This is a genomic window from Caulobacter sp. BK020, assembly GCF_004342605.1.
In the GTDB taxonomy this organism is placed as follows: Bacteria; Pseudomonadota; Alphaproteobacteria; order Caulobacterales; family Caulobacteraceae; genus Caulobacter.
The window spans coordinates 1-54,204 of sequence record NZ_SLZL01000012.1 but is presented as its reverse complement, the minus strand read 5'-3'; the positions used below and the strand labels follow the sequence as shown (position 1 = coordinate 54,204).

The 54,204-nt window shown below is 69.3% G+C and carries 59 protein-coding genes, 1 tRNA gene, 1 pseudogene and 1 riboswitch (1 of these 62 only partly in view); of the genes and pseudogenes, 33 read left to right on the top strand and 28 right to left on the bottom strand.

The window, feature by feature from the left end; genetic code table 11:
• The 3 genes from EV278_RS15735 to metZ form a co-directional block, all read right to left on the bottom strand.
• Nucleotides 1-453: the 5' portion of a hypothetical protein gene (locus EV278_RS15735; RefSeq protein ID WP_132093374.1), read on the bottom strand. 180 nt of this gene lie to the left of the window's left edge; 453 of the gene's 633 nt are visible here — the first part of the coding sequence; its start codon is at nt 451-453; its stop codon lies off the left edge, out of view.
• Between the two features lie 83 nt (nt 454-536).
• Entirely contained in the window at nt 537-1,001 is a 465-nt protein-coding gene (gene apaG, locus EV278_RS15730; protein WP_132093371.1) for a Co2+/Mg2+ efflux protein ApaG, read from the bottom strand.
• Nucleotides 982-2,166, bottom strand: coding sequence for an O-succinylhomoserine sulfhydrylase (metZ, locus tag EV278_RS15725; protein ID WP_132093368.1), 1,185 nt, complete (start codon nt 2,164-2,166; stop codon nt 982-984). Before metZ ends, apaG begins: the two co-directional genes overlap by 20 nt.
• Before the next feature lie 172 nt (nt 2,167-2,338).
• Here metZ and EV278_RS15720 point away from each other — a divergent pair, with 172 nt between their 5' ends.
• The 8 genes from EV278_RS15720 (at nt 2,339) to EV278_RS15685 (ending at nt 8,638) form a co-directional block, all read left to right on the top strand.
• Nucleotides 2,339-3,367: a 2'-deoxycytidine 5'-triphosphate deaminase gene (locus tag EV278_RS15720; protein WP_132093365.1), complete on the top strand. Its 1,029-nt coding sequence runs from the start codon at nt 2,339-2,341 to the stop codon at nt 3,365-3,367.
• An 81-nt stretch (nt 3,368-3,448) separates the two neighbouring features.
• The gene (locus EV278_RS15715; RefSeq protein ID WP_243692210.1) at nt 3,449-4,330 is read left to right on the top strand and encodes a TraB/GumN family protein; all 882 of its coding nucleotides are present in this window, start codon (nt 3,449-3,451) and stop codon (nt 4,328-4,330) included.
• Between the two features lie 168 nt (nt 4,331-4,498).
• Nucleotides 4,499-5,371, top strand: coding sequence for a kinase (locus EV278_RS15710; RefSeq protein ID WP_132093359.1), 873 nt, complete (start codon nt 4,499-4,501; stop codon nt 5,369-5,371).
• A 131-nt stretch (nt 5,372-5,502) separates the two neighbouring features.
• Nucleotides 5,503-5,793, top strand: coding sequence for a hypothetical protein (locus EV278_RS15705; protein ID WP_132093357.1), 291 nt, complete (start codon nt 5,503-5,505; stop codon nt 5,791-5,793).
• A 103-nt stretch (nt 5,794-5,896) separates the two neighbouring features.
• Nucleotides 5,897-6,478: a hypothetical protein gene (locus EV278_RS15700; RefSeq protein ID WP_132093354.1), complete on the top strand. Its 582-nt coding sequence runs from the start codon at nt 5,897-5,899 to the stop codon at nt 6,476-6,478.
• Nucleotides 6,478-6,672: a helix-turn-helix transcriptional regulator gene (locus tag EV278_RS15695; protein ID WP_132093351.1), complete on the top strand. Its 195-nt coding sequence runs from the start codon at nt 6,478-6,480 to the stop codon at nt 6,670-6,672. The genes EV278_RS15700 and EV278_RS15695 overlap by 1 nt, the downstream gene beginning before the upstream one ends.
• Nucleotides 6,673-6,787: 115 nt before the next feature.
• Nucleotides 6,788-7,696 carry an alpha/beta hydrolase gene (locus EV278_RS15690; RefSeq protein ID WP_132093348.1) on the top strand — a complete coding sequence of 303 codons (909 nt, stop codon included), beginning with the start codon at nt 6,788-6,790 and terminating at the stop codon, nt 7,694-7,696.
• A gap of 42 nt (nt 7,697-7,738) precedes the next feature.
• Nucleotides 7,739-8,638, top strand: coding sequence for a TraB/GumN family protein (locus EV278_RS15685; RefSeq protein WP_132093345.1), 900 nt, complete (start codon nt 7,739-7,741; stop codon nt 8,636-8,638).
• 139 nt (nt 8,639-8,777) lie between these two features.
• On the opposite strand, the gene EV278_RS15680 is transcribed toward EV278_RS15685, so the two are convergent.
• Nucleotides 8,778-9,395 (bottom strand): HD domain-containing protein, encoded by a 618-nt coding sequence (locus EV278_RS15680; protein WP_132093342.1) that lies wholly within the window; start codon nt 9,393-9,395, stop codon nt 8,778-8,780.
• Nucleotides 9,396-9,544: 149 nt separating this feature from the next.
• On the opposite strand from EV278_RS15680, the gene EV278_RS15675 reads away from it, so the two are divergent.
• The 4 genes from EV278_RS15675 (at nt 9,545) to EV278_RS15660 (ending at nt 13,789) form a co-directional block, all read left to right on the top strand.
• Nucleotides 9,545-9,619, top strand: a tRNA-Gly gene (locus EV278_RS15675).
• A 177-nt stretch (nt 9,620-9,796) separates the two neighbouring features.
• The gene (locus EV278_RS15670) at nt 9,797-10,549 is read left to right on the top strand and encodes a sugar phosphate nucleotidyltransferase (protein WP_132093339.1); all 753 of its coding nucleotides are present in this window, start codon (nt 9,797-9,799) and stop codon (nt 10,547-10,549) included.
• A 242-nt stretch (nt 10,550-10,791) separates the two neighbouring features.
• Nucleotides 10,792-13,089: a TonB-dependent receptor gene (locus tag EV278_RS15665; protein ID WP_132093336.1), complete on the top strand. Its 2,298-nt coding sequence runs from the start codon at nt 10,792-10,794 to the stop codon at nt 13,087-13,089.
• 259 nt (nt 13,090-13,348) lie between these two features.
• Nucleotides 13,349-13,789: a hypothetical protein gene (locus tag EV278_RS15660; RefSeq protein ID WP_132093333.1), complete on the top strand. Its 441-nt coding sequence runs from the start codon at nt 13,349-13,351 to the stop codon at nt 13,787-13,789.
• Between the two features lie 24 nt (nt 13,790-13,813).
• Here EV278_RS15660 and EV278_RS15655 read toward each other — a convergent pair whose 3' ends face one another.
• The 6 genes from EV278_RS15655 to EV278_RS15630 all read right to left on the bottom strand — a co-directional run bounded on the left by EV278_RS15655 (nt 13,814) and on the right by EV278_RS15630 (nt 19,478).
• Nucleotides 13,814-14,578, bottom strand: coding sequence for an NTP transferase domain-containing protein (locus tag EV278_RS15655; protein ID WP_132093330.1), 765 nt, complete (start codon nt 14,576-14,578; stop codon nt 13,814-13,816).
• A 4-nt stretch (nt 14,579-14,582) separates the two neighbouring features.
• On the bottom strand, nt 14,583-15,734 hold the full coding sequence (locus EV278_RS15650) for a dATP pyrophosphohydrolase (protein ID WP_132093327.1): 1,152 nt from the start codon (nt 15,732-15,734) through the stop codon (nt 14,583-14,585).
• A complete protein-coding gene (locus tag EV278_RS15645) occupies nt 15,735-16,799 on the bottom strand; it encodes an LptF/LptG family permease (RefSeq protein WP_132093324.1) in 1,065 nt (354 codons plus the stop codon).
• Nucleotides 16,796-17,956, bottom strand: coding sequence for an LptF/LptG family permease (locus tag EV278_RS15640; protein ID WP_243692217.1), 1,161 nt, complete (start codon nt 17,954-17,956; stop codon nt 16,796-16,798). The genes EV278_RS15645 and EV278_RS15640 overlap by 4 nt, the downstream gene beginning before the upstream one ends.
• Nucleotides 17,957-18,021: 65 nt before the next feature.
• Nucleotides 18,022-18,459, bottom strand: coding sequence for an HIT family protein (locus EV278_RS15635; protein ID WP_132093318.1), 438 nt, complete (start codon nt 18,457-18,459; stop codon nt 18,022-18,024).
• Between the two features lie 110 nt (nt 18,460-18,569).
• Entirely contained in the window at nt 18,570-19,478 is a 909-nt protein-coding gene (locus EV278_RS15630; RefSeq protein WP_132093316.1) for a metallophosphoesterase, read from the bottom strand.
• 156 nt (nt 19,479-19,634) lie between these two features.
• Between EV278_RS15630 and EV278_RS15625 the strand changes: the two genes are divergently transcribed.
• Genes EV278_RS15625 through EV278_RS15615 form a run of 3 tightly spaced genes read left to right on the top strand, consistent with a single transcriptional unit; the run spans nt 19,635 to nt 22,551 of the window.
• Nucleotides 19,635-20,693: a CDP-alcohol phosphatidyltransferase family protein gene (locus EV278_RS15625; RefSeq protein ID WP_243692216.1), complete on the top strand. Its 1,059-nt coding sequence runs from the start codon at nt 19,635-19,637 to the stop codon at nt 20,691-20,693.
• Nucleotides 20,693-21,619, top strand: coding sequence for a diacylglycerol kinase family protein (locus EV278_RS15620; RefSeq protein ID WP_243692209.1), 927 nt, complete (start codon nt 20,693-20,695; stop codon nt 21,617-21,619). The genes EV278_RS15625 and EV278_RS15620 overlap by 1 nt, the downstream gene beginning before the upstream one ends.
• Nucleotides 21,620-21,627: 8 nt before the next feature.
• A complete protein-coding gene (locus EV278_RS15615; RefSeq protein ID WP_132093597.1) occupies nt 21,628-22,551 on the top strand; it encodes a hypothetical protein in 924 nt (307 codons plus the stop codon).
• A gap of 133 nt (nt 22,552-22,684) precedes the next feature.
• On the opposite strand, the gene spt is transcribed toward EV278_RS15615, so the two are convergent.
• The 8 genes from spt to EV278_RS15575 form a co-directional block, all read right to left on the bottom strand.
• Nucleotides 22,685-23,902, bottom strand: a complete 1,218-nt coding sequence (gene spt / locus EV278_RS15610; RefSeq protein ID WP_132093310.1) for a serine palmitoyltransferase — start codon at nt 23,900-23,902, stop codon at nt 22,685-22,687.
• Nucleotides 23,903-23,905: 3 nt separating this feature from the next.
• Nucleotides 23,906-24,157, bottom strand: coding sequence for an acyl carrier protein (locus EV278_RS15605; RefSeq protein WP_132093594.1), 252 nt, complete (start codon nt 24,155-24,157; stop codon nt 23,906-23,908).
• A 79-nt stretch (nt 24,158-24,236) separates the two neighbouring features.
• Nucleotides 24,237-25,220 (bottom strand): NAD-dependent epimerase/dehydratase family protein, encoded by a 984-nt coding sequence (locus EV278_RS15600; RefSeq protein WP_132093307.1) that lies wholly within the window; start codon nt 25,218-25,220, stop codon nt 24,237-24,239.
• Nucleotides 25,204-26,907 (bottom strand): fatty acyl-AMP ligase, encoded by a 1,704-nt coding sequence (locus tag EV278_RS15595; protein ID WP_132093304.1) that lies wholly within the window; start codon nt 26,905-26,907, stop codon nt 25,204-25,206. Before EV278_RS15595 ends, EV278_RS15600 begins: the two co-directional genes overlap by 17 nt.
• The gene (locus EV278_RS15590; RefSeq protein WP_132093301.1) at nt 26,904-28,265 is read right to left on the bottom strand and encodes a lipopolysaccharide biosynthesis protein; all 1,362 of its coding nucleotides are present in this window, start codon (nt 28,263-28,265) and stop codon (nt 26,904-26,906) included. Before EV278_RS15590 ends, EV278_RS15595 begins: the two co-directional genes overlap by 4 nt.
• Complete coding sequence (locus tag EV278_RS15585; protein ID WP_132093298.1) at nt 28,262-29,431, bottom strand: glycerophosphotransferase; 1,170 nt, start codon at nt 29,429-29,431, stop codon at nt 28,262-28,264. The genes EV278_RS15590 and EV278_RS15585 overlap by 4 nt, the downstream gene beginning before the upstream one ends.
• Nucleotides 29,428-30,045, bottom strand: a complete 618-nt coding sequence (lptC, locus tag EV278_RS15580) for an LPS export ABC transporter periplasmic protein LptC (protein WP_132093295.1) — start codon at nt 30,043-30,045, stop codon at nt 29,428-29,430. The genes EV278_RS15585 and lptC overlap by 4 nt, the downstream gene beginning before the upstream one ends.
• A gap of 116 nt (nt 30,046-30,161) precedes the next feature.
• Nucleotides 30,162-30,932, bottom strand: coding sequence for a pseudouridine synthase (locus tag EV278_RS15575; protein WP_132093292.1), 771 nt, complete (start codon nt 30,930-30,932; stop codon nt 30,162-30,164).
• Between the two features lie 115 nt (nt 30,933-31,047).
• On the opposite strand from EV278_RS15575, the gene EV278_RS15570 reads away from it, so the two are divergent.
• Nucleotides 31,048-31,350, top strand: coding sequence for a hypothetical protein (locus EV278_RS15570; RefSeq protein ID WP_132093289.1), 303 nt, complete (start codon nt 31,048-31,050; stop codon nt 31,348-31,350).
• A 48-nt stretch (nt 31,351-31,398) separates the two neighbouring features.
• On the opposite strand, the gene EV278_RS15565 is transcribed toward EV278_RS15570, so the two are convergent.
• Nucleotides 31,399-31,578 (bottom strand): hypothetical protein, encoded by a 180-nt coding sequence (locus tag EV278_RS15565; protein ID WP_132093286.1) that lies wholly within the window; start codon nt 31,576-31,578, stop codon nt 31,399-31,401.
• An 8-nt stretch (nt 31,579-31,586) separates the two neighbouring features.
• Nucleotides 31,587-31,919: a plasmid stabilization protein gene (locus tag EV278_RS15560; RefSeq protein ID WP_132093284.1), complete on the bottom strand. Its 333-nt coding sequence runs from the start codon at nt 31,917-31,919 to the stop codon at nt 31,587-31,589.
• A gap of 101 nt (nt 31,920-32,020) precedes the next feature.
• Here EV278_RS15560 and EV278_RS15555 point away from each other — a divergent pair, with 101 nt between their 5' ends.
• Nucleotides 32,021-32,476 (top strand): hypothetical protein, encoded by a 456-nt coding sequence (locus tag EV278_RS15555; protein ID WP_132093281.1) that lies wholly within the window; start codon nt 32,021-32,023, stop codon nt 32,474-32,476.
• Between the two features lie 88 nt (nt 32,477-32,564).
• A complete protein-coding gene (locus EV278_RS15550) occupies nt 32,565-33,371 on the top strand; it encodes a MerR family transcriptional regulator (RefSeq protein ID WP_132093278.1) in 807 nt (268 codons plus the stop codon).
• Between the two features lie 40 nt (nt 33,372-33,411).
• Here the strand turns inward: EV278_RS15550 and EV278_RS15545 are convergent, their stop codons facing one another.
• On the bottom strand, nt 33,412-35,058 hold the full coding sequence (locus tag EV278_RS15545) for a pectate lyase (RefSeq protein ID WP_132093275.1): 1,647 nt from the start codon (nt 35,056-35,058) through the stop codon (nt 33,412-33,414).
• A gap of 515 nt (nt 35,059-35,573) precedes the next feature.
• On the opposite strand from EV278_RS15545, the gene EV278_RS24055 reads away from it, so the two are divergent.
• The 4 genes from EV278_RS24055 to EV278_RS15530 all read left to right on the top strand — a co-directional run bounded on the left by EV278_RS24055 (nt 35,574) and on the right by EV278_RS15530 (nt 40,104).
• On the top strand, nt 35,574-35,744 hold the full coding sequence (locus tag EV278_RS24055) for a hypothetical protein (RefSeq protein ID WP_165916666.1): 171 nt from the start codon (nt 35,574-35,576) through the stop codon (nt 35,742-35,744).
• A gap of 107 nt (nt 35,745-35,851) precedes the next feature.
• Nucleotides 35,852-36,868, top strand: a complete 1,017-nt coding sequence (locus tag EV278_RS15540; RefSeq protein WP_132093591.1) for an HWE histidine kinase domain-containing protein — start codon at nt 35,852-35,854, stop codon at nt 36,866-36,868.
• Between the two features lie 93 nt (nt 36,869-36,961).
• Nucleotides 36,962-38,854 (top strand): transglycosylase domain-containing protein, encoded by a 1,893-nt coding sequence (locus EV278_RS15535; protein WP_132093272.1) that lies wholly within the window; start codon nt 36,962-36,964, stop codon nt 38,852-38,854.
• A 158-nt stretch (nt 38,855-39,012) separates the two neighbouring features.
• Nucleotides 39,013-40,104, top strand: coding sequence for an IMCp domain-containing protein (locus EV278_RS15530; protein ID WP_165916665.1), 1,092 nt, complete (start codon nt 39,013-39,015; stop codon nt 40,102-40,104).
• 19 nt (nt 40,105-40,123) lie between these two features.
• Here the strand turns inward: EV278_RS15530 and EV278_RS15525 are convergent, their stop codons facing one another.
• The gene (locus tag EV278_RS15525) at nt 40,124-40,795 is read right to left on the bottom strand and encodes an amino acid racemase (protein WP_132093269.1); all 672 of its coding nucleotides are present in this window, start codon (nt 40,793-40,795) and stop codon (nt 40,124-40,126) included.
• Nucleotides 40,796-40,981: 186 nt separating this feature from the next.
• Between EV278_RS15525 and EV278_RS15520 the strand changes: the two genes are divergently transcribed.
• Nucleotides 40,982-41,380, top strand: a complete 399-nt coding sequence (locus tag EV278_RS15520) for a hypothetical protein (RefSeq protein WP_132093266.1) — start codon at nt 40,982-40,984, stop codon at nt 41,378-41,380.
• Between the two features lie 30 nt (nt 41,381-41,410).
• Nucleotides 41,411-42,259, top strand: coding sequence for a neutral zinc metallopeptidase (locus EV278_RS15515; protein WP_132093262.1), 849 nt, complete (start codon nt 41,411-41,413; stop codon nt 42,257-42,259).
• Between the two features lie 48 nt (nt 42,260-42,307).
• Here EV278_RS15515 and EV278_RS15510 read toward each other — a convergent pair whose 3' ends face one another.
• Nucleotides 42,308-44,077: an EAL domain-containing protein gene (locus EV278_RS15510; protein WP_165916664.1), complete on the bottom strand. Its 1,770-nt coding sequence runs from the start codon at nt 44,075-44,077 to the stop codon at nt 42,308-42,310.
• Between the two features lie 236 nt (nt 44,078-44,313).
• Nucleotides 44,314-44,420, top strand: a riboswitch (TPP riboswitch).
• 72 nt (nt 44,421-44,492) lie between these two features.
• On the opposite strand from EV278_RS15510, the gene thiC reads away from it, so the two are divergent.
• The 4 genes from thiC (at nt 44,493) to EV278_RS15490 (ending at nt 47,563) form a co-directional block, all read left to right on the top strand.
• Nucleotides 44,493-46,328 (top strand): phosphomethylpyrimidine synthase ThiC, encoded by a 1,836-nt coding sequence (thiC, locus tag EV278_RS15505; RefSeq protein WP_132093256.1) that lies wholly within the window; start codon nt 44,493-44,495, stop codon nt 46,326-46,328.
• A gap of 123 nt (nt 46,329-46,451) precedes the next feature.
• Nucleotides 46,452-46,655, top strand: coding sequence for a hypothetical protein (locus EV278_RS15500; protein WP_132093254.1), 204 nt, complete (start codon nt 46,452-46,454; stop codon nt 46,653-46,655).
• Between the two features lie 80 nt (nt 46,656-46,735).
• Nucleotides 46,736-47,089 carry a DUF1428 family protein gene (locus tag EV278_RS15495; RefSeq protein WP_132093251.1) on the top strand — a complete coding sequence of 118 codons (354 nt, stop codon included), beginning with the start codon at nt 46,736-46,738 and terminating at the stop codon, nt 47,087-47,089.
• A gap of 78 nt (nt 47,090-47,167) precedes the next feature.
• Complete coding sequence (locus EV278_RS15490; protein WP_132093248.1) at nt 47,168-47,563, top strand: hypothetical protein; 396 nt, start codon at nt 47,168-47,170, stop codon at nt 47,561-47,563.
• Between the two features lie 17 nt (nt 47,564-47,580).
• On the opposite strand, the gene EV278_RS15485 is transcribed toward EV278_RS15490, so the two are convergent.
• Nucleotides 47,581-47,934: a nuclear transport factor 2 family protein gene (locus EV278_RS15485; protein ID WP_019847323.1), complete on the bottom strand. Its 354-nt coding sequence runs from the start codon at nt 47,932-47,934 to the stop codon at nt 47,581-47,583.
• A 156-nt stretch (nt 47,935-48,090) separates the two neighbouring features.
• Between EV278_RS15485 and EV278_RS15480 the strand changes: the two genes are divergently transcribed.
• Complete coding sequence (locus EV278_RS15480) at nt 48,091-48,870, top strand: DUF2461 domain-containing protein (RefSeq protein ID WP_132093245.1); 780 nt, start codon at nt 48,091-48,093, stop codon at nt 48,868-48,870.
• Nucleotides 48,871-48,878: 8 nt separating this feature from the next.
• On the opposite strand, the pseudogene EV278_RS24445 reads toward EV278_RS15480, so the two are convergent.
• A pseudogene (locus tag EV278_RS24445) lies at nt 48,879-48,989 on the bottom strand (hypothetical protein); the annotation flags it as partial.
• A gap of 90 nt (nt 48,990-49,079) precedes the next feature.
• Entirely contained in the window at nt 49,080-49,391 is a 312-nt protein-coding gene (locus tag EV278_RS15475; protein WP_132093242.1) for a hypothetical protein, read from the bottom strand.
• 821 nt (nt 49,392-50,212) lie between these two features.
• Here EV278_RS15475 and EV278_RS15470 point away from each other — a divergent pair.
• From EV278_RS15470 to EV278_RS15460, 3 genes are all read left to right on the top strand, one after another.
• Nucleotides 50,213-50,599: a hypothetical protein gene (locus tag EV278_RS15470; protein ID WP_132093239.1), complete on the top strand. Its 387-nt coding sequence runs from the start codon at nt 50,213-50,215 to the stop codon at nt 50,597-50,599.
• Nucleotides 50,600-50,703: 104 nt separating this feature from the next.
• On the top strand, nt 50,704-51,120 hold the full coding sequence (locus EV278_RS15465) for a hypothetical protein (protein WP_132093236.1): 417 nt from the start codon (nt 50,704-50,706) through the stop codon (nt 51,118-51,120).
• Between the two features lie 77 nt (nt 51,121-51,197).
• A complete protein-coding gene (locus EV278_RS15460) occupies nt 51,198-52,127 on the top strand; it encodes a glycosyl hydrolase family 18 protein (protein ID WP_132093233.1) in 930 nt (309 codons plus the stop codon).
• 44 nt (nt 52,128-52,171) lie between these two features.
• Here the strand turns inward: EV278_RS15460 and msrB are convergent, their stop codons facing one another.
• Nucleotides 52,172-52,666 carry a peptide-methionine (R)-S-oxide reductase MsrB gene (gene msrB / locus EV278_RS15455; protein WP_132093230.1) on the bottom strand — a complete coding sequence of 165 codons (495 nt, stop codon included), beginning with the start codon at nt 52,664-52,666 and terminating at the stop codon, nt 52,172-52,174.
• A gap of 124 nt (nt 52,667-52,790) precedes the next feature.
• Here msrB and EV278_RS15450 point away from each other — a divergent pair, with 124 nt between their 5' ends.
• Complete coding sequence (locus EV278_RS15450; protein WP_132093227.1) at nt 52,791-53,360, top strand: DJ-1/PfpI family protein; 570 nt, start codon at nt 52,791-52,793, stop codon at nt 53,358-53,360.
• Between the two features lie 53 nt (nt 53,361-53,413).
• On the opposite strand, the gene EV278_RS15445 is transcribed toward EV278_RS15450, so the two are convergent.
• Nucleotides 53,414-53,929 (bottom strand): heme-binding protein, encoded by a 516-nt coding sequence (locus EV278_RS15445; RefSeq protein ID WP_132093224.1) that lies wholly within the window; start codon nt 53,927-53,929, stop codon nt 53,414-53,416.
• Nucleotides 53,930-54,204 lie beyond the last annotated feature (275 nt).

Here is a 54,204-nt window from a genome sequence, read left to right as displayed (position 1 = left end):
GGTGTTCGGCTGGGCCGAGATCGTCGCCACGGGGACCGGGATGGGCGAGGCCGCCGCCTTGGCCCAGCCGAACACGAAGCCGCTGGCGGGCGTGAAGTCCGCTCCCGCGACGATCGAAAAGCTGCCAGGGGGGACCTGGCCCTGAGTGACGGGGCCAAAACCCGTCGGCGCCGATCCCGCGAAAGGAACCTGATCCGACTTGGACAGGTCGACCAGGGCCACGCCGCCGCTGCTCACCACCGTGCCCGGCGCGAGCGTGTCGCTGGTTCCCCAATAGGCGTAGACGCTGTCGTCATAGATGACGCTGTCGAAACCGCCCGTGGTGATGCTGTTGAACGTGACCCAGGCGTTCGCGAAAACAGGCGTCCCGCCGCTCTGCGGCGGCTGCATGAACAGCACATAGCTCTTGGCGACGCCGCTCTGGTTGAAGACCTGGATCGTGTAGGTTGTCACGGCGGCGCTCCCTGGCGTTGGTTGTAACGACAGGGTTCAACAATTTCCGGATGAGCGCAATGCCATGCTGACGCTTGCCGGCGTCAATTCACCCGTCGCGCCGCCCCGGGCAGGTGCAGCGAGAATTCCGGGATCGCCGCGTCGAACACCTCGCCGGCCTCGGTCATCATCTGGAAATGGCCGACCATGGCGCCGGACGGGGTGGGCAGGGGGCAGCTGCTGACATAGCGGAACGCCTCGCGGGGCCGCAGCTCCGGCTGCTCGCCGACCACGCCCGAACCCTCGACCTCGGCGGACCGGTTTAGGCCGTCGGTGATCGTCCACGACCGCGCGACCAGCTGTACGGTCTCGACGCCGTGGTTCTCGATCTCGACCGTATAGGCCCACATCCACAGGCCTTCGTCGGGCGCGGAGTCCTCGGCCTGGTAGACCGGCGAGACGCGCACGACGATGTCGCGGGTGCGCGCCTCGTAGATGCCCGCGTCGGCGCCGCGACGACGACGGATCCGCTTCAACGGCGGAGAGGTTTCACGCCTGATCGAGCGCACGGATCACGTCTCGGGTCAGGTCCGACAGGCTTTCCAGGCCGACCGACAGCCGCACGCCGCCCTCGACCACGCCCAGCGACGGGCGCATCTCCTCGGGCACCGAGCGGTGGGTGGTGGTCGGCGGGTGGGTGGCCATCGACTTGGCGTCGCCCAGATTGTTGGAGATGTCGACGATCTCCAGGGCGTTGAGGAACTTGAACGCCGCCTCGCGCGAGCCCAGGTCCAGGGCCAGCACCGTGCCGCCGCCGGTCATCTGGGACTTGGCGACGTTGTGGCCCGGATGGTCGTGGCGGAAGGGGTAGAGCACCGACTTGACCGCCTTGTGCCCGGCCACCACGTCGGCCAGGGCCGCGGCGGTGTCGTTCTGACGGCGCACGCGCAGGTCCAAAGTCTCCAGGCCCTTGACCAGTACCCAGGCGTTGAACGGCGACAGCGACGGGCCGGTGTGGCGCAGCGGGTCGCGGTAGAACTCCTCGTTGATCGCCTCGCTGGTCAGGATGGCCCCGCCCAGCACCCGGCCCTGGCCGTCGATGTGCTTGGTGGCGGAATAGACCACGATGTCGGCGCCCAGCTTCAGCGGCTGCTGGAAGATCGGGGTGGCGAAGACGTTGTCGACGATGACCTTGGCCCCGACCGCGTGGGCCATCTCGGAGACCGCACGGATGTCGGTGATTTCCAGCACCGGGTTGGACGGGGTTTCGATCAGCACGGCCTTGGTGTTCGGGCGGATCGCCGCCTCCCAGGCCTTGGGATCGGTGGCGTCGACGAAGGTGGTCTCGACGCCGAAGCGCGGCAGCCACTCGGCGATCAGCCAGCGGCACGAGCCGAACAGGGCGCGGCCCGCCACCACGTGGTCGCCGGCCCGGACCAGGCCCATCAGCGCGGCGTGGATCGAGGCCATGCCGGTCGCCTGGGCGCGGCACACCTCGGCGCCTTCCAGCAGGGCCAGGCGGTCCTCGAACATCTTCACGGTCGGATTGTTGAACCGCGAATAGACGAAGCCGGGGTCTTCGCCGGAAAACCGGCGGTCGGCGCCCTCGGCGCTGTCATAGGTGAAGCCCTGGGTCAGGTAGAGGGCCTCGGCCGTCTCCATGTACTGCGAGCGCGCCAGACCGCCACGGATCAGCTTGGTGGCGATATCCCAGTCCTTCGGATCCTCGGCCATGGCGGTCTCTTCCTCGTCTACGCAGAAACGGCCGGCATAAGGGGTTTCGCGAGGCCAAGGGTCAAGGCGGACAAGTCCGATTTCAACATTAGAATTGTCACATGCGAACAAGCGGCGGCCGGATGGACCGCGAGCCTTGCCTTCATGGCGCGGTTTAGCGAGTGTCGCCCCGATGACCGACGCCCATGCCGCGGGGATTCTGCCCTGCCAATCCATCGAGGACCTGATCGCGCAAGAGGCGATCACCTCTCAGACCCCGTTCGACACCGACCAGGTGCAGCCGGCCAGCCTGGACCTGCGCCTGGGCGCGCGGTGCTGGCGGGTGCGCGCCTCGTTCCTGCCCGGCGTCGCCCGCCGCGTGCCCGAGCGCCTGAAGGACGTGGCCATGCACGAGTTGGACCTGACCAAGGGCGCGGTGCTGGAGAAGGGCTGCGTCTACATCGCCGAGATCCAGGAGCGCCTGAGCCTCCCCGGCAACGTGGCGGCCCGCGGCAATCCCAAGAGCTCGACGGGACGGGTCGACGTCTTCGTCCGTCTGCTCAGCGATCACAGCAAGGCGTTCGACGACATCGAGTCCGGCTATGAGGGACCGCTCTATATCGAGATCGCGCCGCAGACCTTCTCGGTGCTGGTGCGGACCGGCACACGGCTGAACCAGCTGCGCCTGAAGCGTGGCGAGCCGGTCAAGCTGGCGATCAAGAGCGTCGGGGTCGACCTGACGCCGGGCGAGGGCGGCATCGTCGGCTTCCGCGGCCGGCGTCACGCCGGGGTCGTCGACCTGGACCGCGAGGACGGCCACGATCCGCGCGACTTCTGGGAGCCCCTGGAGACCCGCCACGGCGAGCTGCTGCTGGATCCGGGCGAGTTCTACATCCTGGCCTCGAAGGACGATGTCGAGATCCCGGTGCTGGAGGCGGCCGAGATGACCCCGATCGATCCGTCGGTCGGCGAGTTCCGGGTGCACTACGCCGGCTTCTTCGATCCCGGCTTCGGCACCGAGGAGGCCGGAGCCGTCGGGTCCAAGGGCGTGCTGGAGGTGCGCAGCCACGAGACGCCGTTCCTGCTGGAGGACGGCCAGATCGTCGCCCGCCTGGTCTACGAGCCGCTGACCGCGCGGCCCGTGCGCCTGTACGGCGAGGGCGGGTCCCACTACCAGCGCCAGGGGCTGAAGCTGTCCAAGCACTTCAAGGCGTGGCGTTAGGCCGCAACGCGCGGCGCTTCCACGGTTAACTGGCGGCTCTGTACCCTGGGCGCCTGTTGAGTCCAGGCGTCGGGGGACGTGGTGTCGGTGTTTCGTTTCCGCAAAAGGCTGGTCGCCGCCTGCGTCCTGGCTAGCGCCCTGGCCGGGGGCGCGGCCCACGCCGCGCCGGCCATGTGGGAAGTGCGCGACCACGACACGACGATCTATCTGTTCGGCGCGATGCACGTCCTGCAGCCGAACGTGAAGTGGCGCACCCGCGCCTTCGACCGCGCCTACGCCCGGGCCGACAAGGTCTGGTTCGAGACCCGCGCCGACGCCGACCCGGCCGAGGTCCGGGCCCTGGTCGACCGCTACGGCATCGACGCCGACCGTTCCCTGACCGAGAAGCTGCCGCCGCGCACGGTGGCGAGCCTGAGAGCGGCGCTGGAACGGGACGGCGGATCGCTGGACCAGGTCGACCGTCTGCGGCCCTGGGCGGCGGCGATGATGCTGTCGGTCCTGCCCATGACCCAGCAGGGCGCCTCGGTCGCGGCCGGCGCCGACGCCGCGGTCACCCGCCAGGCGCGCGCCGCCGAAAAGCCGATCGCCACCTTCGAGACGGTGGAGCAGCAGATCCGGCTGTTCGCCAGCCTGCCCGAGGCGGTCGAGGTGCAGTACCTGGACGACGTGGCGTCCGAGACCCTGTCGCCGCCGCGCCACGGCGTGGCCTTGCAGTCGGCCTGGCTGCACGGCGACATGGACAGGCTGGGACCGCTGGTGGTCGACGTGATGAAGCGCGACCGCCCGGCGCTGTACGACGCCCTGCTCAAGCGCCGTAACGAAGCCTGGGCCTGGGCCCTGACGGCGGAAATGGCCAGGCCCGGCGTCGAGCTGGTTGCGGTCGGCGCCCTGCACATGGCGGGCGAGGACGGCCTGCCGGCCCTGATGACCGCGCGCGGGTTCCAGGTGCGGCGGGTGCAGTAGGTTCCTTCTCCCCTTGCGGACGAAGCGGCCTCGCGGAGCCAGGTCGGATGTTGGAGCGATGAACCTGTCCGCAAATGTCTTGTCCGCTGCGTAACCGCCGTGCGACCCCTCATCCGTCAGCTTCGCTGACACCTTCTCCCGCAAGGGGAGAAGGAAAGGGGGGCGCCGATGATGACTGTCGATCCAGGCTGGCTGGCCGGCTTCCTGCGGGAGGAGGGGCTTCCCGAGGGTTTCGCCGCCGAAGTCGAGCGGCTGCACGCGCCGCTGGCCGACCGGATCGCGGCGGTGGCGATGGGGCCGGCCTTCGTGGTCGGGATCTGCGGGCCGCAGGGCTCGGGCAAGACGACGACCGTGCGGGTGGTGGCCGCCCTGCTGGCGGCGCGGGGGCTGAAGGTGGCGACCCTGTCGCTGGACGACCTCTACCTGCCGCGCGCCGACCGTGAGGCCCTGGCTCGCGAGGTCCATCCGCTGCTGCGCACGCGCGGCGTCCCGGGGACGCACGACGTCGCCCTGGGCGTGGCCGTGCTGGACAGCCTGGCCGGGGAAGGCGAAACCGCCCTGCCGCGCTTCGACAAGGCCGCCGACGACCGCGCGCCGGTCGAGGCGTGGCCGGTGGTCGCCGGGTCCGTCGACATCGTGCTGTTCGAAGGCTGGTGCGTCGGGGCGCGTCCGGAGCCGCTCCAGGCCCTGGCCGCGCCGGTCAACGCCCTGGAGCGTGAGCGGGATCCGGATGACGTCTGGCGGGCCCATGTCAACGCCGCCCTGGCCGGACCCTATCGCGCCCTGTTCGCCCGCCTGGACCTGCTGGTGCTGTTCACGGCGCCCGACTTCGAGACCGTGCTGGCCTGGCGGCGGGAGCAGGAGGCCAAGCTCCGGGACCGGCTGGCGGCGACGGGGCGGAGCGGGGCCATGACCGACGACGAGATCGCCCTCTTCGTCCAGCACTACGAACGCCTGACCCGTCACATCGCCCGTGAGATGCCCGCTCGAGCCGACATCGTGGTGGCGCTGGACAAGGACCGCCGTTCATCCATTCTCTGATCGGCCATTCGGTCGCGCGGCACGGCGTCGCACCAGATGTGGTGTGCCCCCATTTCCGCTTCCACCAGTGCTAGTTTGCCTTTGTCGGCGAAACGACTCACCGAGTCGCTGGCGGTGGAGCTTCCTTGGCCATGAACGCACTCTTCGGCGGGACCTATTCGACCCATGCCCGGCGGGTGGCGATCTGGAACCGCGCCGCCCCGATCCCGGGCTGCGACAAGGCGGTCTGGCGCTGCGACGACCAAGGCCGGATCATCCGCTGGGCCGACTATGAGGACCCTTTCTCGCGCTACGGCTGGACGATCCTGCGCGCGCGCGGCGAGAACCGCCTGGCCCAGACCCTGGGCCTGTCCGCCGCTCGGCCCGTTCATGTCAGCCACGCCGAGCGCTTCGACACGGCGCCCCAGCGCAAGGCGGCCTGAAGCCGCGACCTGTCGGCCGACCTTGATCTTTTGACAAGCTCACTTGACATGGTCGCGGCGATAGAAGACAAGTGTCCTTGTCAAAAAGACAGGGAGCCAAGACATGGCGTCGGAGCGCGGCGATCACCTCGCCCTCAAGAAATTCATGCTGATCGCCGGCTTCATCGGCGGGATGCTGTTGTCGGTGCGCGTCGGCGCCTTGGGCGGGATCTGGTCGTTCGTCGGCGGCCTGGGCACGGTCGCCGCCTCGCTGGCCTTCGCCTACGGCGCCAACCGCCTGTTCCGGCGCGAGCCCCTGCGCCCGCCCATGCGCCGCTACCTGCTACGGTTCGGCATCTCGATGTCGGCCTATGTGGTGCTGTTGATCGGCGCGATGATGCTGCATCGCCACGGCCTGACCCAGGGGCCGCTGGGCTATCTGATCGCCCTGGCGCCGGCCGCGGCCATCCTGGGGACGATCGCCAGCATGGGGTTCTACCTGGCCGAGGAGACCGACGAGTTCCATCGCGAGGTGCTGATCCAGAGCCTGCTGTGGGGCATGGCCGTGACCCTGGGCGCGGCCAGCGTCTGGGGCTTCCTGGAGACCTTCGGCAAGGCGCCGCACGCGCCCGCCTGGGCGGTGGTTCCGGTCTTCGCCGTGGCCATGGGCCTGTCCCAGCCGTTCATCGCCCGGCGGTACCGCTGATGAAGAACCGCCTCAAGGTCCTGCGGGCCGAGCGCGACTGGAGCCAGGCCGACCTGGCCGAGCGCCTGGAGGTCTCGCGCCAGACGATCAACGCCCTGGAGACCGGCAAGTACGATCCCAGCCTGCCGCTGGCCTTCAAGATCGCCCGGCTGTTCGGCCTGCCGATCGAGGCCATCTTCCAGGACGAAGCCTGACCTGGGGCGGCCGGCGTGACGCCGGCCGCCAGACGCCCCACCCAATCCATCCATCCCATTCATCGGCGCGACGCCGAAGCCTTCCGTGCGTCCGCAATCCAAGGAGTCCAACCTCATGACCTGCCGCCGGCCTTCGTTTCATCCGATGATCATCCTGCTGGCGATCCTGGCCGCCGTGGGGGTGTTCGGCGGGGCGCACGCCGCGCCCACGGCCGTCCCTTCGGCCGCCGCGCCGCGCTTCACCGTCGAGGTGACCGGGCAGGGGCCCGACGTGATCCTGATCCCCGGCCTGGCCTCCTCGGCCGCGGTCTGGGACGACACCGTCAAGCAGCTGCAGGGCCGTTACCGCCTGCACGTGGTCCAGGTGGCCGGTTTCGCCGGCGCGCCGGCCGGCGCCAACGCCGAAGGACCGGTGATCCAGCCGACGGTCGACGCCCTGGACGGCTACATCCGGTCGGCCAGGCTGAAGTCGCCGGCCGTGATCGGCCACTCCATGGGCGGGCTGATGGGCCTGATGCTGGCCCGCCAGCATCCCGAGGACGTCGGCCGGCTGATGGTCGTCGACAGCCTGCCGTTCTACGCCATGGTCTTCTCGCCCGCCGCCACCGTCGAGGCCATCAGGCCCCAGGCCGCCGCCATGCGCGATCGCACGGTCAACGCCACGCCAGAGGCCTGGACCGCCATGGAGACCGCGATGATGGCCCGCCTGGTCAAGTCGCCCGGGGGGCTGAAGGCCGCCACGGCCGCGACCATCGCTTCGGACCGCTCGGTGGTGGGCCGCGCCCTCTATGACGACCTGACCACCGACCTGCGCGGCGAGCTGGCCGCGATCAAGACCCCCATGACCATGCTCTATCCGTGGGACCCGGCCATCGCGCCGCAGGCGGCGTTCGAACAGCTCTATACCGGCGCCTACGCCCCGATGACCCAGGCCAAGGTCAAGCGCATCGACGGCTCGTACCACTTCATCATGCTGGACCAGCCGGCGGCCTTCGCCTTCGAGGTCGAAAGCTTCCTGAAATAGAGACGGCTTGCCGGTGGCGGTCCGGAGCGGAACAGTGGCGGCATGATGATTCTGCTCGGATCCGTCCGCCGCTTCGCCCTTTCCTTCGTTGCGCCCGCCCTCGTCGCCGTGCTGGCGATGGGGGCGAGCTCCGTCCGGGCCGAGCCGGCCCTGTGGGCGATCAAGGACAAGGACTCCACGATCTACCTGTTCGGCACGGTCCATGTGCTCAAGCCGAGCACCCAGTGGCGCTCGCCCAAGATCGCCAAGGCCTTCCAGGACGCCGACGACGTGGTCATGGAGATCGAGCAGCCGGAGGACCCGGCGGCGACGCAAGCCCTGATGCTGAAATATGGCGTCGACCGGGCCGCGCCCCTGTCGGGCAAGCTCAAGCCGGAGCGCTACGCCAAGCTGCAGGCCGCCGCCCAGGGCATGGGCTTCCCGCCCCAGGCCCTGGAGCCCATGCGCCCCTGGCTGGCGGCCCTGACCGTGTCGCTGACCCCGCTGCTGAAGGCCGGCTACGATCCCGAGAGCGGCGTCGAGAAGCTGCTGACCGCCCAGGCCAAGGCGGCGGGCAAGCCGATCTCGGCCTTCGAGACCATGGAGCAGCAGGTCCGCTTTTTCGCCGACATGACGCCGGCCCAGGAGACCGAGCTGCTGGACTCCACCCTGGACGAGATCGACGACGGCCCGGCCAAGATCGACGCCCTGGTCGCCGCCTGGGCGGCCGGCGACCAGGGCGAGCTGAAGCGCCAGATGGTCGACGAGATGCAGGACGACTATCCCGACCTCTACAGGCTGCTGCTGGTCAACCGGAACCAGGACTGGGCCAGGCAGCTGAAGACCAAGCTGGCCGGCTCGGGCGTCAGCTTCGTCGCCGTCGGGGCGGGGCACCTGACCGGACCCGACAGCCTGCAGGCCCAGCTGGCCAAGCTGGGGATCAAGACGGAGCGGGTGGAGTAGGGCGAGCGGCGGCCGTCGCCTCAGGCGCCGTGCACGAAGCCCTCCAGCACCGTCGCCAGGGCCTTGGGTTTTCCGAAAAAGCGATGCGAAAACAAAAACCTAGAGCAAATCGTGCGATTCCTATATCGCGCGATTTGCTCTAGGACTTCGCCTCGCGCAGATAGATCGACCGTTTCGGCGTCGACATCACCCGGTGCAGCATCGGCTCGAAGGCCTCCAGCGGCATCGAGGCGTAGGCCGGGTCGAAGGCTTCCTGGTCGTAGATGTGGCAGAACTGGGCGGTGTATTCGAAGCTGGGGTGGCCGCGGAACTGGTCGCGCATGTCGCGATCCAGGCCCAGGTGGTGGAAGAAATAGTAGCCCTGGAAGATGGCGTGGTGGGCCACCATCCAGTGGTTCTCCTCGGAAACGAAGGGCTGCAGGATCGCCGCGGCGATATCGGCGTGATTGCGCGGACCCAGGATGTCGCCGATGTCGTGCAGCAGGGCGCAGACCACGTATTCCTCGTCGCGGCCGTCCTGGAAGGCGCGGGTGGCGGTCTGCAGGCTGTGGTCCAGCCGGTCGATGGCGAAGCCGCCGCAGTCGCCCTGCAGCAGCTTCAAGTGCGAGACCAGGCGCTTGGGCAGGTCGCGGCCGAACGCGACCGAGGCGTCGGCGATGATCGCCCAGTCCTGCGGCGTGCCGTCGACCATGGCGTGGAACTTGGCCCGGTCGTGGGCGCGTTCGTGCTCTCCCGGATGCTGGTGGCCATCGGCCATGGGTGTCCTCCCGAACATCTGTTTGACCGGATCGTGCGCCGCTCGCCGGACGTCGTCAACGCGCCGCCCAAAGAAGCCATTGAGAAGACGGCGCGAACCGGCTAGACGGGCTCAGCGCTTGGACGGCGCGGCTTGCCCATTCGTCCAATGCGGGCGTAGTTCAGAGGTAGAACGTCAGCTTCCCAAGCTGAATGTCGTGGGTTCGATTCCCATCGCCCGCTCCAGATCCTTCGATGAAGCCAACGACGTTCGCCGCACCGTGCGGGCGGGCGGGGCCATGCTTGCGCCGACCCGGCGAAACTTGATATCTGGCGCCCTGAAGCGACGGGGCGGGCTTGTTGGTCCGCCCCGTCGTCGCTATTTCGCGCTCTTGCTTTTCCCAGACAGACGAGACCACGCCCGTGGCGAAACCGGCCAAAGCCATCATCCTCAGCGCCGGCCAGGGCAAGCGCCTGTCGCCGCTGACAGACACCCGCCCCAAGTGCTTGGTCGAGCTTTCGGGCCGCACGGTGCTGCATTGGCAGCTCAAGCACCTGGCCGAGGCGGGGATCACCGAGGCGGTGGTGGTGACCGGCTTCGCCGCCGACACGGTCGAGAAGGAAGTCGCGGGGCTCGACATTCCGGGCCTGACGGTCCGCACCCTGTTCAACCCGTTCTACGCCCTGACCGACAACCTCGCCACCTGCTGGCTGGCGCGGGGCGAGATGCGCGGCGACTTCCTGCTGCTGAACGGCGACACCCTGTTCGAGGCGCCGATCGCCGAGCGCCTGATCGGCGCGCCGCCGGCCCCGATCACCGTCACCATCGACCGCAAGGCCGCCGGCTACGACGCCGACGACATGAAGGTGCTGACCGAGGGGCTTTCGCTGCGCGCCATCGGCAAGACCATCGACCAGTACGACGCCGAGTCGATCGGCTTCCTGCGCTTCGACCCCGAGGGCGCGGCCCTGTTCACCCGCATCGTCGAGCAGGCCCTGCGCACGCCCGAAGGCCTCAAGCGCTGGTACCTCAGCGTCATCAACCAGATCGCCCAGGAGCACGATGTGGTCCAGGTCCAGTCGATCGAGGGCCTGCAGTGGGCCGAGATGGACTTCCCCGAGGACCTGCCGAAGAACCGCGAACTGGCGGCCGCCTGGGTGGCGGCGGGCGAGTAGGGCTTCAATCCTCTTCCCTGCGAGGAAGGCTCCGGCGCTGCTGACGCCTCGCGGTCGACTGCCGACAATCTGACCATTCGACCCGCAAGCGGCGCTGTCACGGCGCTGTCATGCAACATGCCTATAGGCCGCAGGCCCGCGAAGAAGTAAGCGGGGTCTTACAAGTGCTGGCGGACTCAACGACCGGCGCTTTGATTCTCTCGTGTCGGTCCGATTTTCCAACCACGGATGGGGTGGGTTCAATGTCTCGTTTCAATGCTCGTAAAGGCGCGCTCCTGCTGGGCGCCGGTCTCACCGCCCTGTCGTTCGCGACCGCGGCCCTCGCCCAGGAGGCGTCCTCGACCGCCCTCGACGAGATCGTCGTGACGGCCGAGCGCCGTTCGGAAAATCTGCAGAAGGTGCCGGTCTCGGTGGCCGTGGTCGGCGGCGACCAGCTGCGCGCCGTCACCGCCGACGGCAGCGACATCCTCTCGCTGTCGGGCAAGGTGCCCAGCTTCTACGCCGAGAGCACCACGGGCCGGATCTTCCCGCGCTTCTACATCCGCGGCCTGGGCAACATCGACTTCTACCTTGGCGCCTCGCAGCCGGTGTCGATCATCCAGGACGATGTCGTGCTGGAGCACGTGGTGCTGAAGTCCAACCCGGTGTTCGACGTCAAGCAGGTGGAAGTGCTGCGCGGCCCGCAGGGCTCGCTGTTCGGCCGCAACACCACCGCCGGCATCGTCAAGTTCGACACCAACAAGCCGACCCAGACCCTGGAAGGCCGCGCCAGCGCCTCCTACGGCACCTACGGCACGACCACCTTCGACGGCGGCATCGGCGGCCCGATCGTCGCCGACAAGCTGGCCTTCCGCGTCTCGGCGCTCTACCAGCACCGCGACGACTATGTCGACAACACCTTCGCCGGGACCAGCGCCGACGGCACCGTCACCCCGAAGAAGAACGCCATGGGCGGCTTCGACGAGAAGGACGTGCGGGTCCAGCTGCTGGCCACCCCGACCGAACAGCTGACCGTCCTGGCCTCGGCCCACGCCCGCAACTACGAAGGCACCTCGACCCTGTTCCTGCGCGGCGCGCTGAAGAAGGGCTCCAACAGCTCGACCGCCCCGCGCGACAGCGTCGCCTTCGACGAGGCCAACAACAATCCGCAGGCCTACGACACACAAGGCGCGTCGCTGAACATCGCCTACGACTTCGGTCCGGTGACCCTGACCTCGATCAGCGCCTATGAGACCACCAGCGGCTACAGCCGCGGCGACACCGACGGCGGCGCGGCGGCCAACTTCCCGGTCGCCGGCGTTCCCAACGGCTTTGGCCAGTCGATGGGCCAGGTCCGCGACCTCGACCAGCTGACCCAGGAAATCCGCCTGGCCAGCAACGGCGACGACCGCCTGAAGTGGCAGATCGGCGCGCTGTACTTCGACTCGCGCGACACCACCGACTTCTTCCAGCGCGCCTATTTCCTCACCACCGCCGCCCGCAACCCCAACAACTGGGTCGAGTTGCACAACCTCAACACCTCGTGGGCGGTGTTCGGCCAGGTCAGCTACAAGCTGACCGACGCCCTGACGGTGACCGGCGGCCTGCGCGACACCTACGACGCCAAGAAGACGGTGCTGGCCAAGACGGCCAACACCGTCGCCAACGTCTCCACCTATACCGGCCGCCGCTACGTGCGCCTGTCGGACGAGCAGGTCAGCTGGGACCTGTCGGCCAACTACGAGGTCAATCCCGATCTGAACCTCTACGCCCGCGTGGCCAAGGGCTTCCGCGGCCCGACCATCCAGGGCCGTTCGGCGGTGTTCAACAGCGACTTCACGACCGCCAATTCCGAAACGATCCTGTCGTGGGAAGCCGGCTTCAAGAGCACGCTGCTGGACAACACCCTGCGCCTGAACGCCTCGGCCTTTACCTACGAGGTCAAGGACATCCAGCTGAACGGCAACGACTCCAACGGCAACGGCGTGCTGTTCAACGCCGACAAGGCCAAGGCCTACGGCCTGGAAGCCGACGCCGAATGGCGTCCGATCCAGAACCTGACCCTGACGGCCGGCGTCAGCCTGCTGCACAGCGAGATCCAGGACAAGCGCGTCTACGCCCAGGTCTGCTCGCTCAACAGCGTGATGGTCTGCACCGTGAAGAGCCCGACCAAGGCGATCGTCGGTCCGTTCGCCACCAACTACTTCACCCAGATCGACGGCAACCCGCTGCCCAACGCGCCGAAGTACAACCTCAGCTTCACGGGTCGCTACGACGTGCCGGTGGGCGCCGACGGCAAGCTGTTCGTCGCCACCGACTGGAACGTGCAGGGCTATACGAACTTCGTGCTCTACAAGACCGACGAGTTCTACTCGAAGGGCAACTTCGAGGGCGGGCTGAAGCTCGGCTACGAGGGCGGAAACGGCGCCTACGAGGTGGCCCTGTTCGGCCGCAACATCACCAACGAGAAGAACCTCAAGGGCGTCATCGAGAACTACATGGCCGCCGTCTACAATGAGCCGCGCATCGTGGGCGTCTCGGTCAGCGCCAAGCTGAAGTAGTCTTCGGCGACTTCGTCGAACCTCCTGAAACCCCGTCGCCGGCTTCGGCGGCGGGGTTTTTCGCGTCCGCGAGCCAGAAGTCTCTCTGAGTTGTGAGAAACGAAAGTTTCTATCGATGATTGCGTTGAAGGCCGAGTTCATTCAGGTTCTTGCCTGGACGCTCCTCGTGGATGGCTCAGTATCGCGTCGGAAAGTCGCGACGTCGGCGTCCTGCTCGAAAAACAGATGTCTTCATCGACACAACGAGAGGGAGCGACCTATGTCACTGAGAGTCCACGGCCTGCCCTTGGGCCAAACCCGCGACCAGGCCCCCAACGGGGCCACCGCCGACGGCTGGGCCACCCGGCTGGCCAAGCTCATCCCCGCCGAGGCCCTGGGCGTCTACGGCGCGGCCGTCGGCCTCCTGCCGGGCTTGGAGGGAAAGGACACGATACGGCTGATCATTCTGATCGTGATCACCGTGGCCTGTCTGGCCATCCTGATCGCCGTGCGCGTCAAGAGCACCGCCCAGAACGCCGACGGCCCCCAGATCGTGGGCATCATCATCTCGTGTGTGGCGTTCCTGATCTGGACCGCGACACTGGGCCCGACGAGCTCTCCGTTCCCGATCCCGAAGGACTTCGGGTTCATCGTCTCGCTCGCAGGAATGCTCTACGTCGCCTTGGTGGGGGTGTTCTATCGCGGCGACACCACCCAGTAGGCCGGCGCCGCGTCGCGAGGGGCCTCAACCCTCGACGATCGACCGCACCAGGTCCAGGTCGGCCGGCTTGTCGACGTCCACCGCCGCCAGGCCGTGCCGGGCCCGGACCGCCGCAGCCTTGACCCCGGCCAGGCGGCCGATCCGCGCCACCATCTCGTCCAGGGTCATCCGGCCCAGCAGATAGCGGACCAGCATGACCGGGCCGAACAGGGCCGCGATCTTCCACGGTCGCTTGCGGTGCTTTTCGACCGTGCGCCACAGGTCGATGGCCCGCAGGCTGGCCGGGGTCCTCAGGTAGAACAGGTTGCAGCCCGAATAGCGGCCGTCGCGGAACGCCAGGTAGGTGCGCTTGGTGGTCGGGGCGGCGGCCTGGACCAGGGCCTCCTCGCCCAGCAGGATGGCGATGTCGGCGTCGGCCGGGGTGTCGGCCATGAAATCGGTCACCCAGTCGGCCTGGAGCAGGGCGTGGTCGACAGTGGTGACCAGCAGCGGCGTGCCCATGGCCTGGGCGCCGTCGTGGACGCTCTGGCTGGGGCCGGCGGCCGAGGGCAGGCGCGACACCGCCGCGCGGGTGGTCTGGTCGGCCAGGGCCGCCTCCAGGGCCGCGTCGTTGGTCGAGACGCCGATGCGCTCGGCCCCGGCCTGGTCGAGCGCGCCCAGCACCCGGGCCAGCAGCGTCCGGCCGCCCAGGACGATCAGGCCCTTCTGGCTGACGCCGGCATAGTCGGCGACAGGATCGACCCCGCCGCGCGAGCCGGCCAGCACCAGGGCCTGGAACGGGGCCGCCACGGCGCTAGATCGCCTTCTCGTAGATCCGGTAGGTCTTGTAGATCTCCGCGCCCATGGCCTCGGAGATCCGGCGCATCGGCGTATTGTCCTCAAGAATCCACGAGAACTCGAACTTGTCGTAACCCAGGGCGATGCCGGCGTCGCGGCCGGCGTTCATCAGGTGGAACGGCACGACCTGGCCGCGCAGGCTGTCGGCGAACTTGCGCTTGAGGCCCATCAGCGGGATGCGGATCGACTTGACCCGCTTGACCTTCAGCCGCCACAGCAGCTTGGCCCAGCCGAACGGCAGCAGCTTGCCGTTCAGGCCCTCGATCGCCTCGTTGACGTTGGGCAGCAGCACGATGAAGCCGGCCGGCTCGCCGTCGATCTCGGCGAACAGGGTCAGGCGCTTGTCGATTACGTCCTTCAGCGCCTTGCCCAGCTGGGCGGTCTCGGCCTCGGTGGTGGGCACGAAGCCCCAGTTGCCGGACCAGGCGTCGTTGAGGATCTCGGTCAGGGCTTTGACCTCGTCGTCGTAGCGGCTCATGTCCAGCTGGCGCAGGGTCACGCCCTCGGGCAGGCCGCGCTTGACGCGGCGCACCACCACGGCCGGCAGAGCGGCGCGGGGATCGCAGACATAGGCGTAGACGTCCTTGGCCTTGACGTAGCCCTGCTCCTCGACCCGCGCGGCCGTGTAGCGGGGGTCGTGGCCCATCATCACCATCGGCTTGGTGTCGAAGCCGTCGACCAGCAGGCCGACCTCCTCGTTGATCGACAGGTTGAACGGACCCAGGGCCCGGTCGCAGCCGCGGGCCTTCAGCCAGTCCTCGGCGGTGCGGAACAGCAGGCTGAAGATCGCCGGGTCGTCCTCGGCGGCGATCATGCCGAAATTGCCGGTCTTGCCGGTCCCGACCTCGGTGGCCAGGTGGTCGATCTGGGCGCTGATCCGGCCCACGTCGCGACCGCCGCGGACAGCCAACCACATCTGCACGTCGGCATGCTGGAAGAACGGGTTGGTCTTGGGCGTCAGGGCCGCCATCCGCTCGTACATCAGCGGTGTGACCCAGTTGGGGTCCTTGGCGTTGAGGCGGTTGGCCAGGTCGATGAACCGCCTCAGCTCGGCCTTGGAGCTGACCGGGACGATGGTGAGGTCGGAATCGGTGGTGTCGAACGGCATTCAGCCCTCCAGGACGACGAGTGCGTAGATCGCGAGGGCCGCGAAGATGGTCGGGCCGCCCCAGACGGCCAGGGCGGGCGACAGCGAGCCGCCTTCGCCCAGCGCCGACAGCAGGCCGTTGACGACCAGGAAGACCAGGCCGGCCGCCAGGCCGCCGGTCAGCAGCACCGCGCCCTGTCCGCTGCGGAAATTGGCGAGGGCGACGGGGGCGCTGAGCAGCAGCATCACCAGCGAGGCGAACGGTCCGGCGAAGGCGGCCAGCAAGCGGGTCTCGTAGAAGCTGCTGGGACGGTCGCCGCCGCCGCTCAGCAGGGCCCGGCGGGCCGTGGCGGCGGTCGGCACCGGACTGTCGGCGAACAGGGCCTGGACGTCCTGCCGATGCAGGGGCGAGGGCCAGCTCATCCGGGCGGCGGGCGTGACGTTCACCTGCTCGCCGTTGAACCGGACGATCACGGGATTGACCAGGGTCCAGCCGCTGGCCCGAGCATAGGTGGCCGACGGCGCCTCGATGCGTTCGATCAGCCGGCCGACCTTGTCGCGCCGATAGACCTTGACCGCCTTCAGCGTCGCCCCGTCAGCCGAAGCCCCGGCGGCGATCACCAGGTCGTCGCCGGCCCGGAAGCTGCGGGGGCCGGGAACCTTGCGGTCGGCGACCGGGGTGGTGGCCTGCCACCAGTCGGCCAGCACCGGATCGGTGCGCGGGGCGATCAGCTGGGCGCAGCCGAAGTCGACCGCCATGACCAGCAGGGCCACGGGCAGGGCCATGCCGACGATCCGATAGGCCGAGATGCCGGTGGCGCGCATGGCGATGATCGCGCTCTCGCGCGCCAGCTGCGAAAAGGCGAACAGCCCGCCGGCCAGGGTGGCGATCGGGGCGACCTGCTCGATCAGCCGCGGCGAGCGCAGGGCGGCGTAGTACAGCACCCCGGCCGTTCCCAGGCCGCGGTCCAGGATGTCGGTGGTCACTTCCAGCAGGTCGAGGATCTGCAGGATCGAGAACAGGATCAGGGCCGCGCCGAGCACGCGCGTGCCGACCGTGCGCAGGACATAGAGCTGGATCTTCATGCGTCGGCCTGCTCGAACTTGTCCCGGAACATCCGCCGGAAGCGCTTGATGCCGCCGCCGAAGCTCTGGATCAGGTCGGTGACGGGCGTCTGCCCGGGCCGCTTGCGGCTGCCGACGAACATCCAGACGCTGAGGCTGGTGAAGATCAGCCACGGAAGGCCGATCGCCGCCAGCGGCATGGCCTTGCCCGACTCGGCCAGGCTCTGGCCCAGCTGCAGGCTGTGCTGGAAGGCCAGCAGCAGCACGCCGGCGATGATCAGGCCAGGGGTGCGGTTGCCGCGCTTGGCGGCCAGACCCAGCGGGAAGGCCAGCAGTGGCAGGAACGGCAGAAACGCCGCCCGGGCCAGGCGTCCGTAGAGCTCGGCCAGCAGGGTGGGGCGCGGCACGACGGGATTAGGGCTCTCGGCCTGTCGGGCCAGCTCGCCCAGGGTCAGCTCGCGCTCGTCGCCGCCGCGGTCGCGCAGCAGGGCGGCCGCGCCGGCCAGAGGGACGTTGGTGGTGAACTGGTCGAACACCAGGATGCGGTATTCGCCGCGGACGTCCAGGCCGATCCGCTGGCCGCGGCGCAGCAGCATGGTGACGTTCTTGCCGTCAGGGGCCGAGCGCAGGTCGGCGGTGGCGGCGGTGATCACCTCCTCGCGCCCGGCGGCGTCCATCCGGCGGATGAACACCCGCGTCAGCTGCTGGCCCGCGGGGTCGGCGCCGTCGGCGGTCATCAGCAGCTTGGGCTGGTCGATGAAGGAGCCGCCGTTCAGCTTGCCGTTCCAGCCGGCGTTGATCGCCTCGTGCATCACCGCCCGATAGGCGTAGCGGCTGTAGGGCTGCATGTAGCCGAAGACGATCAGGCTGAAGACCATCAGGAACAGGCCGACATAGACGAACGGCGCGGCGATGCGGGTGAGCGACTGGCCGCTGGCCAGCAGGGCGTCGATCTCCGAGCCGTCGCTGAGCTTGGTGATGACGATGAACAGCGCCACGAAGAACGCCACCGGCAGGGCCAGGCCCAGATAATGCGGCACCAGGTTGGCGGCCAGTTCGGTGACGTAGCCGAAGCGGGCGCTGCTTTGCGACAGCACGTCCAGCAGGCGCAGGACCCGCTCCAGCAGGAGGGCGATCACCGTCACCCCCAGGCAGCCGACGATCGGCCACACCAGCATGCGCAGCAGATAGGCGTCGATCAGCCGGAAGCGCGAGGTGCCGTGCGGCGTGGGGATGGGCTTCTTCACGCGGCGGACCAGGCCTCGGCCAGGATCCGGGCCAGCCGCTCGGCGGCGTCCAGGTCCAGGTCGACCGTGGACCCCAGGGCCGGCACGGCGGGCCATCCGGCGTCGCTGTACACGCGCCCCTCATGCTCGCGCGTCCCGGCGTAGCGGGGGATCACGTGGAAATGCACGTCCTTGTCGACCATCATCAGCATCAGATAGTTGATCTTCTCGTAGGCCACGACCTTGGCCAGCATCCGCTCGACGCCCTGCGTCGCCGTCCTGAGGTCGGCGAAGGCGGCGGGACTCAGCTGGGAGAAGGCCTCGACCGATTCCTTGCATACCAGGACCAGCGAGCCAAAGGTCGGCTGCTTGGGCCGCACCAGGATCAGCCAGCTTTCGGTTTCGGCCACCTTGGTGCGCGGATAGCCGAAGGTCTCTGCGGTGGGATTGGTCATGTCGGCCTCGCCTCCGGGCGTTCGCCGCCGTTGCGCCTACAATAGGGACGCGGTCTTTTCCATGGAAGCACGATCCGCGCCCTGGGCTTCCGTTCAGGTCCTTTTCGTCGTCACGGGCGACAGGCCTGGACCAGGACGTAGCGGCCCAATTCGCCGGCTTGGCCGGTGGCGGGATCCAGCCCGCGGGCGACCAGCTTGACCTCGATCCCGCCATCGGCCTGGCGGTCGATCTCGACCCCGTGCCAGCGCGCCGCCGGGTGGCCGCGCTCGCCCAGGGCCGAGGCGGAGGGCACGCCCAGCACGGGAATCGCCGCGCCGTCCGGTCCGGGCGCGGTCGACACCATCGCCTCATGGGCGTGGCCGTGCAGGACCAGGTCGGCGCCGTGACGGACCAGCAGGGCGCGCAGGGCGTCCTGGTCTTCCAGCGACTTGCGCCGGGCCACCGCGCCGGGGATCGGCGGATGATGGATCAGCAGCACGCGAAAGGCGTCGCGATAGGCCGGGTCGCCCAGCAGGGCGTCCAGGCGCTCCAGCTGCGCCGGGCCGAGGCGGCCGGTGGCCAGGTGCGGGGCGGTCGGCACGGCCGAACACAGGTTGAACAGCGCCACGCCGTCCCGCAGCCGCACCTGGGGGAAGATCGCCTCGCCGTCGTCGCCCAGCCAGGGCGTCCAGGCCGCGAACGAGTCGCCGTCGCGCGCGCCGACCAGGGCGTCGTGGTTGCCGGGGCTGACGGTGATGTCACGGGCCGGGCCCAGGGCCTCCAGCCAGACGCGGGCCGCCTCGTACTCGGCCCGGGACGCGTAGTTGGTCAGGTCGCCGGTGATGGCGATGTGGTCGGGGGCGTGGGCCTTGAGATCGGCGATCACCACCTCCAGCACCTCGGGCCGGTGCTCGCGGTGCTTGCGCCGCCAGGCGATCCGGCTCAGCAGCCGCTTGGACAGCAGGTCCCGCCAGCCGAACGCGCCCTTGGGCGGCGGCAGGTGGAGGTCCGAGAGGTGGGCGAGGCGGAATATCGACAAGTTTGGTTCACGGATTCTGGCGGAAGGGGCCGAAGCTGCTTATCAATCGCGCCAGGTTTCAAGGGGTTGTCTATCGTGAGCGCGGAAAATCAGCCAAATGCGGCCGCCGGTCCGTCCGCCGTCACGGTCGGCCAGGCGAAAACCCGCCTCTGGGGGATGACCTCCGCCGAGCGGCTGTCGCGAATCTACCGTCGCCTGGGCCTGGTCGAGGCCGGGCCCGAGACCGTCTTCATCGCCGGCGACGTGGTGGTGGTCGACGCCGGCTGGGTGTTCGACGAGTCGCTGATCAAGGCCCTGGCCGGCCGTCCGGGCGTGGCCCTGGTCGACGAGGCCGGCCGCGTGGTGGCCGTCAACGTCCCCGCGGCCCGAGCCCGCGAAGCCATCGTCCGGCTCGACACCGGCGAGGACGTCACCGCCCTGGCCGCGATTCGCCTGACCGCGCTGGAGCTGGGCTCGGCCTACAACAGCGCCCTGCGCAAGCGCGAGCCGCCGGTGCTGGAGCGCCTGACGCCCGAAACCCGCGTGGCGGTCGAAAAGCGGCTGTTCCAGGGCTCGTACAAGGGCGTCACGGATCTGGTGACCAAGTACGTCTGGCCCACGCCCGCCCGGATCGTCACCCGCTGGTGCGCCCTGGCGAAGATGACCCCCAACCAGGTGACCCTGATCGGCTTCCTGCTGGTGCTGGCGGCCTTCTGGCTGTTCTGGACCGGCCACTACGCCTGGGGCCTGGTCTGCGCCTGGATCATGACCTTCCTCGACACCGTCGACGGCAAGCTGGCGCGGGTGACCCTGACCTCGTCCAAGTGGGGCAACGTCTTCGACCACGGCATCGACCTGATCCATCCGCCGTTCTGGTGGTGGGCCTGGTATGTCGGCGTCGGGGCCGTCGGTCTGACGATGCCGCATGGCGCGCTGGCCCTGGCGGTCATCGTCGGCGGCTACGTGCTGCAGCGGGTGGAGGAGGGGATCTTCCTGGCCCTGTTCAAGGTCGAGATGCACGCCTGGCGGCCGTTCGACAGCTTCTTCCGGCTGATCACCGCCCGGCGCAACCCCAACCTGATCCTGCTGACCCTTGCGGTTCTGGCCGGTCGTCCCGACATCGGGTTCCTGGCGGTGGCGGTTTGGACGGGGATCTGTCTGGTCGTGCACGCCGTGCAGATCCTGCAAGGCCTGGCGGCTCCGAAGGGGGCCGTCGTTTCCTGGTTGTCGCGCTGATGCGAGTGGGCGTCGTCCGCAATCCGATGAGTCACGCCAATATCGGGCGGTCCGAGCCCGACGGGCCCGGCCAGACGCCCGACGCGGTGCTGCTGGTCGAGCCGGCGACGCCCGAGGCGCTGGAGCAGGACCTGCAGGCCTTCGCCCAGTGCGGGGTGAAGATGCTGGTCATCGACGGCGGCGACGGCACCATCCGCGACGTGCTCAGCCGGGCGGCGACCATCTTCGGCGAGGCGATGCCTCTGATCGCCCTGGTCCCGTCGGGCAAGACCAACGTCCTGGCCATCGACCTGGGCGTGCCCCGCGACTGGACCCTGGCCAAGGCCCTGGCCGCCGCCCGGTCCGAGACCGCGGTGATCAAGCACCGCGCGCCGCTGGAGGTGCGCTGGGACGACGGGCGGCCCAGCCTGCGCGGCTTCGTGTTCGGCCTGGGCGCCTTCGTGCGCGCCACCAGCCTGGCCCAGACCGTCCACAAGACCGGCGCCTTCCACAGCATCGCCGTGGCCATGAGCGTGCTGGGCGCCCTGGTCGGCACCGTGATGGGCGGCAAGCGCGACCAGTGGCGGGCCGGCGTGCCGCTGTGCCTGGCCATCGACGGCGAGGAGACCCGCACCGCTGACCGCTTCCTGGTCCTGGCCACCACGCTCAAGCGCCTGCCGTTCGGGGTCAAGCCGTTCGGCCCGCCGCGCGAAGGGCTGAAGTTCCTGGACGTCGACGCTCCGCCCCGGGGGCTGCCGGGCGCGTTTCCGGCCCTGGTGGCCGGCAAGGAGTCGGCCTGGTCCGGCCGCCATGGCTATCGGCGCGGCGACGCCGAGAAGCTGCGGATCACGACGAACCAGCCGCTGGTCGTCGATGGCGACGTCTATGACGGCGCGGGCGGCGTGACCGTGGTCCTGGGACCGACCCTGCGGTTCCTGGCGGGATGAGCGGGCCCATCGCCGGGACCGTCGCCAGCCTGGTGGGCGAGGAGCTGCTGGCGCCCGCTCCGCCCCAGGCCGTGGCCCTGGCGACCCGGCTGCTGGACCGGTTCGAGGCCCCGCTGGCGGTGCTGTTCTACGGCTCGATCCTGCGCACCGGCGACCTGGACGGGGTGCTGGATTTCTACGTCCTGACCGAACGCGTGCGTCCGGGCCTGCGGGGGCTGGCCACCCGGCTGCTGTGGCCCGACGTCAGCTATCACGAGGTGGAGCTGGACGGTCAGGTGCTGCGGGCCAAGGTGGCGACCATGACCCTGGCCCAGTTCCAGGCGGCGACGCGCGGGCAGGGGATCGACACCACCATCTGGGCCCGCTTCGTCCAGCCCGCCGGCCTGGTCTGGAGCGCCGGCCCCGCCGTCGCTGAGCAGGTGGTCGAGGCCGTGGCTGACGCCGCCCGCACCGCCGCCCGCTTCGCCGCCGCCCTGGGTCCTTCGGAGGGGCCGCCGGCCGCGTACTGGTCGGCCCTGTTCCAGGAGACCTACGCGGCCGAGTTCCGCGTCGAGAAGGGCGGGCGCGAGCGCTCGATCCTGGCTTTCGACGTCGAGCGTTATCATCGCCTGCTGGTCGCCTGCTGGCACGAGGAAGGGCTGCTGGACCTTGAGGCCGACGGGGTGGTCCAGCCCGCCCTGGATTCGGCCGAGCGCCGGCGGATCCAGGCTGCCTGGCGCCTGCGCCGGCGGATGGGCCGGCCGCTGAACTATGCCCGCCTGGTCAAGGCCGCCTTCACCTTCGACGGGGCGGCGCGCTACGCCGCCTGGAAGATCGAGCGCCACACCGGCATGCCCGTGGCCCTGACCCCCTGGCGCGAGCGCCATCCGGTGCTGGCGGCTCCGGGGGTGCTGTGGCGACTGTGGCGACAGCGCCAGGCGCAGAGGCGATAGGACGTTCAGGAGAGCCGCTCTCCAATCTTCCGCTCATCCCGGCTTTCGCCGGGATGAGCGGAGTAGGAAAATGCAAAGGAAAAGGCCCGAGGTTTCCCTCGGGCCTTTCGCATTCAGGCGCTGGACGCTCGGCTTAGGCCGAGACGCGCTTCAGCGGGGCTTCGATCAGGCCCATCGCGACGCCGATCTCGGCGAACACCGCCAGCACCTGGTCGATCTGCTCGAAGCTGTGGGCGGCGCTGACGCTGGTGCGCAGCAGGGGGCGGCTGTCCGGGGTGGCCGGCGGCAGGGCCAGGTTCAGGTAGACGCCGTTCTGCAGCAGGGCGTTCCACATGCCGATCGCGCGCTCGGTGTCGGGCATGGTGATGGCCACGATCGGGCTGGAGGTCGGGCCGGTCATGAAGCCCATGGCCGACAGGCCGTCGTACAGGCGGCGGGCGTTGGCCATCAGCTTGTGGCGCAGCTCGGGCTGTTCCTCCAGGCGGCGCAGGGCGGTCACGGTCGAGGAGACCACGGCCGGCGGCAGCGAGGCGGTGAACATGTACGGACGGCAGGTGACGCGCATGACGTCGAAGTCGTCCATGTCCGAGACGCAGAAGCCGCCGATGGCGCCCAGGCTCTTGGAGAAGGTGCCGACCACGAAGTCGACGTCTTCCTCGACGCCGGCCAGCTCGGCCAGGCCGCGGCCATGTTCGCCCAGCACGCCCATCGAATGGGCCTCGTCGACCAGCAGGTAGCCGCCCAGCTCGCGCTTCACGGCGGCGATTTCCTTGAGCGGCGCGGTGTCGCCGATCATCGAATAGATGCCTTCGACGACGATCAGGCGCTCGCCCGGAACGTCCTTCATGCGGCGCAGGCGCTTGTACAGGTCTTCCGGATCGTTGTGGCGGAAGCGGATGACCTCGGCGTGGCCCAGACGGGCGCCGTCGTAGATCGAGGCGTGGCTGTCGGCGTCCAGGATCAGGTGGTCGCCGCGGCCGACCAGCGTCGACAGCACGCCCAGATTGGCCTGGTAGCCGGTGGTGAACACCATGGCGTGCTTGCGCTTGTAGAACTTGGCCAGGGCTTCCTCGAGCTCAACGTGGGCCTCGAAGCTGCCGTTGGCGATGCGCGAGCCCGTGGTGCCGGTGCCGCGTTCCTGAACGGCCTTGACCGACGAGGCGATCGCCTGCTCGTCGAAGGTCAGGCCCAGATAGTTGTTGGTGCCCAGCAGGATCGTGCGTTTGCCGTTGATCAAGCCTTCGGTAGGCGAGACGACGGCGTCGAAGCGCACGCTGAAGGGATCGGCGCCGGCTTGCCGGATCGCGTTATATGCGTCGCGATACGCGATATGCTTGTCGAACAGCCCCATGGCTTAGGCCCTATTCCGCAGGTCTTTAATCAGGGAGGCCAGGTCTCCGGCGGTTTCCACCGAAGCCAGGCGATCCAGAGGAATGGAGATGTCGAAGGCGTCTTCGAGCTCCATGATGATGTTCATCAAGGCCAAGGAATCGACGGCCAGATCGCGGCCGATATGGGTGTCGTTAGTCACATCGACAGAGCGCCCGAGCACCTTGCTCGTAGCCAAGCCGATTTCACGCAAAGTGAGATCCGTAACAGCTTCCATCGACGCGACGATATCCCCGACCAAGGTCCTACATAACCGAATTGTAACAGCCGTCTCGACCGAAAATCGCCGGATTCGACTATTTCCGAGACTTTTTATCCTTCAACCAGCCTTCCGAACGATACCAGCGCACGCTTTGCGCGAATCCCGCCTGGAGAGAGTAGCTCACCGGCGGAAAGTCCGGAATCGGATCGTTGCTAGATAGGCCCCAATCGGTGTGAAGCAACTCCCGAGCCTTGCCCGGGGTGAGAATTGTGTCCTTCCCGGTGACGAATGAAGCCCATTTTGACAGCAGCGCCAAAGCCTTGATCGCGCCCGGGGGGACCCGGACCAGCCTTGGCGACCTGCCGACCGCGTCGGACGCGGTCTGCATGAGTTCGACCCAGCCATAACCCTCCGGGCGGTTGTCGGACAAGCTGAGCAGCCCAGGGCGCGGCGTTTTGACCAGGGCCGCGATCTTCGCCGCCGCGTCGTCGACATGGATCCAGGCCATGCGGGTTTTGGGGCTCAAAACCGGCAAAAAGGCCGATTCCGAGGCCATTTTGAACAGTCTGAGCGTCTCGACATCGCCCGGTCCGTAGATGGCCGGGGGGCGGACGATGGTCAGATCTCCGGCAAAAATCTCGCGCGCTGCGTCTTCTCCGCCACGCTTGCTGCCGGCGTAGTCGGACAAATCCGGCTCGCGGGCGGCCAGGCTGGAGATCAGGATGAGTCGCGCCCCGGCCGCCTTGGCGGCGGCGGCGACGCGGCGCGAGCCCTCGACATTGGCCCGGTCGAAGGCGGCGCGGTCCCGCGCCTTGATCAAGCCGGCCACGTGGACGACGGTCTGGGCGCCGTCGCACAGCGTGGCCAGGGCGCCGGCGTTGGCCAGGTCGCCGATCACCAGCTGCGGCTCCAGGCCCGACCAGGCCGGGTCGGTGACGTCGCGGCGGGCCAGGACCCGGACGGTCCAGCCCTGCTCGGCCAGGGTCCTGACCAGGCGGCGGCCCAGGAAGCCCGTGGCGCCGGTGACGGCGACCACCGGACCCGGCCGGGCGCCGGTCACGTCAGGGACGCTCGCCATAGGCGCCGGCCAGATAGGCGGCCTTGGCCTTGGAGCGGCTGAGCTTGCCCGACGAGGTCTGGGGCAGGGCGTGAGCCCCGACCAGCCGGACCTGGGCCTCGACCTGGTGGCGCAGGCGCAGGACGCCGGCGATCTTCTCGACCAGGGCCGCGCGGGTGTCGGCGTCGCCGCCGCGCGCCTGAACCAGCACCACCACGGTCTCTTCGCCGTCGCCCGGCACCGAAAAGGCCGCCACGTCGCCGCTGCGCAGACCCTCGACCTCGGCCTCGGCGGTCCATTCCAGGTCCTGCGGCCAGATGTTGCGGCCGTTGAGGATGATCAGGTCCTTGCCGCGGCCGGTGATGACGATCTCGCCATCGACCAGGTAGCCCAGGTCGCCGGTGTCCAGCCAGCCGTCGGCCGACAGCACGCGGGCGGTCTCCTGCGGCTGTTCGAAATAGTCCCGCATCAGGCTGGGACCGCGGGCGAAGATGCGGCCCACGCCGCGCTCGGGCAGGACGGCGCCGTTCTCGTCGCGCACTTCCAGCTGGTGGCCGGGCAGGGCGGGGCCGTTGCGGGCGAACTCGCGCGAGCGCTCGGTGTCGTCGGTGACCACGGCCTCGTGCTGCTCCAGGCGCTCGACGTCCAGGCGCTCGGTCTTCAGGCCGCCGCCCAGCGGGGCCATCGACAGGGCCAGGGTCGCCTCGGCCATGCCGTAGCTGGCCACGAACGCCGTGTCCGAGAAGCCGACGCTGGCGAACCGCTCGGCGAAGGCGCGCAGCGGGCCGGTGCGGATCATGTCGCCGCCCAGGCCGGCGCTGCGCCACTTCGACAGATCCAGGTGCTCGATCGAGGCCACCTCGGCCCGGCGGGCGCACAGCTCGTAGCCGAAGGTCGGGCTGTAGGAGATGGTGCCGCCGTTTCGGGTGATCAGGTCCAGCCACAGCAGCGGCCGGCGCACGAAGGCGCCGGTGGGCAGCAGGTCGACCGACATCTGGCTGGTCATGGGCGACAGCAGGAAGCCGATCAGGCCCATGTCGTGATACAGCGGCAGCCACGAGACGGCGCGGTCGGTCGGCAGCACCTGCAGGCCGTCGCGGGTGATGGCCACGGCGTTGGCCATCAGGGCCCGGTGGGTGACCACCACTCCGGTCGGAAAGCGCGTGCTGCCCGACGAGAACTGCAGATAGCAGGTGTTGTCCGGCAGGATCTGGGGCAGGGCGTCGCTGTCGGCGCCAGGCAGGTCGGCCAGGGCTCCGGCGAAGTCCAGCGGGGTCTTGGCGGCGACCTCGGCCACCCAGTCCTTCATGCCGGCCGGGCCGATCAGGACCTTGGCGTGGGCCGAGTCCAGCATCCGCGCGATCTGCTCGACATAGGCCTCGCGACCGCCCAGCGGGGCGGGCAGGGGCAGCGGCGCGGGGACCAGGCCGGCGTACTGGCAGGCGAAAAAGGCGCGGACGAAGTCGGCCTCGGTGTCGGCGATCAGGCCGACGCTGGCTCCCGGCCTGGCGCCGGTCGCCAGCAAGCGCGGGGCCAGCTCCAGGGCCTGTTCGCGAAGCCGGGCGTAGGGCAGGGCCTCGACCAGTTCGCCGCGCAGCGAGTAGAGGTTGATCCCGGTTTCGCCGGTCGCGGCGAAATCGAGCGCGGCCGTCAGGGTGGGGAAGTCGGCGAATCTCACCGTTCGCGAGGAGGACGTCGGAGTAATCATTGCGAGAGGCCTTTGGCGCCGTTTTGACCCTCGGCGCAAGTTTGTTCGTCTTTGGGGCGGGCCGTTTCGGCGGCCAGGCTGCGGCGCAGGGCCAGATACATGCCGATCGCCAGGGCGGCGGCGACGGCGACCAGGGCCGCGCCGGCTCCGTCCAGGCCCGCGGCGCGGATCAGCGGAACCAGGGCGACCAGATAGATCGCGCAGACCACGGCCCGCACCCGCAGGGCCAGGCCCGCCTTGCCCAGCGAGACCAGCATCGGCTCCAGCGGCATGGCCAGCACGCCGATGGCGGCGGCGGCCACCTGCCAGTTCATGATGCCGGCGCCGGCGGCGAACGGCTTGCCCATCACGATGGTCAAGACGTCGTCGCCGAACAGGATCGAGACCAGCAGCAGCACGCCGGCCACCGCGCCGCCGATCAGGCCGATCTGGCGCGACAGCTTGCGCATGGCCTCCTCGCCGCCCGTGGCGCGCATCTTGGCCAGTTCCGGATAGAGCGCCGGCACCAGCAGCTTGGCCGGCTTGGCCATGCCGTCGGCCACCTGGCGGCCCACGCGCCACATGGCCGCCTGGGCCGGACCCAGGACCGAGCCCACCACCAGGGTGATCACCTGGCTGAAGGCCGTGTCGATCGTGCCGCTGAAATTGGTGGCCCAGGCGAAGCGCCAGACGCCGGGCAGGCCCTCGGACAGCGGACCGCGCAGGCTGAAGTCCTTCAGCAGCCGCCGGCGGTTGAGGTCCCACAGGGCCACGCTGTTGACATAGATGAAGGCCGTGACCGTGCCCGCCGCCCAGGCGGCCAGATAGGCCTCGATCGGCGCGTGCAGGGTGAAGCACAGGGCGCAGCCGATCAGGCGCACGGTGGAGCTGACCGCCTGCTCGGCGGCCAGGAAGCGGAACCGGTCGAACAGGCGCAGCAGGCCGACCGAGGTCGCCGAGTCCATCACCGCGATCGACAGGGCGTAGCAGGCGGCGGCCGGCGACAGGGCGGCTGGCCAGCCCAGCAGGTGGCCAAACAGCAGGGCGCCGACCACGCCCAGGGTCACCCCCACGGCCGCGCCCAGCCCGTCGAGCAGCAGGGTAAAGCGCAGCACTTGCTGGAACCGCGGGCGGTCGCCCTGCAGCAGGGCCGAGGCGCCGTACTGCAACAGGGTCTGCCAGGACTGGAACTTGGCGACCTCGCCCAGGAACTGGGAAAAGGCGTTGATCAGCACGATCACGCCCATCAGTTCCTTGCCCAGGCCGCGCGCGGTCAGGGCGATATAGGCCAGCCCGACCACGGCGTTGACCGTACGGCCGCCGAGCAGGGTTCCGGCATTGGCCAGGACCCGCTTGAGAACATGGGTTTCACTGCTCATCGGAGGCGTCGGGATCTCGGAGACAGGCGCTCGACGATCGCCTGGGCGGCGCGGACCGAGGAGGGGGTTTCCCGCAGGTCGAAGCTTTCGGCGAAGCCCTTTCGCTGGGCCTCGACATAGTCGCCGTGCCCGCGCTGGGCTGCGGCGACGGCGTCGACAAGGCCCTCCACGCGGTCGAGCACCGGGCCGTAGCGCCAGTGATGGAAGCTCTCGTCGCCGCGCCAGGCCGCGCCGCTGGCGTTGAGGAACAGGCACGGCTTGGGCGTGCGCAGGAACTCGTAGACCTGGCTGGACACGTCGCCCAGATAGATGTCGGCCGCGCGGGTATAGGTCATGTCGATCGCCGCCGGCCCGCCCAGGTCGAGATGGATGCGCGGGTGGCCGACGAACGGCGCCAAGGCCTCGATCGTCCCGGCGTCCGCGCCTTCGAAGAGGCGGATATGGGGCGCGAAGATCAGATTGTAACGCTCGTCCGCGGCGAATTGCTCGAGAACCTCGCGTCCCCAGCGCGGCCAGGAACCCAGGGTGGGGTGGAAATGCGGATTGTACAGCACCACCGGCCTGGCCTGAGGAAAGGCCGGCAGCGGCGAGGACGGCAGGGCGTCGATGATGTCGAACTTGGGATAGCCGACCATGGCGCAGGTCTCTGGCGTGACCCAGCCCTCGGCCAGCATGCGGTCGCGCTGCTTGGGGCCGGCGGCCATCACCAGGTCGAATTGCTTCAGGCGCGGCTCGAACGGCCCGCCGCGGTCGCCCGCGCCGTGCTGCGTATAGACCAGCTTGGTTTCCCTGACCCCCAGCTTGCGCAGCAGGGCCGTGGTGCGCTCGGGGGTGACCACGGCGTCGTAGCGGCCCAGGCGGCGGGCGTTGGCGGCCAGCATCAGGGCCTTGGGCGGCGTGGCCGCGCCCCTCAGCCGCAGGTTCCGCAGCCAGGCCGGCGGCAGCAGGCGCGAGGGGATCGGCGGGACCTTCAGGGTCTCCAGCAGCGCCCGCACATAGTCCAGGTGCTCCTGGGTGGTGGTGGCGATGTGCACGTCGATGTCGGGCCAGCCCTGGGCCAGGGCGATGGCGATCGGCAGGCTGTGGAGGATCTGGTGGGTCTGGGCGATGTAGAGGAAGCAGACGCTGGGCCGGTTTCCACGGCCCTTCGAGGCGGACGTGATCACTGTTGCGGCGTGAGGCGCGTGCGCACCCGGCCCTTGAACACAACCCGGTCGCCCTTGTCGCTGACCGAATAGCTGTCGGCGCGGATGGCGCGGTTGTTCGGGCCCGCGCCCTCGACCGCGGCGCCGCCGACCAGGTCGCCGGTGCGGGTGTCGACCAGCGCCTTCTGCGAGGCGAACTGGTAGCCCTGGCCGTTGTCGATCTTGACGTCGCCGGTCAGCAGCAGCGAGCCCTTCTCCTCCTGGTAGGCCCCGTCCTTCGAAACCACGTGGGTCGGCCGGTCAGAGCCATAGCCGCGGGTCAGCTGCGGGTTCTTCAGGAACACCTGGTCGGTGTTGTTCAGGTCGCGTGTCGCCGAGGTGGCGGTGATCAGGAAGGCCCGGCCGTCCTTCAGGGTGCCGGTGAAGCGCGGATTGTCCATGCGCAGCGGCGCGGCGGCGGCGGGCGGCGCGGACTTGACCTCCATGGCGCGGATCACGCCCTGGCCGACGATCGCGACCGCCATGCCGATGGCGACGGCGGGCAGGATGGTCCGCAGCGCGCGCACCGGCCCGCGATGGCGGTTGCGGTTCTTCTTGCGGACGGGACGAGGAACGGCGGGGGTGATGGCGATCATGGTCGTGGACTGAAGGCGGTGGGCCGAAGCGACAGGCGAGGACTTAAGCCTCCCGGCCCGATCTCCCAAGAGGTATTGCGACCCTGCCCCCGGCCGGGGGCGCGGTCAACGGCCGGTTATCGGGGCGCGGGGCTGATCAGGCTGGACCGTTCGGCGGCGGTCAGCGGACGCCAGCGGCCCTCCGGCAGGTCGCCCAGCGCGAGGTCGCCGATCCGAATCCGCAGCAGATCGACCACGGTCAGCTCGACCAGTTCGCACATCCGCCGGATCTGGCGGTTGCGGCCCTCCTTGAGGACGAACCGCAGCTGCTGGCGGCCGACGAGCTCGACCTGGGCGGGCCGCAGCTGGCGCTCGTCCAGTTCGAGGCCATGACGCAGCAGGGCCAGCTTGTCGTCGGTGATCCAGCCGTCGACCCAGACCAGGTATTCCTTCTCCAGCTCCGAGGCCGGGCCGATCACCGCCTTGGCCACCACCCCGTCCTCCGAGAGGATCAGCAGACCGCGCGAATCCATGTCCAGCCGTCCGACCGGGGCCAGCTTGTTGTCGAAGCCGGGGATGACCGGGCTGGCGCCGACCAGGGCCTCGCGGGTCAGCAGGCGCACGGCCGGGACCTGGCCAGGATCGGGCTGCGACGAGACGATCCCGACCGGCTTGTGGATCATCACCGTCAGGGCGCCCTCCAGCTGGGCCTGGGCGCGGTCGGACAGCACCAAGGTCTGGCCGGGCTCGATCTTGCGACCGACGTCGTCGACCCTCTGGCCGTCGATCGACACCAGGCCCTGGCTGATCAGGGCCTCGGCCTCGCGGCGCGAGCAGACGCCGTTCTGGGCCAGCCAGCGATTGACGCGCTGGGGCTCGGCTTCGTCATAGAGGCGGGTCCAGGCCATGGTCGCAGCGTCCAGGTAGGTGGGAGGGCCTGTCTAGGGCGGGCGGGCCGGGTTTCGCAACCGCCATCGGGCGACGCTCGTTCCGCTCACGATGAAACCGGCCTGGAGATCCCTCATGAGCGACCGCGTCGATAACGACACCGCCCTGGAAGAGGTGATGGATTTCCTGGCCGATCCGCCCGCGCCGGGCACCGCCGACGACGCCCGCTTCGGCGAGCGGCTGCGCCAGGTTCTGGCCGCCTCGATCGTCGACGACCCGGTCGACGAGGACGATCCAGCGCCGAAGCCCGAACTGGCCCTGGACGACGATCTGCGCCGCCGGCTCGAAGCCGCGGCGAAACAGAGGTCGAGCAACCCGTTCGGCGAGCATCCCGAGGGGATCGGTCCGACGCTGGGGATGGATCTGGGCAAGTCGTAGGAGTCTATGCGGCCGGGGACAGGCGCATGCGCCTGTCCCCGATGGGGTCTAGGCCCGCCTGTCCGGGCCGTTCTTGAAGGTGTCGCCGACCTCGCGGGAATCGCCGCCGTCCGGACCGGCCGTGCGCTGTTCCTTGCGGCCCGTCTTGGCCGTGTCCTTGTCGGGGATCTCGCCCAGCGGCAGGGCGTCGTTGGCCTCGCGGCCTTCGGTGTTGTTCTTCTGGCCCATGAGCGCTCCTAGTGGTGGGTGTGATGTTCGGCGTTGCGCTTGCGGGTGGCGGCCGCCTTCTTGGCCGAGGCCGAGCGTTCGGCCGCCGTGCGCGACGCCGCGGCCCGACCGCCTTTTGGGCCGCCCTTTTCGCCGCCCTTGTGGGCCGCCGGATGGCCCGTGGACTTGCCGCGGCCGGAGCCGCCGGGCTGCTTGCCGCCGCCGTCGTCCTTGTTGACGGTCGCCCAGGCCCGCCGCTCGGCCTCCTTCTCGGAGACGCCGCGCTTCTCGTAGCCTTCGGCGATGTGATCGGCCTTGCGCTCCTGCTTGTCGGTGTACTTGGACTTGTCGCCTTGGGGCATGTCGTCCTCCATCTGCTGTGGGAGGAAAATCCGTCGTCTCGACGCGAGGTTCCCCGAGGGCGACCTTCGGAACAAGCTGAACCATCGGCCGTTCGAAGCGCATGGCGCGCAAGCTGAAAGTGTTCTGCTGGTCCGACGGGCTCCACGACTACACGGTGGCCGCCTCGTCGCGCGCCAAGGCGCTGGAGGCCTGGGACGTCGGCCGCGACCTGTTCAAGGATGGGACGGCGCGGGAGATCGCCGAGGGACCGGCCCGCGACGCCGCGCTCGATGCGCCCCAGACCGTGATCACCACGCCGGCCGGCGGCCTGGGCGCGGCGCTGAAGGCCTTGCCCGCCAAGGCCCGGCGCAAGCCGTCCAAGGCCGAAACCGCCCGGGCCGAAAAGCTGGCGGCCCTGAAGGCGCAGCTGGAGGCCGTCGAGGACGAGGCCGAGGCCTCGGAGCTGGCCTTCGCCGAGCGAAGGTCCGCCCTGGACGCCGAAGAGGCCGCGGCGATCGAGGAGCTCCAGACCCGGCGGGCGGCGCTGGAGACGGCGATCAAGGCGGCGCGGAAGTAGGCGTCCGCCAAACCTCGCTTGACGATTTCTCCTTGCACCGGCCCTAGGGGCAGGCCCGATACGGGAGATCGTTCGAGGGAGGCGTCGCATGATCAGGACCCGCGCCTATCTCCGCTCCGCCGAGGCCGCCCGCCGGTTCGGCGTCAGCGGAAAGGCTTTGCGCCTTTACGAGGCGCAGGGCTTGCTGCGGGCCGAGCGGACGGCGGCGGGCTGGCGGGTCTACGGACCCGACCAGATCGCGCGCCTTCACCAGATCATCGCCCTGAAGAGCTTCGGCTTTCCGCTGAGCCGGATCGCCGAACTGCTGTCGGGTGGACTCCCCGACCTGGCGGCCTTTCTGGAGCTGCACGAGCAGGTGCTGCGGCGGGAAGCAGAGCGGGTCGAGCTGGCGCTCCGGCTGTTGTCGGCGGCGCGGCTCAGACTGGCCGAGCATGGCGACCTCTCGTCGGACGAACTGATGAACCTCACCAAGGAGATCGCGATGACCGATCAGCGCAACGACGATCTGGCCGCCGCCTATGAGGCGATCGCCGCCAAGCACTTGACGCCCTCCGACCGGGCGACCCTGGCCTCGAACGGCTATCGGGGCATGGACAAGCCGGACGCCGACTGGGCCGCGCTGCACGAAGAAGCGACCCGGCTGATGCAGGCGGGCGACCCCCGCTCGCCGGCGGCGATGGACCTCGCCCGCCGCTGGATGGGCAAGGTCTTTGAGGCCACGGGCGGTGACCCCGCCCTGACGATGAAGATGAAGACCGTGGCGCGGGAAACCCACGACCAGCCGGCCTTCGCCGCCGTGTCGGGCTCGGCCAACCAGATGATGGACTTCGTTTCCGAAGCTTACGGCGCGGCCATCGCAGCGGGGATCATGCCGAGCCCGACCGCCGAGAACTGACGCCGGAACTCGCCCGGCGCCCCGTGAAGGAGGGCCCAGGTTACCCCGTCACATAGCGGATCAGGGCCGCCATGTTCTCGATATAGGCGCCCGTCGAGATGCCCGGCTTGGGGACGTCAGCCAGGTAGGGCGAGGTGTCGGTCGGGTCGCCCACGCGGGTCTGCGAGAACTCGCCCGGGGTCACGGTGGTCGAGCCGTCGCCGATATAGGGGTTGCTGACCGCCTTCATCGGGGTGGGCCACCAGCCCTCGGCGTTCAGCTCGGCCATCAGCTGGGCGACCTGGGCCTGCGAGGTCTTGCCCTCGGCGGCCTTCAGGGCCCCGACATTGAGGTCGGACACCGAGATGTCCTTGGTGGTGAAGTAGCGCGGCAGGGCCTGGCCGCCGCCCTTGGCCTTCAGCGGCGAGTCCTTGCTGGCGACCTCGGGCGGGGTCGCCTTCAGCGTCTCGTAGCGCTTGCGCAGCTTGTCGATGTTGACCGAGCGGAACGACGAGTAGTGGACGATCGTGTTCTCCCAGTGCTTGTCGACGAAGTACTCGCCGTTGAACACGTTGGAGCCTCGGCGGTGGACGTAGAGCGGCTCGTTGGTCCCGATCTCGATGAAGGTGGGGTAGCGCGGCTTGCCGGGAGCGATCTTGTCGTCGAGCTTCAGGCCGGCCAGCCAGTCGATGGTCTCGGGGATGCGGTCCAGGTATTTCGGGTCGCCCGTCAGCTGGTAGTAGTCCATCAGGTTTTCGAGATTGCCGGCCGTGGTGTGGCTGGCGAAGGCCTTGGGCTCGTAGGTGCGCGCCCCGGCCGGCTTGAGGTCGGCCACCGTGTGCTGCAAGCCCCAGCCGGGCTGCGGCATCGGCTGGTGGGCGGCGATGTAGACGTCCATGGCGCGCCGGATCGGGTCCAGCACGCGCTTGTCGCCCAGGGTCCGCCAGACCATGATCAGGAACTTGATGTTCTCGTCGACCACGCCGTCGTTGAAGGTGATGTAGCCGGTGTAGTCCGGGTGGCCCTTGTTCTCGAAACCGCTCATCAGCGGGAAGCGCTGGGGCCAGCCGCCGTTCGGATACTGGGCGTCGAGGACGAACTGGATGGCCCTGTCCAGCGCCGGCTTGAAGGCCTTGTCCTTCTTTTCCAGATAGATGCGCAGCATCAGCTGGCAGCTCTCGGCGGTGCCCTCGTCGTCGAAGGTGGCGTTGCCGTAGTAGTGCTGGAATTCCTCCAGCCGCCAGCCGTTCTTGCCGATGGTGTCGTACCACTTCTTCAGCGACTCCGGCCCGGCCAGGTCGCCCATGTAGTTCCAGCCGCCCGCCGGGTGCTGGATCTTGATCAGGGCCTGGGCCGCCTTCTTGGCCGCCTCGTAGTAATAGTCGTCGCCGGTGGCGTGATAGGCGTCGAGGAACAGGTGGCCCATGGTCGCCGTGCCGGGCGGCTGGACCCAGATCATGGTCGGGTAGGCCTCCATCTCCCCGAAACGGCGCGAGAAGTCGGGCAGGTAGCTCCAGACGTAACCGCCCTCGTAGGCGGCCTTCTCGGCCATGAAGGTCGTGGCCCTCTTCATGGTGGCCAGGACCTGGTCCCTGGACGGCGCGGCGCCCTGGGCCAGGGCCTTCAACGGGGCCATGGCCGCGGCGGCGGCGAAGGTGGCGGTGGTCGTCGCCAGCAGGCGGCGGCGGGTGAGGGGGCTCAGCGGCATGGACGGTACTCTCCCAGGGGACCTTCGCGTCGGGCGACCCGCGACGCAAGGACGCGGCAGGCTGGCCGGGGAGGGGCAAGAGGGCCGCTTGGTCCCCCTCGATCCTGGTCGTCCTCCCGGCCGGTCCTTGCCGAAACCCCTGTCGCCGTTGGCCGGCGCGGTCTTGATCTTCGTTATGATACCGGTGTCATGACTTGACCAGCGTCTTTTGGTAGAGCTCTGTTCCGTGACGCCGCGTCAGGCTCCTGCGACAGGCCGTCACGTTGTGCGTACACGGCGTTTGGAGGAGAACGGGGCATCGGTTTTTGAGGCGACGCCGCCGCGCCGGGTTCTGGTAGCGCGCGACGCCGTCCTGTTGGGGAACAGGACGACGGCCCCGGGTCAGCAATGATCCGGGGCCGTTTTCAGTTTTGAGACCGATAACAGCTATGCCATTGATTTTGCGCATTATATTACAATGTTCTGCGACCAGGGGTCGCATGGTTCGCCGTGTTCATCCCTCGTAAATATTCACCATGCCCAGCCAACACGACCACCTGAACGAAGCCGAGCATCTCGAGCGCCAAGCCGAGCTCGCCGACAGCGATCACGCCCGTGAGGCGCTGCGCCGCATGGCTCAGACCTCGCGGCTGTCGGCCGCCCTGGTCGCCATGCTGGAAGCCAGCCGCGAAGAACACCCCGGCTGATCGGGCGCGTGGATCGCTCGTTTCCTCGCAAAGTCGTCCCCCAGATACACGCGTCGCTTGAATTGCTGCGCGGCTCGGTGAACATGGGCTCCAGCAAGGAGACCCTGGTGGCGGGCGAGGGATCGGACAAGGCCGTACTGGAGGGCGCCGGGGCGTACTTCCTCAGCATCGTGGAAGCCAGCCGCGACTGCATCCGGGTGATCAGCCCCGAAGGCTCCGTCGAATACATGAACGCCCGCGGCCAGGCGCTGTTCGAGATCGAGGACTTCGCGGGCCGCAACCGCAGCCGCTATTGGCCCGACATGTGGCCGGCCGAAAGCCGCGCCGCCGTCGAGCAGGCCCTGCGGACGGCCCTGGCCGGCGAAGCCGCCGCCTTCCGCGCGCCCTGCCCGACGGCCAAGGGCGATCCCCGCTGGTGGGACACCACGGTGTCGCCGATCCTCGACGAGGGCCGGGTGATCCGGGTCCTGGCCACCTCGCGCGACATCACCGGCGAGATGCGCTCGGAGGCCCAGCGGCAGCTGCTGGTCAACGAGCTGAACCACCGGGTCAAGAACACCCTGGCCACCATCCAGTCGATCGCCAGCCAGTCGCTGCGCAACGCGGGTGTCGACCTGGCGGTGCGCGGCGCGTTCGAAGGCCGGCTGATGGCCATCGCCGCCACCCACAACGTGCTGACCGACGAGAACTGGTCGGCCGCCAGCCTGCGCCAGATCATCGACGGTTCGGTCACGCCCTATCGCAGCAATCCCTCGCAGCTGACCATCAGCGGACAGGACCTGAGGGTCTCGCCCAAGCCGGCCGTCGTGCTGGCCCTGGCCTTTCACGAGCTGGCGATCAACGCCCTCAAGTACGGCGCCCTGTCGTCGGCCGGCGGCCATATCGACATCGGCTGGGCGGTGGCGGACGGCGGCCAGCTGGACATCACCTGGACCGAGCAGGGCGGCCCGCCCGTCCGCCCGCCCGAGCGGCGCGGCTTCGGCTCGCGGATCGTCGAGCTGGCCCTGCCCAACGAGCTGGGCGGCGAGGTGGACGTCGACTATCGCCCCGAAGGCCTGCGCTGCCGCATCCAGGCGCCGCTGGCGGCCCTGGACAAGGTCGACGCCTTCATGCCGCTGGCCTGACGGCGCGGTCAACTTCCCGACACCGTGAACCGCGATCCTGCTGGGCCGTTGTGCAAGCTTGAGCGGCGCTGAGGTCGCGGAGGCGCGTCGCTGATGATCCCACGGCAGGCGAAGACGGGGCTGGCGGTCGCCTGGACGGCGTCGCGCGTCTTTGTCGCGCGCCATCGCTGGTGGTTCGCGGCGGGGATCGGGACCCTGCTGCCGCTCGTGATCGTGCTGGTCTGGCTGGGCGCCAGCCTGCCGGTCTCGCGCGCCCTGGAGCCCCTGCCCAGCCGCGCCCTGATCCTGCTGGACGACCAGGGCCGACCCTTCGCGCGGCGCGGGGCCTACAAGGAGGCGCCGGTGGTCATCGCGGCGCTGCCCAGGCACGTGCCGGCCGCCTTCGTGGCCATCGAGGATCGGCGCTTCTATCGCCACATCGGCATCGACTTCCAGGGCGCGGCGCGGGCCCTGGTCGCCAACGCCAAGGCTCATCGCACGGTCCAGGGCGGCAGCACGATCACCCAGCAGCTGGCCAAGAACGCCTTCCTGACGCCCGAGCGCAGCCTGCGCCGCAAGGGCCAGGAGGCGATGATCGCCCTGTGGCTGGAACTGCGGCTGTCCAAGGACGAGATCCTGTCGCGCTACCTGTCCAGCATCTATTTCGGCGACGGGGTCTATGGCCTGGGCGCGGCGGCCCGGCACTATTTCGGCAAGCCCCCGGAGCAGCTGTCGATCGGCGAGGCGGCGATGCTGGCCGGCATCGTCAAGGCGCCGGTCGACCTGGACCCCGTCGACCATCCCCAGGCGGCCGGCGCGCGGGCCCGGCTGGTGCTGGACGCCATGGTGCAGACCAAGGCCATCAGCCGCGAGCAGGCGCAGGCCGCCGGCCACGTGGCGGTGCACGCCACCCGGGCCGACCTGCCGGTGGGCGGCTATTTCGCCGACTGGATCTCGCCGCAGGTGAAGTCGGCCTTCGACGGTCCGGGCTATGGCGAGGTGCGGGTGCCCACCACCCTGGACAGCCGCCTGCAGCGGATCGTCGAGCGCGCCGTGACCAAGGACATGAAGAGCGCGGCCAAGGCCAGGGTCGGGCAGGTCGCCGTGGTCGCCATGCGCCCCGACGGCCGGGTCGTGGCCATGCTGGGCGGTACGAACTATCGCCAGACGCCGTTCAACCGCGCCGTCCAGGCCCGCCGCCAGCCGGGCAGCGCCTTCAAGCTGTTCGTCTATCTGGCCGCCCTGCGCGACGGGGCCACGCCCGACAACCTGGTGATCGGCGATCCGGTGACGATCGGCGGCTGGACGCCCAGCAACTACGAGGGCGGCGGCGGGCGCGACCTGACGATCCGCGACGCCTTCGCCCAGTCCAACAACATCATCGCCGCGCGGGTGTACCAGCAGGCCGGCGGGCCCGAGGTGGTGCGGGCGGCGCGGGACCTGGGGATCGTCTCGCCGCTGCGCGAGGACGACGCCACCCTGGCCCTGGGCACGGCCGAGACCAGCCTGCTGGAGCTGACGGCCGCCTACGCCGCCGTCGCCTCGGGCAAGATGCCGGTCAGGCCCTATGGCCGTCCCCGCGCGGCGCCGATCGCGACCGCCGACATGGACACCGCCGAGCGGGCCGCGCTCTACGACCTGCTGGGCGCGGTGGTCGAGGAGGGCACCGGTCGCGCCGCGCGCCTGGGCCAGAAGGCCTATGGCAAGACCGGCACCACCCAGGACTATCGCGACGCCCTGTTCGTCGGTTTCACCGGCGACCTGGTGGTCGGGGTCTGGGTCGGCAACGACGACCATTCGCCGATGACCCGCATGGTCGGCGGCGACCTGCCGGCCCGCATCTGGCGCGACGTGATGACGGGTGGCCTGAAGGCCGGCCTGGTGGCGCGGGACGGCCCGCCGGAGCCGCGCTACGAGCGTCCGCCGCGCGCCGAGCCCGAGGTGATCGAGGACGCGCCGCGACCCAGGCGTGTGCCGAAATGGCTCCGGCGGCTCTTCGGGTTGTAGAGGCGCCTCCATACCACCAGAAGATCCGCGGCTTCCAACGCCCTGGCCCGCCGCTTGCTGCCAAGCCTGCGCCGCGACCCAGAATGGGACGCTTTTCGATCGCTCACCGGGGCGCCGTCGAAAAGGGGCTGGGCGGCGTAGTCGGAAAGGCGCTTGGAATGAACGCGAAGGCAATGCTCCTGATCGGAGCGACGACGATGATGCTTGCGACGGTGGGATCGGCGACCGCCGTCCTGGCGGACGGCTATCCGGCCAGCGTCGCGACCGCCGCCAAGCCCAGGCCCAAGGTCAGGACCCGGGTGAAGATCGTCGAGCGCCCGGTCTATGTCGAAAAGATCGTCAAGCAGCCGGTCTATATCGAGAAGCGCACCGAGGTGCCCGTCGATCGCCCGGTCTATATCGACCGCCCGGTGGATCGCATCGTCGAGAAGCGGGTGGAAGTGCCCGTCGAGCGCATCGTGGAAAAGCGCGTCGAGGTTCCGGTCGTCAAGATCGTCGAGAAGCCCGTCGATCGCCCGGTCTATATCGACCGTCCCGTCGACCGCGTCATCGAGAAGCGCGTCGAGGTTCCGGTGGACCGCCCCGTGTACGTCGATCGGCCGGTGGACCGCGTGATCGAGAAGCGGGTCGAGATCCCGGTCGATCGTCCCGTCTATGTCGATCGTCCCGTCGACCGCATCATCGAAAAGCGCGTGGAAGTGCCGGTCGAGCGGATCGTCCGCGTGCCGGTCTATGTCGAGCACGAGGAGCGGCGGGTCGAGCGTCGCGGTTGCGACTGCGACGGCGACCGCGGCTATTACGAACACGGCGGCGTCTACGACCGCGTCCAGGGCAGCGTCGAACGCTCCGAGGAAAGCTACGAGTCGGAGTCCAGCCGCTACAGCGAGGAAGGCCAGGGCTGGAGCTCGCAGGGCAGCTACCTGGCCGGGGACGGTTACGCCCAGTCGCTGAACGGCTACGGCGGCGGGGGCTATTACGGCTATTCCAACGCCCGCTACGGTTCCGGCGGCGGCTGGCTCGGCGGCCAGGCCTATGGCCGCTCGGGCTATTCTGGGGGCTATTCGGGCGGCTATTCCAGCGGCTGGGCGGGCGGCGGCGCCATGTCCAGCGCCCGGGCCAGCTCCAGCGCCAGTTCCTCGACCAGCGTGACCGTGTCCGGCGGCGGCCATTATGGCGGCCATGGGGGCGGCCACGGCGGTGGTTACGGCGGCAGCTCCACCGGCGGCCATGGCGGCTGCTGCGGGCGCTGAGCGGCCGCAATAACCGCGATCACTCGGCGGCCAGGCACACCTCCACGCACCGCCGGGCCAGGGCCTGGGTCGCGTCGATGAACGGCACGGCCAGGTCGGCCGCGTCCATCGCCAGCGGAACCTCGGTGCAGCCGGCCACCATCACCTGCGCGCCCTTGCCGACCAGCCGGTGGGCCAGGGCGGCCATGGTCCGGCGGGACTCCGGCCCCAGGTCGCCGTGCTTGAGGCGATAGAGCAGGGCCATGAACTCGACCTGTTCGTGGTCGTCCAGGGTGACGGCCTCGATCCCGAGGTGCGAGAAGGTCCGGCGGTAGAGGGCCAGGGCCCCGCCCGTGCCCAGCACGCCCGCCCGTTCAGCCCCCTCGGCCTTCGCGGCGAAGCCGGCGGTCTCGATCAGGTCGACCAGGGGCAGGCCGCTGGCCTTGACCGCGTCCACATGGGCGTGGGCGGTGTTGCAGGCGATGGCCAGCACCTGGGCCCCCGCGTCGCGCAGGCCTACGGCCATCTGGGCCAGCACCGGCCCCGCCGCGTCGTAGCCGCCGTCGCCGTCGGCGACCTTGGGATTGATGTCGACCAGCACCCGCAGGTGGTCGCGCTCGCGCCCGACCGGCGTGGCGGCCTGCAGCTTGGCCAGGAAGTCCAGGGTGGCGGCGGGGCCCATGCCGCCGAGGACGCCGAGAACCTTGGACATGGCGCGATCCCTCCGCGGCGGCGCGATTTCGTTCCTATCCGATAGCGGGGCGTGGGACGCCGCGCCATAGGCGACGCCGCAAAGAGAGGGCTCCCAAAAACGGCCTCGCGCGTTTTACGGTCGAGCGGCCCTGAACGCGACGCATTGAAAGCGTTATATCCAGGGTCCTGAACCGGAGCCGAAGGCATGACCTCTCTTGGTGCGAAGATCCTGGCGACGGGCGTAGCGGCGGGCCTGGCCGTGGCCCTGAGCGCGCCCGCCTTGGCCCAGACCGACCTGCGGGCCCTGCGTGAGCGGGACGAGATCCTGCAGCAGCGGGACATCGCCCGCCGGGACGCCCTGGCCGCCCAGCGCGAGCGATCGGCGGCCCAGAGCCGCTACGACACCCAGCTGACCCTGCGGAGCCTGGACGAGACCGCGCGGCCCCCGGCCCAGCCCTCGCTGCGGCCAGCCCTTTCGCCCGCCCCGCCGCGCGGTCCCACCGCCGAGGACATGGCCGCCGACATCGCCCGGATGGACCGGCTGACCGACCAGGCCCTGGCGGCCGGCAACGCCCGCCTGCGGGCCATCAAGCCGGCGTCCTGACGCCGCTCACAACACCAGGAGACCGATCGCATGGAATGGGGTGGGGGACGCCGCGAAGGCAATATCGAGGATCGCCGCGGCCTGGGCCCGGTGGGCGTGGCCGGCGGCGGCATCGGCGCGGTGGTGCTGGCGGTCATCGGCTATTTCGTCTTCGGGGTTCCGCCCGAGACCACGATGAACGCCGTCAACGGCGCGCAGCAGCCCGCCGCCCAGGAGGGCGCGCGCGGACAGGTCAGCGACCGCGAAGGCCAGTTCGTCGACGTGATCGAGACGTCCAACACCGACGTCTGGGGCCCCTTGCTGGCCGAGCATGGCGTGACCTACAGACCGCCCGCCGCCGTGGTGCTGTACGACCAGGCCACCGGCACCGGCTGCGGCACGGGCCAGTCGGCCATGGGGCCGTTCTATTGCCCGGCCGACAACAAGGTCTATCTGGACCTCAGCTTCTGGAACGAGCTGGAAAGCCGGTTCGGCGCCAAGGGCGAGTTCGCCCGGGCCTATGTGATCAGCCACGAGATCGGCCACCATATCCAGAGCCTGACCGGCGCGGCCGACGAGGCTCGGCGGCTGGGTGCTCGGGGCGCCCAGAGCGGCTCGGTGCGGCTGGAACTGCAGGCCGACTGCTACGCCGGCGTCTGGGCCCGTCATGCGCCGGAGGCCTCGAACGGCGGCATCCAGATCTCCCGGGCCGACATCGAGGACGGCCTGGGCGCGGCGGCGGCGGTCGGCGACGACGCCATCCAGGAGCAGGCCCAGGGCCGCGTCATGCCCGACAGCTTCACCCACGGCACCTCGGCCCAGCGCATGCGCTGGTTCGGCAAGGGCTATGACGCCGGCGACCCCGGCGTCTGCGATACCTTCGGCGCGCGGACGCTGTAGGGCTCACGCCGGCAGGCGTCCGCGGCGACGAATCCCGGTCGCCGACCGCTAGCCGGGCCTCCGCCGCCCCGCGAACTGCGTCGGAACCTCGTCGGCCGGTCCCGCGCGGCCGAGCAGATAGCCTTGCGCCGTGTCGCAGCCCTGTTCGCGCAGCTGGGCCAGCTGGTCGGCGGTCTCGACGCCTTCGGCCGTGGTGACGAAGCCCAGGGCCGCGCCGAGGTCGGCCACGGCCTTGACGATGGCGGCGCAAGGACCGGGCTGCGACAGGCCGGCGATGAACGACGGATCGATCTTGACCTTGTTGAACGTGAACAGCCGCAGGCAGCCGAGCGACGCATAGCCGGTCCCGAAATCGTCCAGGGCGATGCGCACGCCCAGGGCGCGCAGCTGATGAAGGATCGCCAGGGCGCGCTCTTCGTCGCCGCGCAGCGCCGCCTCGCCGATCTCCAGCTCCAGACGCGCCGGGACCAGGCCCGAGTCCGCCAGGGCTCGGGCCACGGCCTCGACCAGGGCCGGGCTTCGGAACGCCGTCGGCGACAGGTTGACCGCCACCCGCACCGGCTCGGGCCAGCTGGCCGCGTCGGCGCAGGCCCGTGCGATCACCCAATCGTCCACGCGGGCGATGAGGCCGGTTTCCTCGGCCAGGGCGATGAAGTCGGCGGCCGCCACCATGCCGTGGCCGGGGCGTTTCCAGCGCAGCAGGGCCTCGAAGCCGACGATCGCCCCGGTTCGCGTGTCGACCTCGGGCTGGTAGTGCAGCTCGAACCGCTCGGCCTGGACTGTGTCGCGAAGATCCTGCTCCAGCTTGCGGCGCGCCTCGGCCAGGGCGTCCATCCCGGGCTCGAAGAAGCGAGCGGTTCCGCGTCCCTCGGCCTTGGCGCGGTAGAGGGCCAGGTCGGCGTTGGCCAGCAACGGTTCAGCGTGGTCGCCGTCGTCCGGCGAGACCGCCACGCCGATGCTGGCGCCGATCCTGATGCGGTGGCCCTGGATCTCGAAGACCGTGCCGACCGTTTCGATCAGCCGCCGGGCCAGGGTCTCGGCCTGCCTGCGACCCTGTCCGTCGGGCAGCAGGATCACGAATTCGTCGCCGCCCAGGCGAGCCACGGTGTCGTTCTCCCGGACGCAGGCCGACAAGCGTCCGGCCACGGCCCGCAGCAGATCGTCGCCGACCGGATGGCCCAGGGTGTCGTTGACTTCCTTGAAATGGTCGAGGTCGATGCAGAGCACCGACAGCCGGTTCGTCGGCCTGGAGCGGGCCAGCGCCCGATTCAGCCGCTCGTGCAGCAGGACGCGGTTGGGCAGGCCGGTCAGCGGGTCGTGGCGGGCCAGGTGCCGGTCGGCGGCCGCGGCCAGGATCTCGGTGACGTCCTCGTGGCTGGCGACATAGCCGCCGCCAGCGATCGGATTGTGGGTGATCTGGATGGTCCGGCCGTCCGCGAGTTGGACATGCCGGCTGATCAGGTCGCCGCCCCGCAGCGCCGACTCGATGGGGATGTCGCGATACTCGACCCAGTCGACGGGGGCCGAGCCGGTGGCGATCCGGTGGTTCAGGATGTCCTGCAGCTGGGTGCCCGGCCGGGTCAGGCGCTCGGGCAGGGCGTACAGCCGCCGATAGGCGGCGTTGCACAGGATCAGCCGGGTCTCGTCGTCGAACATGCACAGGCCGTGGGGCATGTTGCTGAGCGCCGCGTCGAACCGCCGGTTCTGTTCGGCCAAGGCCAGCTCGGCGGCGGCCTGGGTGATCCTGTCCTGGGCGCGGCGCAAGCTCGTCGGCGTGGAGGCCGGGCGCGGCTTGGCCGGGGCTCCGTGGCGCCCCACGGCGGTCGCCGACGCCGATCCCGCGTCCGATCCGAGCCCGTGGGGCCTCGGCTTTCCCATTTCTGTCGCGTCCTTTCGTGACCTTGACGCCGCCAAGCTGCACCTTTTTTGGTCAATGGCGTGTTAGCGGGCCCCAGACGTTCGTGCGGCGAAAGAACGCATGGTGACGCTTGCGCGCCGTTTTGAGCCCGCTTTCAAGGCCGCCCTTGACCCTCGCGTCAGTCGGCCTAGTGTCCCCCCGTTCACCGGGGGGCCGCTTCGCGCGGCTGAGATTGGGCGTTCGCCCTGACCCGTCGAACCTGATCCGGGTCATGCCGGCGAAGGGAGGGAACGCGGATGAGGCGACGAAACCCTGTCCGTAGACCGACTTAGCGCGACACGTCCGGGTCTCCTTGAAGCTTGAGGAGCGCCCGAAATGAACGTTCAACTGCCGATCAAAGACGCCATCGGCGCGATCCCGACCGGGGAGCGCCCCGGTTCGCGCAAGGTCTACCAAGCCGGTTCGCTGTTCCCCGACATCCGGGTGCCGTTCCGCGAGGTCGAGGTCCACCCCAGCGCCAACGAGCCGCCGGTCACCATCTACGACCCGTCGGGCCCCTATACCGACCCGCACGCTAAGATCGACATCGAGAAGGGCCTGCACCGGGTGCGCGAGCCGTGGATCGTCGCCCGCGGCGACGTCGAGCCGGTGCTCAACCCGCGCGAGGTCAAGCCCGAGGACAACGGCTTCGCCCAGGGCAAGCACCTGGCCCCTCAGTTCACCGCCAAGCGGCCGATCTTCAAGGGAAGCCAGGGCAAGCTGGTCACCCAGCTGGAATACGCCCGCGCCGGGATCATCACCGCCGAGATGGAATATGTCGCCATCCGCGAGAACCTGCGCCGCGAGCAGAACGCCCCGTGCGTGCGCGACGGCGAGGACTTCGGCGCCAGCATCCCCGACTTCGTGACCCCCGAGTTCGTCCGCCAGGAAGTGGCCCGCGGCCGGGCCATCATCCCGGCCAACATCAACCACGGCGAGCTGGAGCCGATGGCGATCGGCCGCAACTTCCTGGTCAAGATCAACGCCAACATCGGCAACTCCGCCGTGCTCAGCACCGTCGCCGACGAGGTCGACAAACTGGTCTGGGCCACGCGCTGGGGCGCCGACACGGTCATGGACCTGTCGACGGGGCGCAACATCCACAACATCCGCGACTGGATCATCCGCAACAGCCCGGTGCCGATCGGCACGGTGCCGATCTACCAGGCGCTGGAGAAGGTGGGCGGCGTGGCCGAGGACCTGAACTGGGAGGTCTTCCGCGACACCCTGATCGAACAGGCCGAGCAGGGCGTGGACTATTTCACCATCCACGCCGGGGTGCGGCTGCCCTTCATCCCGCTGACCGCCAAGCGGGTGACCGGCATCGTCTCGCGCGGCGGCTCGATCATGGCCAAGTGGTGCCTGGCGCACCACAGGGAGAACTTCCTCTACGAGCGGTTCGAAGAGATCTGCGAGATCATGCGCGCCTACGACGTGTCGTTCTCGCTGGGCGACGGCCTGCGTCCCGGCTCGACCGCCGACGCCAACGACGAGGCCCAGTTCGCCGAGCTGCGCACCCTGGGCGAGCTGACCAAGGTGGCCTGGAAGCACGGCGTGCAGGTGATGATCGAGGGGCCGGGCCACGTGGCCATGCACAAGATCAAGGCCAACATGGACGAGCAGCTCAAGCACTGCCACGAGGCCCCGTTCTACACCCTGGGCCCGTTGACCACCGACATCGCCCCCGGCTACGACCACATCACCAGCGCGATCGGAGCGGCGATGATCGGCTGGTTCGGCACGGCCATGCTCTGCTACGTCACGCCCAAGGAGCACCTGGGCCTGCCCGACCGCGACGACGTCAAGACCGGCGTCATCACCTACAAGCTGGCCGCCCACGCCGCCGACCTGGCCAAGGGCCATCCCGGCGCGGCCATGTGGGACGACGCCATCAGCCGGGCGCGGTTCGAGTTCCGCTGGGAGGACCAGTTCAACCTGGGCCTCGACCCGGAGACCGCCCGGGCCTTCCACGACGAGACCTTGCCCAAGGAGGCGCACAAGACCGCGCACTTCTGCTCGATGTGCGGCCCCAAGTTCTGCTCGATGAAGATCAGCCAGGAGGTCCGCGAGTTCGCCTCGGGCATGGCGCCGAACGCGATCGAGCAGGGGATGGCGCAGATGAGCGACAAGTTCCGCGAGCAGGGGTCGGAGATCTATCTGAAGACGGAATAGGGCGGCGCGGGGCGCGTCGCCGGCGCGCCCCGCGCCATCACGGGGTGGTGATCACCGGTCGAGTCGATCGCGTATACACTCATAGGTTCAAGCGCCAAGGCGCGGCAACCGGGAGGATGTAACGTGGCTCTTCAACCTCGGCAGATCACCGCCACCCACAGGAACGATCCCCAGTGGATCATCGAGCTCTGGCTGGCGATCCACGGCGGCGACCCGGCGCCGGACGCCCGCGCCCTGGCCAAGGTCTCGGGCGACATCATCAAGGCGGTGTCCAAGCACCTGGACCCAGCCCACCAGAAGGCCGTGGTCGCCGCGCTGGGCCACTGATCCCATTAAAATCGAGTCCGTTGTCGGCTTTGTTCGCGTTCAGTCGTCCTGGGAGGGCTGAAGCAACAAGGGAGGACGCCATGTCCTATGTCGACGGTTTCGTGCTCGCGGTCCCCAAGGCCAATATCGAGGCCTACAAGAAGATGGCCCAGCTGGGCGGCCAGGTCTGGATGGAGTTCGGCGCGTTGTCCTACGTCGAGTGCCTGGCCGACGACGTGCCCTATGGCGAGCTGACCTCGTTCCCCCGCGCCGTCCAGGCGACGGAGGACGAGGTCGTGGTGTTCTCGTGGATCACCTACAAGGACAAGGCGTCGCGCGACGAGATCATGGCCAAGGTCATGGCCGACGAACGCCTCAAGCCGTACATGACCGACATGCCGTTCGACGGCAAACGCATGATCTTCGGCGGGTTCGCGCCGTTTCTGGAACTCTGAGAGCGAACTTGACCAATACTTTGAAAGGCCATCCGATCCCCTCCGGGCGAGATTTCCTGCTCGCCCGGAGGGGATCGGATGGCGAAGAGATTTCTGGCCAAAGGAAACGGTCATCAGATCGCGAATAGGCGAAAGGCGCTTGAGGTCGCGAGCCGCGAACTGCCGGAGATTTGCGTCGTCGACGAGCGAACGGTCGAGTTCGAGCCCCACGGCGTCTGCCATTTCGCCGCCTATACAGATGACAACGGGGCGATGATCAGCACGCCCGGACGAGACGACAACGCCTTCGGTTCGGCGGATTGGCACGCGCGCGACAATCTTATGATGGTCTACGATCCCGGTGACGGCCGGTGCATGATCTTCGTCTGCCCAATTGGTCCGCTCTTCGAAAGGCGAACAATCGGTCATCACGGCGTGCGCTGGAACGACGTGCGCAAACTGGCCAAGTTCACGCACGTCTTCCGGATCGAATAATCGCGGTTCTACCGTGTTCAGTAAAAGAACCGCTCCTCGGCGATCTTGCCGTCGCGGATGGTGTAGAGGCCGACCTCGTCCAGGGTGGTGCGCTCGCCGGTGGCCTTGGGCGTGACCTCCATCTTGAAGCCGACCACGAACTGGTCGCCGTTGACGAACGGGCCGGTGATCTCAAAACCGTGGACCTCGTTGTTAGCGGCCCACCATTCGCCCTTGCCGCGCACGGCGGCCTTGCCGGCGATGCGGGCCATGTCGCCGGGCATGGCCTCGATGCTGACCACGTCGTCGGCCCAGTACTTCTCGCCGGCCTCGTCGAACTTGCCGGCCTTGCAGAGGGCCACCAGGTCGGCGGCGATGTCTTGGATGCTCATGGGGAGGCTCCTTAAGGGGGATGAACGGCGCGGAACCTCCCCCGTTCGGGGCCTTCGCGCAAGGTCATTTGTTCGCTAAATGTTCAGGTTCGGCGCGGTTGCTGACAGGGGGTGTCAGCAGGGACAGGCGGCGGTCTTCTGGTCTAGCCTGCCGCCATGACTCGCACGTCCTTCCCCGGCTTCGCCGCCGCCGACCTGGCCTTCCTGACCGGCCTGGCGGCCCATAACGACCGCGAATGGTTCACCGCCAACCGCGCCGTCTATGACGATCGCCTCAAGCCGACCCTGGCGGCCCTGATCGAGGCCCTGAACGGGGCCCTGGCGGCCCGCGACCTGCCGCTGGCCGGCGATCCCAAGAAGAGCGTGTTCCGCATCCATCGCGACGTGCGGTTCTCCAAGGACAAGCGGCCCTACAAGACCCACGTCTCGGCCACCCTGACCCGTGACGGCCAGAAGCTGTCGCCGGGCCTGCTCTATGTGCACATCGAGCCGGAGGGCGGGCCGGCCCCGGCCTTCGATCCGGAGACCATCGACCCGCTGGACCCCTCGACCCTGCCGTCGGCGCAAGAGGCCGAAGCGGGCTATTACGGCCACGGCCCGTTCGCGGCGGCGGGCTTCTACCTGACCGAACGCCCGCACATCGACGCCTTCCGCCGCGCTATCGCCGCCGACCCCAGGGGCTGGGCGGCGGTCGAGGCGGCCCTGACCGCCCAGGGCCTTGATCTGGAGCCGGGCGAGCCGACCAAGCGCATGCCCAAGGGCTTCGAGGACCACGCCGGCGGCCCGCTGGAGCCGGCCCTCAAGCGCACCCGCTGGCTGGTGCGGCGACCGCTGACCGGGGCCGAGATCGGCGGGGAGGGCTTGGCGGAGGTGATCGCCGACTTCGTGGCCGACGCACGGCCGCTGCTGGCGTTCGGGTGGAAGGCGTTGGGGTAGGGATTTGGGAGCCCTCTCCCAGAGGGAGAGGGAGGGGCCCGTCGCGAAGCGATGGGAGGGTGAGGGGTTACAAAGTCCGACGGCGTGCCGGCGCTCCGTCTGACGCCGTAACCCCTCACCCCGACCCTCTCCCTCTGGGAGAGGGAGCAATGTGCGCTCCCGACCCTCCGATGACATTCATCGGCTCCGCTTTCGCGGCGGTTATCGCATCAGCCAAGGCGCAGGAGGACATTCTCCAAGAAGGTCTTCGCATTGGAAGACGAAAGGCGAATGTCGGGCTTCTGCCGGTTGATGGCTCCCTTCATTTCGCTTGCCGTTCGCGCCTCCAGTTCGTTGCGCAGGAATTCAAGGAGATCAGCCTTGTGATCTTGCCTGACGAATTCCACACAATCAGCCGCGAGGCGTTCCACGCTTCCTTGCGCAAGGTAGAGGGCGTCCTGGTGGAGACCCGAGCAGAGTTCATGGAAGCCGACGGGTATTTTCATCGCCCCAGCTTGGCGGAGGGAAGGTTGCTTTTCCACCCTTCTCGGTCTCTCGCCACGTCCGCTCTTCGGCGAAAGCCCGCATCCGCCTCGGATGGGCCGCGCCTTAAAGCCTTGGTGGATCGGAGCTCTGGCGTCTGGCCGAGTCAAGGACGACGCGCCGCGTCGCCGCGACGCGGCCGCCAGAGGCGGTCCTTGACTCGGCCAGACGCCAGAGCAGGCTCGCCTCCAAGGTTTTAAGGCGCGGCCTCGCCGTTGCGGGCGGGGCGACCTCCAAGTCCGAGGATGGCAACTGAGGAGGGCGAACGTGCGTCCTTCCTCGGCTCATAGCCACCAAACTCCAGCCCTTTCAACACCCTAAACTTTCTCGACCCAAACTTATCCTCACCCCTCCAGACCACCCGCATACTCACCGTCATCCCGTCGCGGGGAGAGGGCGCTTGGATCCGGCCCGATGCGTGCGGCGGGTGCGATCGAGCGGGGTCCCTCGGAGGCGCGTGAGCGTGGCCGCTGGGGCTGAAACAGAGGGCGAGGGACGTAAGCTCGCCCATCGGCGGTCCGTCGGAGGATCGCCGCCCGTCGTGGGGTTCGCTCCGGTCCTCGTCTGGCTCACTCCCGCCTCTGTTTCATGCGGTGCACAGATCCAGCAGGAACCAACCGGGTGGGGTGAAGGGCGGAAAAGGCCCGCGCGCCCCGGCCTTGCGGATAACGGTCGCGCGGGGCGTCCTGGTCTCGTCGAAACGGTATCGCATCTTCCATCGCTCCGGGCGCGGCCCGGCGCCCCGCGCCTCTCCATTCCGCTCCGCGCGCCGCCCGGCCCGTGGGGGCGAAGCCGTGCGCGTTCAATCGAGGACAACTCCATGACCCAGGGTCCACGCCGCAATCCACCCAGCGTCCGGCCGCACCGCCAGGACGGTCCCGCGCCGCCGCCGCCGGAGCCCACGTCGGCCGAACGCCGCGCCGCCGCGAAAGCGGTTCGCGACGCTCGGCAGGCGGAGGTCGACCGCGAGCGTGCGCTGAAGAAGCGCATCGTCGCCCTGCTGGAGACCCGCCGCGTCGAGTTCCGCCGCCGCCGCGGCAGTCCGCCCGACGTGCATTGGAACTTCGTCGAGGCCCTGCGCGGCGCCGGCGCCTGGTACGGCGACGACGATCCGGACTGGAAGCTGCCGTCGTGGATGCTGCGCGGCTATGATCCCATGACGCACCGGGACTATTGGCTGTCCCAGCTGGGCGAGGCGTCCGGCTGACATGCTGACGCTTCTCAATCGGCCGTTAAGGCTGTTGGCGCAGAGTTTTCCACAATCCGCCGGCCCACGACCCGCCGGTTCGGCGGCGCCCAGGGAAGACCGTCATGTCCTCGACCGTGACCTCCAGCTTTCGCCGCACCCACGACCATTTCGAGCCCCAGGACACCGATCCCCAGACCCAGCGCCGCCTGCGCGGCCATCTGGAGCAGATCGACTACACCGCCTACGCCTCCAACACCGCGGTGATCGCCCAGGTGCTGGGCAAGAGCGACGGCGGCAAGTTCCAGCGCCTGGCGGTGGCCGCCGCCCTGGCCCGGTCGCGCTGGGTGGCCGAGGCCGTGGCGATCACCGAGACCGGCTCGGCGATCACCCCCGAACAGACGGCCCGCCTGGCGGCCCTGCGCGCCGCCTACGAGGAGCTGGCCGAGGTCTACGAGGCCATGCGGCGCATGGTCGAGCGCGGCTACCTGACCTACAGCAGCTCGATGGTCACCGAGGGTGGGAACGTCGTAACGCGATAGTGAAATCAAAATACGCGCATAAGTTTCGCGCTGCGCTAACGTGCCGCCGGCTCATTCCGAGCGCGGAGGCGTTTCCCATGTCGGCCTATCCCATCGCCATCTATGGCAGCGGCCTGTTCCAGGACGGCTATCCCAATCCGCCCGTGCCCTACACCCAGCAGGCGGCCCAGCTGAACGCGGGGATCACCACGGTCATCCTGTGGTCGATCCACATCCACGCGGGCGGCGACCTCTACCTGAACGACACGCTGTTCGTCAGCGGCGGCCAGATCAAGTACGCCACCGACGGGACCAGCGGGGTCAATCCGAACTTCCCGGCCCTGGTCAAGGCGCTGATGAACGGCGGCGGCAGCGTCCGCGACCTGATCGTTTCGGTCGGTGCCTGGGGCACCACCAGCGACTTCACCGCCTGGCTGGACGCCCGCGACCAGGTCAAGGCCAACCTCGCCGCCCTGGTCTCGGCGTTCGGGGTGACCGGCGTCGATTTCGACTACGAGTCCCAGGACGGCTACACCAGCGACGACCAGGCCATGATCGTGGCCCTGACGCTCGACGTCGGTTCGATGGGGCTCTACGCCACCTATTGTCCGTACACGGCCACCAGCTTCTGGACCGGCTGCCTGGCCGACGTCTACGCCCAGAACGGCCAGAAGCAGGTCGTCAAGTGGATGAACCTGCAGTGCTACGCCGGCGGCGGCGGCAATTCGCCGACCGACTGGGCCGACGCCGTGCGCGCCACGCCGAACACCGGCGTGACCGACGCCGACGCCTTCATCGTCCCGGGCTTCGCGGTGCTGGGGGCCGACGGCTTCGGACCCGAGGAGATGCAGGAGACCTTCGCGGGCTTCGCCGGGACCGGGATCACCGGCGGCTTCCTGTGGAACAGCAGCGGCGTCTGGTCGACCGAGGCCGGGGGCGGCGGCAAGCCCACGCCCGCCGACTACGCCCAGGCCATCAGCAACGGTCTGGCCGCCACGGCCAAGCCGCGCGAAACGGTCGAGGCCTGATGCAGGGCGGGGCGCCGGCGAGGTGTCGGCGCTCCGCTATCGCTCTACGCCGCGACCGTGTCGCCCCGGTGCAGGGGGTCGGGCAGGGGATCGCCGGCCTTCACGAACTGCAGCGACACCGAATTAATGCAGTAGCGCAGCCGGGTCGGGGCCGGGCCGTCGGGGAAGACGTGGCCCTGGTGGCTGTCGCAGCGGGCGCAGCGGGTCTCGATGCGGACCATGCCGTACGAGGTGTCGCGCACCTCCTTGACGTGCTCGGCGTCGAACGGCGCGTAGAAGCTGGGCCAGCCGGTGCCGCTCTCGAACTTGGTGCGGTATTCGAACAGGGGCAGGCCGCACTCGCGGCAGCAGTAGACGCCGGGGCTCTTCTCGCCCAGCAGGCCGCCGCAGAACGGGGCCTCGGTGCCGTGGTGCAGCAGGACCCGGGCTTCCTCGGCCGTCAGGTCGGCCTCCAGGCGCTGGCGTTCCGGCTCGGTCGGCGGGGTCAGGTCGAAGCCGCTGGACGAGCGGGGGGCGGGGCTTTGGGCTGTGTCGGTCATGACCGGCAATATGGGCGCTTGGCGAGCGTTTCGGTAGGGGGCGGCGGCCTGCTGACAAGGGCGGTCGGGCCGGCGCATAAGACGGTCGATCACGTTCGTTCCGAACCGTCGAGAGGACCCCGCCATGACCGTCGCCGTCGCTTTCCTGCAACCGGGCTGGGCCGACTGGGAGGCCGGGCCGGTGCTGGCCGCCCTGCGCGAATATTACGGCGTCCAGATCGAGATCGCCACGCCGGACGGCGAGCCGCAGACCTCGATCGGCGGCGTGCTGGCCGCGGCCGACTACAGCTTCTCCGACCCGGTGCTGGCGGACGCCGACGTCTTCCTGCTGATCGGCTCGGACGCCTGGCCGGCCTATCGCGACGCGGCGTTCGACAGCCTGCTGCGCCAGGTCCAGGCCGACGGCAAGATCGTGGGCGCGATCTGCGGCGCGACCGTCGCCGTGGCCCGGGCCGGGCTCCTGGCCGGCAAGGCCCACACCTCGAACGGCGCCGACTGGCTGGCGGGCCACGCGCCGGCCTATGCCGGGATCGAGCGCTATGTCGACACGCCCAAGGCGGTGGCCGACGGCAAGCTGGTCACCGCCGCGGGCTCGGCCCCGGTGACCTTCAGCGCCGCCATCTGCCGCCTGGTGGCGCCGGAGGGCCAGCACGACGACTATGTGGCCATGTTCGCCCGGGAGTTCGAGGGCTGACACGGCTGGGGACAGGCCCATGGGCCTGTCCCCGATCGTCTCTGCCCGGCCCCCTATTTCAGGGTGGCCGCCGCCACCCGCGCCACCTGGCCGTCCTGGGCGCCGGACCCGCCCGAGACGCCGATCGCCCCGACGATCCTATTGTCGACGATCAACAGCTCGCCGCCCTCGATGGCCAGGGCGCCGGTAAAGATCGAATTGAGCGTGCCGCCCTTCACCGCCTCCTGGAAATAGGAGGTGGGCCGGCGGAAGTTGGCGGCGGTCTCGGCCTTGCGGCGGGCCACGTCGTTGGAGCCGTACTGGGCGCCGTCCATCTTCTCGCTCAGCACCAGGGCCCCGCTGGGCTCGACCACGACGATGACCATCGACCAGCCCTGCTTGCGCGCCTCGGCCTCGGCGGCGGCCGCGGCGATCCTGGCCTCGGCCAGGGTGACCGGACGGCCGTAGGGCGGGGCCGGCGGCGGGGCGTGCGGTGCGGCCGGGGCGGGGGGCGGCGGGGTCTGGGCCAGGGCGGAGCCGGCGGCCAGGACGCCGGCCAGGGCCAGGAACGCGAAGGCGGGACGAAGCATCGACAGTTTCCTCTCAGGCGGCGCGAACAACGGGCTGGCCGCCAATCGTCGCTCATCGTTGCGGTCCCCTTCGGAAACCGGTGTCAGGGACAATGTCATGCCGGGGCGCCGTTGCAAACCTTCGACGGCCTGCTAGTCCCTTGTGACAAGAGACAACGACAAAAGCTTAGGGACCGGCGGATGTTCGACAAAATCCTGATCGCCAACCGTGGCGAGATCGCGGTGCGGGTGATCAAGACGTGCCGTCGGCTGGGGATCGCCACGGTGGTGGTCTA

Coding starts and splice junctions, on each gene's coding strand:
- EV278_RS15470 (WP_132093239.1), top strand. CDS start 50,213: ATGACCCAGGGTCCACGCCGCAATCCACCCAGCGTCCGGCCGCACCGC.
- EV278_RS15600 (WP_132093307.1), bottom strand. CDS start 25,220: ATGGCGAGCGTCCCTGACGTGACCGGCGCCCGGCCGGGTCCGGTGGTC.
- EV278_RS15705 (WP_132093357.1), top strand. CDS start 5,503: ATGAACGCACTCTTCGGCGGGACCTATTCGACCCATGCCCGGCGGGTG.
- EV278_RS15560 (WP_132093284.1), bottom strand. CDS start 31,919: ATGCCCCAAGGCGACAAGTCCAAGTACACCGACAAGCAGGAGCGCAAG.
- EV278_RS15525 (WP_132093269.1), bottom strand. CDS start 40,795: ATGTCCAAGGTTCTCGGCGTCCTCGGCGGCATGGGCCCCGCCGCCACC.
- EV278_RS15605 (WP_132093594.1), bottom strand. CDS start 24,157: ATGGAAGCTGTTACGGATCTCACTTTGCGTGAAATCGGCTTGGCTACG.
- lptC (WP_132093295.1), bottom strand. CDS start 30,045: ATGATCGCCATCACCCCCGCCGTTCCTCGTCCCGTCCGCAAGAAGAAC.
- EV278_RS15450 (WP_132093227.1), top strand. CDS start 52,791: ATGACCGTCGCCGTCGCTTTCCTGCAACCGGGCTGGGCCGACTGGGAG.
- spt (WP_132093310.1), bottom strand. CDS start 23,902: ATGGGGCTGTTCGACAAGCATATCGCGTATCGCGACGCATATAACGCG.
- EV278_RS15485 (WP_019847323.1), bottom strand. CDS start 47,934: ATGAGCATCCAAGACATCGCCGCCGACCTGGTGGCCCTCTGCAAGGCC.
- EV278_RS15695 (WP_132093351.1), top strand. CDS start 6,478: ATGAAGAACCGCCTCAAGGTCCTGCGGGCCGAGCGCGACTGGAGCCAG.
- EV278_RS15665 (WP_132093336.1), top strand. CDS start 10,792: ATGTCTCGTTTCAATGCTCGTAAAGGCGCGCTCCTGCTGGGCGCCGGT.
- EV278_RS15620 (WP_243692209.1), top strand. CDS start 20,693: ATGCGAGTGGGCGTCGTCCGCAATCCGATGAGTCACGCCAATATCGGG.
- EV278_RS15720 (WP_132093365.1), top strand. CDS start 2,339: ATGACCGACGCCCATGCCGCGGGGATTCTGCCCTGCCAATCCATCGAG.
- EV278_RS15690 (WP_132093348.1), top strand. CDS start 6,788: ATGACCTGCCGCCGGCCTTCGTTTCATCCGATGATCATCCTGCTGGCG.
- EV278_RS15555 (WP_132093281.1), top strand. CDS start 32,021: ATGGCGCGCAAGCTGAAAGTGTTCTGCTGGTCCGACGGGCTCCACGAC.
- EV278_RS15520 (WP_132093266.1), top strand. CDS start 40,982: ATGACCTCTCTTGGTGCGAAGATCCTGGCGACGGGCGTAGCGGCGGGC.
- EV278_RS15490 (WP_132093248.1), top strand. CDS start 47,168: ATGGCGAAGAGATTTCTGGCCAAAGGAAACGGTCATCAGATCGCGAAT.
- EV278_RS15445 (WP_132093224.1), bottom strand. CDS start 53,929: ATGCTTCGTCCCGCCTTCGCGTTCCTGGCCCTGGCCGGCGTCCTGGCC.
- thiC (WP_132093256.1), top strand. CDS start 44,493: ATGAACGTTCAACTGCCGATCAAAGACGCCATCGGCGCGATCCCGACC.
- EV278_RS15550 (WP_132093278.1), top strand. CDS start 32,565: ATGATCAGGACCCGCGCCTATCTCCGCTCCGCCGAGGCCGCCCGCCGG.
- EV278_RS15650 (WP_132093327.1), bottom strand. CDS start 15,734: ATGCCGTTCGACACCACCGATTCCGACCTCACCATCGTCCCGGTCAGC.
- EV278_RS15685 (WP_132093345.1), top strand. CDS start 7,739: ATGATGATTCTGCTCGGATCCGTCCGCCGCTTCGCCCTTTCCTTCGTT.
- EV278_RS15625 (WP_243692216.1), top strand. CDS start 19,635: ATGACCTCCGCCGAGCGGCTGTCGCGAATCTACCGTCGCCTGGGCCTG.
- EV278_RS15495 (WP_132093251.1), top strand. CDS start 46,736: ATGTCCTATGTCGACGGTTTCGTGCTCGCGGTCCCCAAGGCCAATATC.
- EV278_RS24055 (WP_165916666.1), top strand. CDS start 35,574: ATGCCCAGCCAACACGACCACCTGAACGAAGCCGAGCATCTCGAGCGC.
- EV278_RS15660 (WP_132093333.1), top strand. CDS start 13,349: ATGTCACTGAGAGTCCACGGCCTGCCCTTGGGCCAAACCCGCGACCAG.
- EV278_RS15575 (WP_132093292.1), bottom strand. CDS start 30,932: ATGGCCTGGACCCGCCTCTATGACGAAGCCGAGCCCCAGCGCGTCAAT.
- EV278_RS15480 (WP_132093245.1), top strand. CDS start 48,091: ATGACTCGCACGTCCTTCCCCGGCTTCGCCGCCGCCGACCTGGCCTTC.
- EV278_RS15645 (WP_132093324.1), bottom strand. CDS start 16,799: ATGAAGATCCAGCTCTATGTCCTGCGCACGGTCGGCACGCGCGTGCTC.
- EV278_RS15640 (WP_243692217.1), bottom strand. CDS start 17,956: ATGCTGGTGTGGCCGATCGTCGGCTGCCTGGGGGTGACGGTGATCGCC.
- EV278_RS15465 (WP_132093236.1), top strand. CDS start 50,704: ATGTCCTCGACCGTGACCTCCAGCTTTCGCCGCACCCACGACCATTTC.
- EV278_RS15700 (WP_132093354.1), top strand. CDS start 5,897: ATGGCGTCGGAGCGCGGCGATCACCTCGCCCTCAAGAAATTCATGCTG.
- EV278_RS15590 (WP_132093301.1), bottom strand. CDS start 28,265: ATGAGCAGTGAAACCCATGTTCTCAAGCGGGTCCTGGCCAATGCCGGA.
- EV278_RS15710 (WP_132093359.1), top strand. CDS start 4,499: ATGATGACTGTCGATCCAGGCTGGCTGGCCGGCTTCCTGCGGGAGGAG.
- EV278_RS15530 (WP_165916665.1), top strand. CDS start 39,013: ATGAACGCGAAGGCAATGCTCCTGATCGGAGCGACGACGATGATGCTT.
- EV278_RS15565 (WP_132093286.1), bottom strand. CDS start 31,578: ATGGGCCAGAAGAACAACACCGAAGGCCGCGAGGCCAACGACGCCCTG.
- EV278_RS15595 (WP_132093304.1), bottom strand. CDS start 26,907: ATGATTACTCCGACGTCCTCCTCGCGAACGGTGAGATTCGCCGACTTC.
- msrB (WP_132093230.1), bottom strand. CDS start 52,666: ATGACCGACACAGCCCAAAGCCCCGCCCCCCGCTCGTCCAGCGGCTTC.
- EV278_RS15545 (WP_132093275.1), bottom strand. CDS start 35,058: ATGCCGCTGAGCCCCCTCACCCGCCGCCGCCTGCTGGCGACGACCACC.
- EV278_RS15535 (WP_132093272.1), top strand. CDS start 36,962: ATGATCCCACGGCAGGCGAAGACGGGGCTGGCGGTCGCCTGGACGGCG.
- EV278_RS15680 (WP_132093342.1), bottom strand. CDS start 9,395: ATGGCCGATGGCCACCAGCATCCGGGAGAGCACGAACGCGCCCACGAC.
- EV278_RS15460 (WP_132093233.1), top strand. CDS start 51,198: ATGTCGGCCTATCCCATCGCCATCTATGGCAGCGGCCTGTTCCAGGAC.
- EV278_RS15635 (WP_132093318.1), bottom strand. CDS start 18,459: ATGACCAATCCCACCGCAGAGACCTTCGGCTATCCGCGCACCAAGGTG.
- metZ (WP_132093368.1), bottom strand. CDS start 2,166: ATGGCCGAGGATCCGAAGGACTGGGATATCGCCACCAAGCTGATCCGT.
- EV278_RS15515 (WP_132093262.1), top strand. CDS start 41,411: ATGGAATGGGGTGGGGGACGCCGCGAAGGCAATATCGAGGATCGCCGC.
- EV278_RS15570 (WP_132093289.1), top strand. CDS start 31,048: ATGAGCGACCGCGTCGATAACGACACCGCCCTGGAAGAGGTGATGGAT.